The sequence below is a fragment of the Pantoea septica genome, assembly GCF_002095575.1.
In the GTDB taxonomy this organism is placed as follows: domain Bacteria; phylum Pseudomonadota; class Gammaproteobacteria; order Enterobacterales; family Enterobacteriaceae; genus Pantoea; species Pantoea septica.
The window spans coordinates 1-42,787 of sequence record NZ_MLJJ01000036.1 but is presented as its reverse complement, the minus strand read 5'-3'; the positions used below and the strand labels follow the sequence as shown (position 1 = coordinate 42,787).

The following is a 42,787-nucleotide window of genomic DNA, read 5'->3' as shown; positions in this document are numbered from 1 at the left end:
TTCATCGAATAAACCTACCTGCTCGAATACAGCACGCTTAACCATAAAACAGAATCCGTGTACCAATGGGACTCTCACCAGTTCCTGATCCCAGTTTCTTTCGAAGTAAAGGTCAATGTCCGTAGGGGATAATTCTGCAGGCAAAACATTGATCGCAGTCTGCCCTTCAGACCCGGTTATAGAGGGTACTGATTGAGTACTTGCTGCATTAGATAATGGTCCTACTACACCCAAGTTAGGCTGATTGTTTAGTGCGGAGCAGAGTTTATTTAATGAGCCTGACGGAACAATAGTGTCACTATTTAGTAACAGAACGTTCTGATTATTACCTGACCGAATACCATTATTTGATGTTTTAGTATAGCCGAGACGCTCTTCCTGTCGCAATAAAGTGACAGAATTTTGCGCCGCATACTCCTCCAAAAATAGTCTAGTTTCGTTATCAGAAGCGTCATCCACTAAAATAATATGTGCCGTTGATAAAAACTCAGCAAGTGAGTCAAGGCAAGCACGAACATCCTCTAAAGCATTATGAATACAAACAACAATATCCAGGTTTAGTTGTTCGCCATCTACACTGGTTGAATTTATAACATTTATATCATGAATCTTTTTTGGAGAAGGTTGATACCATGAAGAATAGATGTGTGGTTTGGGCCCCCACTCATTAATGCCATGAAGAAATAATGCAAATTCATGCGAATCACGCGTTGACTGCTGTTCATCCAGCAGAGGTTGCCATGTGACCTTTGCTTCTTTCAAAGCATAACCAATACTTAGTTGATCACGTCGACTGAAATTATTTATTTCATTCCACCAGATACGCATGAAATTATGGATTTTTTCGTCACGGGCATCCATTACTAAAACATTGCTCTCTATAAGTAGTTCAAAGCGAAGATTATGAATATACTCATATCGGGCTGTTTGCTCTTTTACTACATCTACATCGTCAAGCTCCCAGGAAATAATCTCCGAAGCTTCTTCAAATAAATCATTCCTGACTGGATGTTGAATGGCTCCTAATGTATGTGAAGAATTTGATACTCTTTGAACAATTTCCGTAATCTTTACGTTAACTTCAATATTTGCATCAACCCATACAACATAATCATAGCCTTCAATGTATTTCAGCAAATTGGTTTTTATGTAGCGTGCAGTACGACGTGGATCAGCGTCAATGTAAGGGGGCTTATAAATCTGGAAAATCCCATATCCATCTGATAGCGTGTCAGAGAAACAATAGTAATCGACTTCATTTTCAAGATACTTTGGTAAAAATAGTGAATCAAAGTTGCCGATAATTGCAGTAACAAAAGCGATTTTTGATTTTTTCTGTAATCTTACACTTCTTTCTTTTTGATAGGTCAAGATATCATCACTGCGATCTTTTTCGAAATGAGGTAAAGTATTATTTTCGAAAGTCGCAAATCTTTCTTTATCAAAGTAGTTTAAAAGTCGATAATCTCGATCAACAAAACTTATTCTTGTCGTATAATTTTGCAGAAGAGGCAACACCCCAAACAATCGTTCAAATCCATGTGCCAAGGTGCCATCAAATTGGCCTTGTTCCTCGTCAAAGTCACTAATTTCATATTTCCCATCTAATATTGACCTATAGGCTTCAGATCTGGCCCAAAAGAAGGAGCCAGCCGGATAATCAGGGCAATAAGTCATATCGTATTCTAACCCAAGATTTTGTAGTTGCTTTTCAACTATTGAGCCATTCCCCCCCCACTGTGGTTGTCTGGTCACTGCATGGAAATACGCGGGAAAAAAAGCCCCCAAGCGCTGATCATCATCAAAAGCATTTAGAATTTGTGTCACTATAGCTCTATTTCCGAGAGTATAGTGAAGGAGGAATCTGCGCCATCCTCTAGTTTTAGACTGCGGGGATTTCTTTGAATGTAAGTGAAGAATAAGATCGTAATTAAGAAGTTCCTGTCCAAAAACAACAATAAATGGATAAATATCTCTTCCAACATTTTTTGTTTCTTTAACAGTTATCTTATTTAACAGCTGTAAAGATGTAGTAAAAATATCTTCGCAGTCAGGAGCGTTATATTTACCTTCAGGAATTGAAATAAAGAGGTCAGATTCAACAGGAATGTTATCAAGATACTTAATAAACTCTTGGGCAAGGTCAATGTAATAAAGATGTAAATGCACACCTATTCTTTTAGAGAATTTATCATTTAGACGAACATCAGCGTCCATCAATAGCGGAGCGTCTTTGGCTCCATATTCAGAAGGCCCATAGCGGAAATATGGTGCCTCAAGCATGCGTGGTCTGGCGCAAGGTTTGCGACCCTCAGCGCAGCCATATAAAAGGAAATGTTCTAATGGATCAATGCCAACAGCTGCAACGTCAGGATACTGTTCAACATACCATTTTTCGTCAAAGTCTTGCGCATAAAGTCGAGCCAAAGATGAGAATCGACCCTCAATGCGACCGTACTGAATGTAATGATTTAATGCGCTAAGACCTGCGCTTTTAACATCAGTATAAGTACTGAGATACCATTCTTCATCTAAATCAGGTGCGCATGCATTTTTTAATGCTTGCTCTGAAGGATAACGTCCTTCATATCGACCATATTCCAAATAATGCGTGTAGGGATCAATGCCGGAATCGCCTATATCAGAATAATTTGAGAGATACCATTTTCTATCGAAATCCACAAATTCCCCATTGGGGACTTGTGGATTATCACTTATTTTATGTTGGCGCTGTGAAATATAAAAACGCGCTTTCCGAATAAAATAATTTATGAGACGCCTAAGAAATCTTAGTGGCTTAGTCACGCGCCATGACGTAGAACTCAAAATTTTTTGTATTTCTTCTTGTCTGAGGCTGAGTTTGCTATCCGTTACAACGTTAATTTCTTGCAGTTCAATGTTTCTTTCTTGTATCTTAACGTTACTTTCTTGTAATTTAAGTAGTTCCGATCTTAAATAATCATTTTCATCCAGACGGATTTCCAGATTTTGACGAATATTTGATATTTCTGATTCTAAATCACTATTTTTTTCATTTAAATCATTTGTTTTATCTAGTACATCTTTTATCTTACCAAATGCATCTTTAAGTTCTAATTTCTGACGGTCAAATTCAAGCTTAATTTTTTTACTTCGTACTCATCAGCACAAGCTTTTCCCAATCTTGAGAAAATTGTTTGAATATGCCTGACTTTATTGGCATTATTATCAGCAGAAAAAAGTTGAATCATCGTGGCAGTTTGATCTGCCCCTACACCTATAATTGTTAAGCCATGTCCGTGTGAAAATTCAAAACAAGGATATTTTTTTCTTAATTCAGATACAAATTTGTAAACACCAAAATCGTCTTTACGCACATTACTATCGTGAAATACCACAACACCACGATTAGATAATTTAGGAAGCCAGACCTCAAAATCATTTTTCACTGCTTCATAAGTATGATACCCATCAATATGGAGCAGATCAATTTCACCCTCAGAAAAATGCTCTGACGCTTCATCAAAAGATGTACGCATAAGCGTAGAAAAACGAGAATATAAATGCTTATTATGCGACTCGACTGAGCTATAAACATTCTCCCCATAAAACCCCGCATGCTCATCCCCTTTCCACATATCCACCGCATAACTTTTCGTGGATAGATTTAATTGGTCTATCGCCTGACAAAATGCAAAGTACGACGAGCCATAATGTGTACCGAGCTCAACTAATACTCGTGGTCTGTGAGCGTTAATCAGCCAGAATGCAAATGGAATATGCTCATGCCAGGCAGAAAGGGTGAGTTCGACCGGACTCATGAATGATATAGTATTCAGTGAATAATTAGGATATCGATTTATATCTTCAGTTAAGATCTGTAAATCACTAAATAAATCAATCGATGAGTCAACGTTTTTTTTGGATGAGTTCATTTCTTCCTTAAATCCCAAAGGTAGCCTTAAAAAAAAGAAATTACAACCCACGCTTAGTTTTCGCATAAATGAATTATGATTCATAAGAGTGGGAGTAGAAAGATAGTAAAAATAATATTCGTAATTCACGAAAAATAATTATCACCATAAAAGTGAAATAATAAAATAAGGCTTCATAAAGAAGCCTTAAAAGTAAGAATGTTAATCAAGCCATTCAGTATGGAACACACCTTCTTTATCGACACGCTTGTAGGTATGCGCACCAAAGTAGTCACGCTGCGCCTGAATCAGGTTAGCAGGCAGTACTTCTGAACGATAACTGTCGTAGTAAGCAATCGCTGCAGAGAAAGTCGGTGTCGGGATGCCGTTTTGAATGGCGTAAGAAACTACATCACGCAGCGCTTGCTGATACTGATCGGCGATATCTTTGAAGTACGGAGCCAGGAGCAGGTTAGCGATGCCCGCATCTGCTTCATATGCATCAGTGATTTTCTGCAGGAACTGGGCGCGGATGATGCAGCCAGCACGGAAGATCTTTGCGATTTCACCGTATTGCAGATCCCAGTTATTCTCTTCTGAAGCTGCACGCAGTTGAGAGAATCCCTGTGCATAAGAGACGATTTTACCTAAATAGAGAGCACGACGAACTTTCTCGATAAAATCTGCTTTGTCCCCGGTAAATGCTTTAGCCTGCGGGCCGCTCAGTACTTTAGAGGCCGCTACGCGCTGGGTTTTCAGCGAGGAGAGGTAACGGGCAAAGACAGACTCGGTGATCAGTGACAAAGGTTCGCCGAGATCCAGTGAACTCTGGCTGGTCCATTTACCGGTGCCTTTGTTAGCAGCTTCGTCCAGAATAACATCAACCAGGTATTTACCCTCTTCATCTTTCTTAGTGAAGATGTCTTTGGTGATGTCGATCAGGTAGCTGCTCAGCTCGCCGTTATTCCAGTCGGTAAAGGTTGCAGCCAGCTCTTCGTTGTTGAGACCCAACGCGCCTTTCAACAGTGCGTAGGCTTCTGCAATCAGCTGCATGTCACCATATTCGATACCGTTGTGAACCATCTTCACATAGTGACCTGCACCATTTGGACCGATATAGGCCACACAGGCTTCGCCATCTTCAGCACGTGCCGCAATCTTATCAAGAATTGGTGCAACTAGCTCATATGCTTCTTTCTGGCCGCCAGGCATGATAGATGGTCCTTTCAATGCACCTTCTTCACCGCCGGAAACGCCGGTACCGATGAAGTTGAAGCCTTGATCGGATAACTCTTTGTTGCGACGAATGGTGTCTTTATAAAAGGTGTTACCGCCATCGATTAGGATATCGCCTTTATCCAGATGTGGTGTCAGTGAAGCGATGGTCTTATCGGTTGCTTCACCCGCCTGAACCATCAGTAGAATGCGACGTGGTTTTTCCAGCGATTCGACAAACTCTTCAACGGTGTAGAAAGGAGCAAGCTTCTTGCCCTGGTTCTCAGCGATGACTTCATCAGTCTTTTCGCGTGAACGGTTGAAGATTGAAACAGTGTAACCGCGGCTCTCAATGTTAAGAGCTAGGTTGCGGCCCATAACTGCCATACCTACAACGCCGATCTGTTGCTTGGACATTTTTTACTCCTGTCTGAAGTTACCATCACAAACTCAGATTTGTGATTGAAGTGCAAATATGTTAACCCATCTGTCTGCATTTGAAGTAGTCAATGGTGCGCTTATCAAACACTCAAAAACTATGCAGGTTTAGGTATTGGCTAATAAATCGCCTCTTTGTATATTCGATTTAAAATAAAGTGGTAGTACTTCTTCAGGCGAGCCGTCCATTTTAACGGTGCCATGCTCAAGCCACAGAATTCTTGTACAGGTTTTCCTTAACAACTCATTACTGTGACTGGCAAGAATTAAAATTTTGGTCGAATTGATAATATTAGTTAATCTTGTTTCAGCTTTCTCTTTAAAGCCTTCATCACCAACAGATAGCCACTCATCCATTAGCAAAATTTCTGGTGTGAAAATTGTACTGACACTAAACCCAAGGCGCATTTGCATACCAGATGAGTATGTTCTGACTGGCATATCAATAAAATCGCCAAGATCAGTAAAATCAATTATTTCTTCAATGCGCGCCTCAATTTCTTTCTTTCTGAGGCCCAGCAGTGCACCACGAATGAAGATGTTTTCTCTTCCTGTAAACTCCTGATTTATACCAAGAGAAATTGAAATTAATGAACCGATATCTCCAGTAATGGTGGCCCGCCCGCTTGTAGGGTGATAGACCTTACTAAACATACGCAGTAACGTGGTTTTACCAGCACCATTATGCCCAATTAAGCCAACTCTCTCTCCATCTTTAATCTCAAAATTAAGATTATTTAAGGCAGAAACAACCACTTTTCCGTCATGCTGACCAACTTTTCCACCTGTGGCAAAATTTATGAAGTTCTTTTTTATAGATCTTGCGCGCGCATCGAAAATAGGGAAATCAATGCCGACATTTTCAAATTTAATAGTTGCCATTGAATTATACCCAATAAGGAACACGATATTTAAATTTACTGGTCATTGAAATAGAAAAAGTTAAACCAACTACTGCCATTACAGCTGCGATAATATAACTGCTTGTCATCGGCACCTCACCTAATAGAGGGCTGCGCACTAAATCAATAAGATGGTAAAGCGGATTGAAATTTAGCAATACAGCAGCAGAACTATGAGATAGTAGCTTAGGCATCCAGATCACAGGTGTCAGATAGAAAATGACTTGCATGATACTCATTACAATTTGTGTCATGTCACGAAAACGAGCACAAATCATTGAAAGGACCATAAGTATCCACGTTAAATTTATTACAAGCAATATAAAGCCAGGGACCGCTAACAGCACAGTCCAGCTTAGGCTTTTATGCACAGCAAGTAATACAAACGGGAAGATAACAATGTTATGAAGGAATATTAAGAAATTTTTCCAAACCACGCGCATGACATGTACATGTAAAGGTACTGGTAACTGCTTAATTATACCTTCAGATGAGATTAAGGCATCACATCCTTCAGAGATAGAGCTAAGAATAAATGTCCATGTTATCAAGCCCAATGTCAAATAAGGTAAAAACTCTCTGACGTTTGTTTTAAATAAATTGCCGAATACTAATCCCATAGTGGTAATCATTACGGCCATACTGATAGTAATCCAGAATGGCCCCATTTTGGAGCGTTTATAACGCATGCGGATGTCCTGACCGCCCATTACTTTCACAACATGGAAACTTTTCAAAGCAGAGGTGAAATCATCCCACCCGACTGATTTTTGCTTATTCGACATTACAAAATTCCAAATTGGTATGCCAGACGGTTTAAACCGACGAGGAACTTATCACCACAAAGGCGAGCTAGTATTAAAGTCATAAACTCTTCTTGCTGTGACTCATCAAGTTGATCTCTAAGCTTGATAATGTCATTCATGCTGCATACGCAACGGAACATTAAATCCAGCTTTATAATTGGCAAGCCAATGTGGTGTAAAGCCAGGCAATTGACATGAATTTGAGAACCCATGGTAAATTCATCAAGATATAGGGCTATAACACGTTGTTTGAACGCTTTATCAAGAATGATTTCATTATTACTATAAGTCCTGAAGAAGTTTACAGCTTCCAGATAATCAATATTTTTAGCCGCTAGCGTCGTCATATCCGTAGTCGAAGATTTAGCCACTAAGTTGTTTTGTTGGTAAAACCCTGGCTCAGGAAGATGCTCATACTGAATCAAATATTTATTATAATATGAAGATAATATTTCATCATTAGCAAGCATCTCTGTTATAGAACGGTTTGCCCAGCCTCTAACACCCTCACGTCGGTAATAGTAATAATTTTTGTAAAAATCATGATTTTCTCTTAACTGACGCTCCATGAAAGATACATTGAATAGCGATTTGAATTCCTGCTCAGAACTGACCAGAGATTTAAGCAGTTTACTTAAACCGAACTCACCTCGCTTGATTACCAGGGGTCTCACATTTGAAGCTTTGTAGTCATACCAGAATTTTTTAAACTTATCATTTCTGGTTATTTTCCCTGCCATAGAAATACAGAATGAACCTAAATGATGAGAGTGCTGACTATTCTCTGTCGCTCCTAATACTTCGACCTGACTTTCAAACAAATTTCTGACAAAATCAGCCAAACCTATTTTTGAGAAAAAAACGCTATCATTGATTATAAGAAGACGTTCACATTTTTCTTGAAAATTATTTTCAAAAAAATACTTCATCCCAGTTTTGTAGCTGCCAAAATCCCTACCATAATTATCACGTTCGATGTAAACATCCGCTAAATCATTTGGATAATTAACTTCATCAAGCTTTAACGTGTTAACCGCAACAATGAAAATATTGTTTCGTTTAGCCTCTTGCAACAGTTCAAGAGTATCATTTCTTAGCGATGTTTTTTCATAGAGAGCAATAAGCATTATCTTACCCCCTACAAAATCCCTTTTAATTATTACATTGGTATATTTTTTTGTCTTAATACCATCGCGAATTGACAGAACACCATAGTAACAATAAATCACTATCTTCAGAAAAAATCTGATAATCATAAAAACTATTCGTTTCATATTTACACCATCATTGGTTAAATCAATTTTCTAAAGACGTTCATGATAAAAAATGCACATGTCTCAACGAAGCTTTGCCTATAAAAACCGCCAAATATAAAACCAGCAATCCTTTTTACCAGACCTTTTTTTAGCGAGTTGAACCTAACATAATTGGTCTGATTTTCATTTGGCATTTTCTCTTTAATACAATCCAGCGCTATGCAGTTCATTTTGCTCCAGGTTTTGAATTCCCCAGCAAAAAGTCGATTAAATCTTTTAACTTTTGACAGCAAACTGCTGTTACTTCCCACAAGATTACCTCCATGCTGTCTGTAAAGGATTTTAGGTTCTTTATCATAAATAACAGCGCCATTCATAGCACTGCAGATAATGTAAAGAATCCAATCGTGGGAGACAATTTTTAAGTCGACAGGAAACGTTTCAAAAAGTTGCTTTAATCCCCGACTAAATACCATGGTATTTCCGCCAGCATAGCTCTGTAAAAGTGCATTATTGAAGCTTAATGCTTTCGTAAAGCACGGTGAATAACCTATAAAATTTCCATATGAGTCGATTAATTTAGTGCGCGAGCCATATAATTTGTATTTGTTTTGCGGCACTGAGTTTAATTGCATGACAGCAGTTTCAAGCTTGCCATCCAGCCAAATATCATCTTGATCACAGAATGCATAAAATTCGGAAATTATATCGCTACGTTGCAACATATTTAGAAAGTTCGCTGCAAACCCTTTCCCTGGTCCTTTATGTAGTACGACTTTATCAGGATAGCTTAGCGCAAATTGCTCAATAATTTTACAGGTACTATCTGTTGAACCATCATCAGAAACTATAAGCTTCCAGTTAGTGTACGTCTGTGAAGCAATTGACTGAAGTTGCTCTGCTAAATATTTCTCACCGTTGTAAGTACCCATCAGAATACTCACTTTACCTTTATTGCTCATCATCGTTAGCTACATAAAAAGGATGCGTAATTAACGCATCCTTAGTTTTAGGAATCAATCAAAGGTTACTGCTTGTGAAAATTTTATTCCGTTTTTATCTTTCGCGGAAAGAGCAGGACTATCACCTTCAGAGATCGGCCAATTGATATTCAGATATGAATCATTCCATAGCAGAGAATGCTCATGATGAGGATTGTAATAATCGGTGCATTTGTAAACAAACTCAGCACTTTCAGAAGTTACATAAAAACCGTGAGCGAAACCTTCTGGTACCCATAGTTGCCGCTTATTTTCAGCTGAAAGGTATACGCCCACCCATTTCCCAAATGTAGGTGATGACTTTCTCATATCAACAGCCACATCAAAAACTTCGCCTGCAACTACCCGTACAAGCTTGCCTTGAGTATTTACAGTCTGGTAGTGCAAACCACGCAAAATTCCTTTTGAAGATTTTGAATGGTTATCCTGAACAAAAGTTCGTGGTGAAACTTGTTCTTCAAATTTCTTTTGCTGCCACGTTTCCATGAAGAAACCACGTTCATCACCAAATACTGATGGCTCTATAATCTTAACGTCAGGGATTTCTGTATCAATAATTTTCATTATAGCTTCCCGTTGTACAAGGCCATCAAATATTTACCATAATCATTTTTAAGTAGCGGTTTCGCCAGCTCTTTGAGCTTTTCAGCATCAATGAATCCCATACGAAATGCAATCTCTTCCGGGCAAGCAACTTTTAGCCCTTGGCGGGTCTCAATAGTTTGAATGAAGTTGTTTGCTTCAATCAGACTTTGATGCGTGCCGGTATCCAACCACGCATGGCCACGGCCCATAATAGAAACCGACAGCTCGCCTTTCTCCAGATATAAATTGTTGATATCGGTAATTTCCAGTTCACCACGTAGAGAAGGTTTTAGATTCTTCGCCAATTCAACCACGCTGTTGTCATAGAAATACAGACCAGTCACGGCATAACTGCTTTTCGGCTCTGTTGGCTTTTCTACCAGTGAAATGGCTTTGCCAGATTCATTGAACTCCACAACGCCATAGCGCTCTGGATCATGAACATGATAGGCAAAGACCGTCGCACCCTTCTCTTTATCAGATGCATCTTTAAGCTGCTTATGCAAATCATGACCGTAGAAGATGTTATCGCCAAGTATCAATGCGCAATTATCGTCACCAATAAACTCTTCACCCAGAATAAATGCTTGTGCCAGACCATCCGGTCTTTCCTGAACAATGTATTTCAGATTAAGACCCCACTGAGAGCCATCACCTAACAGGCTTTCAAATCGAGGGGTATCTTGCGGAGTACTGATGATCAAAATGTCACGGATGCCTGCAAGCATAAGCGTGCTGAGCGGATAATAGATCATCGGTTTGTCATATATAGGCAGAAGTTGTTTACTTACCGCCATTGTAACCGGATAGAGGCGCGTACCTGAGCCGCCTGCAAGAATTATTCCCTTTTTACTTTTCACAACGTTACCCTTAGAATTTTACAGTACCTGAAATGACTCAGTCATATAGTTCATTCAACATACGAATAACACCTTGTTGCCATTCCGGCAGTGTTAAACCAAATGCGGTAGTCAGTTTTTCAGTATTGAGTCTAGAGTTAGAAGGACGCTTAGCGGGTGTTGGAAACGCTGTAGTATCCACAGTATTAATTGCAGTGATCTTTAGTGGCAGTCCCCTCTCCCGGACATACCCAATAACCAATTCTGCATACTCGTGCCAGGTTGTAACGCCTGAGGCAATTAAGTTGTAGATCCCTGCTTTTTCTGGCTGAGCCAAAGTTGCTTTGATTGCATGCACGGTACAATCAGCAATCAACTCGGCACCAGTTGGTGCGCCATACTGATCGTTAATTACAGATAGCGTTTCTCGTTCCTGTGCCAAACGGATCATGGTCTTGGCAAAATTGTTGCCTTTTGCCGCGTATACCCAACTAGTGCGAAAGATGAGATAGTTAGGCACATGCGCAATTATTGCCTCTTCGCCCTGCCGCTTAGTTTTGCCATAGACATTGAGGGGAGAAGTGATATCGTCTTCCCTCCACGGGCGCTCACCGCTGCCATCGAAAACATAGTCGGTGGAGTAATGAACCAGCAAAGCGTTCACATCACGCGCTGCACATGCCAGCGCCTCCACACTGACGGCATTAATCAACTCGGCATTGTGCAAGTCACTTTCTGCCTTATCTACAGCGGTATAGGCCGCAGCATTCACAATCACGTCGGGTTTGATATCCCGCACCGTTTTCGCAATGCCTTCTGGATTTGTCAGATCACCACAGTGGTGGCTTGAATGACGGTCCAGCGCCACAACCTTACCCAGCGGAGCCAAGGCACGCTGCAATTCCCAGCCTACCTGCCCATTTTTACCAAAAAGAAGTATATTCATTAGCTACGCTTCTCGTAGTTTTCTTCGATCCAGTTCTGATATGCACCGCTTTTTACGTGTTCAACCCACTCTGAATTGTTGAGGTACCATTCGACCGTTTTCTTCAGGCCCGTTTCAAAAGTCTCTTCCGGTTTCCAGCCCAAATCCTTTTCAATTTTAGCGGCATCGATCGCGTAGCGACGATCGTGACCCGGCCGATCCTGAACGTAAGTAATCTGGTCGCGGTAAGGCGTTTCTTTTGGACGCAGTTCATCTAGCAATTCGCAGACTTTCATCACAACATCGATATTTTTCTTTTCGTTGTGTCCACCAATATTATACGTGGTGCCAGTTTTAGCATTTTTAACTACGGTATAGAGCGCACGCGCATGATCTTCGACATAGAGCCAGTCGCGAATCTGGTCGCCTTTACCATAAATAGGTAAAGGTTTGCCTTCCAGCGCATTGCTGATAATCAGCGGAATGAGTTTTTCCGGGAAGTGGTAAGGACCATAGTTGTTTGAGCAGTTAGTCACAATCACTGGCAATTTATAGGTGCGCCCCCATGCGCGAACCAGATGATCGCTGGCTGCTTTAGTCGAGGAGTAAGGACTGCTGGGTGCATAAGGGGTTTCTTCGGTAAACAACGGCAAATCGCCGTCCATTTCATCCGGATGCGGTAGATCACCATACACTTCGTCAGTAGAAATATGGTGGAAACGAAATGCCGCTTTTCGTGCTTCAGGCAATGCGCTCCAGTATTGACGGGTCGCTTCTAATAGTGCGTAGGTGCCCACCACGTTAGTCTGAACAAACTCAGCCGGGCCGGTGATTGAGCGATCTACATGGCTTTCAGCGGCCAGATGCATGATGGCATCAGGCTGAAATTCATTTAATGCTTCAGTGATAGCCTGGCCGTCGCAGATGTCGATCTGCTTAAAGGTGTAGCGTGGATTGCTGTTCACCTCTTTCAACGATTCAAGATTGCCTGCATAGGTAAGTTTATCAACGTTTATGACTTCATCATTTGTATTGTTGATTACATGACGCACAACCGCTGAACCGATAAAACCTGCACCACCAGTGATAAGAATCTTCATAACGTGTTTATTCCTGACAAGCTATCTGAGGCATAGGCGCCTGAATAAAAAGCAGACAATCATAAGAGTTTTCAGAGCATGCTACCGCCCCTGGGTTACAGCTCCCACGATGCTGATTATCTTTGACCGAATGAGTTCACTGATCACGTAAATCCGCTACATAATCAGCATTTGGTTGATTGATATCACTTTATTAATGAAATTATTTAAGTGGGTTTATCATTCAACAATCGTAAATTCTATCACTGAGGTATAGCTATTACGAATAAAATGCGTTTATGTCACAGGTGTTAGTTCAACTAATGAGCATTTATAGAGGCAAGCGATGATTGCTGATGCATCAGGGTGATGCAATCAGAATAGTGAGAAAGGTCTGATAAGATAATTCAAATCAAATATAAGAAAGGCGAACCTGAGTTCGCCTTCTTTTCAACTACCTAAACCCATTCGGATTCTTACTCTGCCAGTTCCACGTATCCCGCATCATCTCTTCAATCCCGCGCGTCACGCGCCAGTCCAGCTCTTTATCCGCCAGGCTCGCATCGGCCCAGAAGGCCGCCAGGTCGCCGTCGCGACGCGGTTTGATCTCGTAAGGAATCTGCTTGCCGGACGCCGCTTCAAACGCCTTAATCATCTCCAGCACCGAGTAGCCTTTACCCGCGCCGAGATTGTAGGCCTTATAACCTTCAACCTTCGGTAAATGGTCAAGCGCTTTCAGATGCCCTTCCGCCAGGTCGACGACGTGAATGTAGTCGCGCTGACAGGTCCCATCCGGCGTCGGGTAATCGCCGCCGAACACGCCGAGCTGCGGCAGACGACCGATTGCCACCTGCGCGATATAGGGCAGCAGGTTATTGGGAATGCCGGTCGGGTCTTCGCCAATCTCGCCGGACTCGTGCGCGCCTACCGGGTTGAAGTAGCGCAGCGCGATGGCTTTGAATTTCGGTTCGGCGAAGGCGAAGTCGCGCATCACCAGTTCAATCATCAGCTTGGAGGTGCCGTAAGGGCTGGTGGTGCCGCCAATCGGCGTGGTTTCCACGTAGGGAACCGGGGCGTCAGCGCCGTAAACGGTGGCCGAAGAGCTAAAGATAAAGTTATAGGCGCCAGCGGCGCGCATCTCTTCCAGCAGCACCACGGTGCCGGCAACGTTATTCTCGTAGTACTCCAGCGGCATGCGGGTCGACTCCCCTACCGCTTTCAGCGCGGCGAAGTGAATCACCGCCGCGATATCGTTGCTGGCGAACAGATCGCGCAGGCAGGCGCGGTCGCGAATATCGCCTTCAACGAAGGTCGCTTTCTTACCCGCCAGCTTCTCAACGCGATTAATCGCCTCGCGCGAGGCGTTGCACAGGTTATCCAGTACTACAACGTCGTCGCCGCGCTGCAATAACGCCAGCACCGTATGCGAGCCGATGTATCCCGCCCCGCCCGTTACCAAAATAGCCATGTGTGCTCCTGTCTAAGCTGCCGCGTCGGTGCGCGGCAAAACGTGAGAAAAAGTTATTTTGCCAGAATTTTCTCAATGGCGGCGCGGAATTCCTGCCCCATGCCGTTGCTGCGCAGGCCGTAAGAAACGAACGCCTGCATATAGCCGAGTTTACGACCGCAGTCGAAGCTGCGACCCATCAGCAGCGCGGCGTCCACCGGCTTCTTCTGGCTCAGGCTGGCGATAGCGTCGGTAAGCTGAATACGGCCCCAGGCGCCCGGCTCGGTGCGCTCAAGCTCGCCCCAGATATCGGCGGAGAGCACATAGCGGCCGACGGCAGCCAGATCGGAGTTCAGCGGGGCCGGCTCTTCAGGTTTCTCGACGAAGTCGGTGATGGCGCTAACGTCGCCTGGGTTATCCAGCGGCTGCTCGGTGGTGATGACGGAGTACTCAGAGAGATCGGCGGTCGGCATATGCTGCGCCAGCACCTGGCTATGGCCGGTCTCTTCGAAGCGCGCCACCATAGCGGCAAGGTTGTAGCGCAGATGGTCAGCGGTGGAGTCATCCAGCAGCACGTCCGGCAGCACCACGACGAAGGGGTTGTCGCCGATCATCGGGCGGGCGCACAGAATAGAGTGGCCAAGGCCCAGCGGCTGCGCCTGACGCACGTTCATAATGGTCACGCCCGGCGGGCAAATTGACTGCACTTCGCTCAGCAACTGACGTTTTACGCGCGCTTCGAGCAGCGCTTCCAGCTCGTAAGTGGTATCGAAGTGGTTTTCCACCGCATTTTTGGAAGCATGGGTGACCAGCACGATCTCTTTGATGCCTGCAGCAACGCACTCATCAATGATGTATTGAATCATCGGCTTATCAACGACAGGCAGCATCTCTTTTGGAATTGCTTTCGTCGCCGGGAGCATATGCATACCGAGACCCGCAACCGGGATTACTGCTTTAAGCTTGGTCATATTTTTTCCATTTCATGAAGTGAATACGTGCGGTCGATTATGCAGGATCGGCCAGAACTGCAAGTATAATCTTTATCCGAAAATCCGACACTAAATGCCTGTCATCCCTTAGAAATTCATCTTTTTCCCACTGTTCAGGCGCGCCATAAAGTGAGCAAAGACAAGCGCTAACCGCCGGGTTAAAACCTGCGTTAGTAATGCCGTTCGGCGAAGGTTGATGCCAGGCTAAAAAAGACTCGGGCGGCACGCTGGCCGCCCGAGAGGAAACGCGCCGATCAGAGCCAGCCCTCAAACCACTCCGGCTTAACGAACAGGTTGAAATGGCTTACCAGCGCGATGACCGCGATGAATATCGCCGATACCGACACCCACTGTCGCGCGTAGGGCATAAAGCGGATGCCGATCACCGGCTTGATAAAGAACGGGTGGGCGAAGGCGGAGATCAACACCTGCGAGATCGACAGCGTCAGCGCCACATAGAGCACGTTCGGCCAGATAAAGGTGGTCGCCAGCACCGCCAGCACCACCAGACTCGCCACCACATTCCAGTAGAACTCGACGCTGGTGCGCCCGTTCGCCTGCGAAATCGCGCCGGTCAAGCCGCCCATCGGCCGCAGCATGCCGAACAGCAGCATCAGCGGGATCAGATGGTAGACCTGCTCGTGCGATGCCCCATACAGCACGCGCACAATCACCGGCGAGAGAATGCCGATGGCGAGGTACATCGCGCTGCTGAACAGCATGATGACGAAAGTGCCCTTCAGGAACAGCTTTTTCAGCTGCTCCGGATCCTGCTGCTTCTCGGCGAAGCGCGGCAGCGCCAGGCGGTTGATTACCGGTGACACCAGCTTGAGCGGCTGAAGGATCAGCTCTTTCGCCAGCGAGTAGATGCCGAGCATCTCGGCGCCCATCACCTTGCCGACAATCAGCGCATCCGCCTGGGTGCGCAGTTGGTTAATGGTCTGCGAGCCGAGCTGATAGATGCCGTAGCGCACCGCGCTGACAAAGGTGGCTTTGTCAAACTCCCAGGTCGGCCGCCACGACTTCTCGCCGAAAGCGATCAGACAGAGGATGCGGGTAAAGGCGTTGATAAACAGGCCAAGGATCGCCGCAGCCACCGTCAGCGAGGTAAAGTAGAGCATCGCTACGGTACAGGCGAAAGCGAACAGCTTGGTGGCCATCTCGATTTTCGCCAGCAGCACCATACGTTTGGTTTTGATGTAGTGCGCCTGATACTGCGACAGGTGCCCCAGCACGAGGAAGTTGAGGCTGGTGAGCATAATCAGCCCCACCAGCTCCGGCAGGTGGTAGAACCAGGCGATGGGCCAGGCGACGCCGATCAGGATCAGACCGGTTGCCAGGCTCAGCGAAACGTTGACCCAGTAAATGGTGCTCTGCTCGCGTCGGCTAATCTCCTGGCGATGCACGATATAGCTGCTCATCCCCATATCCTGCAGCACGGTGGCGACCGCCAGAATCGCGTTAATTATCGCCAGCAGCCCCAGCTCGTGCGCTTCCAGCTTGCGCGCCAGCACGCTAAGCTGCAGCACCTGCAGCAATGCGGCAAAACAGGTACTGCCAAACAGCCATATCGCCTGTTTTTTCAAACCGCTCACGCCAGCTGCTCCAGCAGCCTCGCCAGCTCGCCGTAAGCGATATGTTGGTTGAACTCCGTTTCGACCTTGCGGCGCGCCGCCGCAACGACCGGCGCGACGTCGATATCGCCCTGAGAGAGCCTGAAGAGCGTATCGGCCAGCGCCTCGGCGTCGTTTTCCGGCACCAGCCAGCCTGAAACGTTGTTCTCAATCAACTCCGGAATGCCGCTGTGGAAGGTGGATACCACCGGCAGCCCCACCGCCATCGCCTCCATCAGCGCGACCGGAATGCCTTCCATATCGCCATCGGCGGCGGTTTTCGACGGCAGCAGGAAGATATCCGCCTCGCTCAGGGCGGCGCGAATCTCCTCCTGCGGCTTAAAGCCCGGCATGCTGACGCAATCCTCCAGCCCGGCGTTGGCGATATGCTCGCGCATCATCTGATCCTGATCGCCGTTGCCGATAATGGTGAACTCGAACTGGCCGCCGCGCTGCTTCAGGATCTCGCTGGCCTTCACCGCCACATCAAGTCCCTTTTTCTCGGTGAGACGCGCCACGGAAACAATGCGCAGCGGCGAGTGAAACGCCTGGCGCGGCTCGAAGTTGAACTTCTCCGGCTCGATGCCCATGCGCGTGACGTGGATCTTCTCCGGCGGGCAGCCCATCTCGATCAGCTTGCGCTCCCACAGATGGCTAATCGGCAGCAGCAGCTCGCTCTGTTCGAACAGGTTGACGTAATCCTGCTTATGCTCCTCCAGGATATGGCGACGCGAAATATCCGCGCCGTGGAACACCGTCGCCTGTTTGCCTACCAGCACGCCCAGTTCGCGCAGCTTATTGGCCAGCGCGCCTGCATAGCCGAAGTGCACCAGGAATACGTCAGCGGTATAGGGCTGGCGGGTATTCGCCACGATAGAGGGCAGCAGCAGCTTGCTGGACTGCGCGCCGTAGCGACGCACGTTCAGCGAGCGGATCAGCGCCGGTTTCGCCACTTTCGGCAGCACCAGCTTCAGGCGCTGGTTGAGCTTGTCGAGGTTCGAGACCTTCTCTTCCGGCAGCAGATAGTGGGTGCGCGCCGCCAGCTGATATTCGTCGAAGGCCGCGTGACGGTTCACCAGATCGCCTGGGAACACGGAGATAATCTCGACGTCGTAGCCGGCGTCGATAAAATGGGTCACCTGGTTCAGCACGAAGGTCTCAGAGGCGACCGGGAAACGCATGGTGAAAAAAGTCAGTTTCATAGCATTACCCCAATACGTTGAGGATCTCTTCTGTGATCCGGTTACCGACTTCGCGCTCGCGCGCAACCGCCGTATCGATCTGCTGCTTGATGCCGTCGTAATTCGCCAGCACCTCTTTTACTTTGCCGATCAGCGAGCCGTCCATCAGGCTCTTCACGTCGGTCGCCATCTGCGGCAGACCGAGCTGATTCATGACGCCCATCGACTTGTGTTCATAGTTGATAGCCACGGCGGGCGTGCCGAAGTTCATGGAGATGATGGCGGAGTGCAGGCGCGTGCCGATGGTGAGATGGCAGCGGCTCAGCAGAATGCCCAGCTCCAGGTCGTTGAACTCATCCATGATGACGTGGTAATTCTCCGGACGCTCGACGCTGTCGCGCAGCGTCAGCGCCACCATGCGATCGTCTTTGGCATAGCTGTCGATGCCGGTGCAGGTGGAGAAGGCGACCACCTGATAGCCTTCGGCGATCATCGCGTTGATCACGCGGCCAAAGGCGGCTTCATACTCTTGCTGCGTCACGCCCAGGCGCTTGTCGAACGGCGCCAGCTCGCGCACGGTAATGGCGATGGTTTTGCGGCTGCTGATGATGTTTTGCCAGTGCAGCAGGTTATGGCTCGGCTGCTCGACGCTGCGCGCGCGCACCAGAAAGGCGGTGTCGACGCCCGGCGAGACTTTCCGCGTGGTGACGCCATCTTTTTTCATCAGGTCGAGGCTGACCGACTCGCGCAGCACCAGGCTATCGACGCGGTCAAAAACAAAGTTAGCCAGCGCGTTGACGCGTGGATTCTGAAAAGGGCCGACCGAATGGCCGATCAAATAGATCGGCTTTTTCGCCATCAGGGCGCAGAGCGCATGGTCGAACTGCGTCACGCCGTAAAGATCGACGAAGAAAGAGCCGCCGACCTGGATAATGGCGTCGTACTGCTTCAGGCTGTCGGCGAAGGTTTGCAGATGCGCCGGTACGGCAAAGGATTTAAACGGGCCGCCTTTGCCGAGATGCGCCATCATAATGTTCGGCATCAGTCGGTTGGCGACCTTGCGCTTTACCGTGCCGATCAGCCCCTTCGCCGCTTTGCTGTTGTGCAGAAACAGCGAGTCCTGCTGAATCTCCTGCTGGAGCAAATACCCAGAGCTCGTTGGATAACGGCTGATCACATCAATCTCTATGTCACTGCGGGCGGCATGTATTGAATCGATCAGCCCGCGGAGAATCGCGCCATCCCCGCGATTCCCACACGTGTGGTTGCCCACCAATAAAATTTTCATCAACAACTCCGAAAAATTTCTTTTAATTTTTTACCCGGACGGAACCTCTGCGATGCGTCGGGTAAACAAGCCGCCCTGTCCTGACGGGCAAAGTAAACTCTGCGTTCAAAAAAAAACCAATATGCAAGCTAAAGAAAGCTCCAGAGGGTGCTGCTCGCGCGCCTCCCTGCGCGCGATAAACGGTTATTAGCCCTTCAAGGCGAAATAGGGCACGGCGCACTGTTCGCCGTTAATCACCATCGAGATAAAGCCTTTCGGCTTGCTGGTGTCCACCTGCCCGGCGTCAAGCGCGCGCGACGCCAGCAGCAGATCGCCCTGCTCGTTGCCGCCGATGCCCGCTTTGCCGTTATGCAGGCTGAAGCGCTGCGGCGCCGCCACGTTGCCGGACGGCGGTGAGGCTTTTTCCATGCTGGCGCTGACGCGCGCACAGCGGCCGGTGGCGAAGCGGTCTTTGCTGGTGGTCTTCATCAGCACCACCGCCGACGGCGTCCAGCCCGCCAGCTTCACGAAAATACGCACTTCGCTGTCGTTGGCGGCGACGTAGCGCACCTCGACGACCGGACTGCTGCCCTCCGCAGACCAGCTCGCTTCCGCCTTGCTCTTCTTGCGCTGCACCTGGATCACCGCGCGGCCGCCGGTGGAGCGATCGGCGATCGGGTTCATCAGCGGCTGGCTGGTGCTGCCGTTGCTGAACTCCGACTGGCCGAAGATTTCGATCTCCCAGGCGTCGCCGACAGAGGGCGAATAGAGCGTGCCCAGCTCAAACCACGTCTGCTGGTCGCTGTTGTTCTCCAGCCGCCAGCGCGAGGTGATGTAGTTGTATTTCAGGCTGCCGTCGATGGCGACGCCGTATGACTCCACGCGCGTCGATCCCATCTCCCAGACGTTGAGCCAGCGTTCGCCCTGATCGGAGTTATCGATCCAGCTACCGGACTGTAGATTGGTCTGGCGCATATTGAGGCGCGAGTTGTGCGCAATCAGCGGGTTTTTGCAATCTTCCAGGCTCAATGCATCGACGATCCACTGGCCGTTGGAGATGTCGCCCGGATGATCGCAGTGCTCGATCCAGCCATTATGAATAATCGACTGGCTGCAGCGCGGCAGGTTGAGCACCATGCCGCCGCGGCAGTTCTGCGCGTTGAAGTTGGAAAGCTCGATAGCGGTGCTGTGATCCCAGGCGCCCGCCTTGCGGCCCGACCAGCCCGCTTTGATCACGTCGCCGGTGCAGCGCGAGGCGTACCACTGGTCGATTTTACAGTCGAGCGTATCCAGCAGGCTGAGCGCAGTGCCGCCCACCGCGTTAAAGCGCAGGCAGGCGCCGCGGAAGAACTGGCCGCCGTCGCAGGTGTTGCGAAACAGCCCCTGTTTATTGGGACGCTTGTCGCTGTTGCCGTTGAAAATCAGGTTAGAGATCTCGACCCAGCGCGCGTTGACGTCGAAGATGAACTCCGACTGGCCGTCGGAGACGATGGTGGTGGCCGGGAAGTAGCCGAAGTTGACCATCGCGCCGGAGATACGGAAAAAGCGGCGCCCTTCGCTGCCGAAATCGCAGGCGGAGACGAAGAAGGTGCCGGCGGGAAACTGCACGCAGATAGGCTGCTGCGCCTGTTCCGACCACTGGTACATCGCCTTGATGGCGGGCGCGGCGTCGGTTTCGCCGTCGGCGATGGCGCCGAAGTCGAACAGCGACAGGCGGTTGAAATCGTCTACCACGCGGCGCCAGTGAAAGCCCTCGCCGGCGAAGTTCACGCCGCCGTCGTCTTTCACGCTCTGGAAACTGCCGACAAACTCGCCGCCGCCCACTTCCATTCCTTCATGCCAGCTTTTCAGCTTGATTTTCGCCCCTTCGAACAGCGGGCGGGTTTTGCGCAGCTCTTCAACCGAGGCGATCTCGCCAATCAGCTGATAGCCGCCCGGCTGCGCCAGACGCTGGCTGAACGCCGCCTGTCCCGGTCGGCTGACGTCGGGAATGTTAAATAGCGTGTTGCCGTCTTTGTCTTTCACCGTCATCGAGTGCGACGGATCGGCGATCAGCGCGGCGTTGTCGTGAACGAAGCGGGCGAAGCTGCCTTTGTTGAGCGCGATCGGCTGGGTGATTTGCGCCAGCTTGCCGCTGTCGTCACGCAGAAAAACCGGGATCTGGTTGCCAGCCTGGCTGGCGTCGCTGCCCGCCTTGCCGATCCAGAGCTGCCCTTCGAAGCCCTGCCAGAACTGCGGCGGCATGGCGTAGAGGTTCTCCGGCGTCAGAATCGGCACGTCGCCTTTCGGCACCGCCGCCGGGTCGACCGCTTTCAGGGCGACGCCGCTGGTTTTCGCGGCGTGGCTGGAGAACGCACTGACGGAGAGTGCGGCAACAATGGAGGAGGCTGCGCTCTGCAAGACTTCTCTTCTTTTCATGCATCTAATCCCGTAGTCGATGGGGCCGCGCAATGGGCCATAACAGTGTCCCCTGAGGCACGTTGCAATCAGGCCCGTCCCTTGCCGCTGTTAAACCAGCGCCAGCCAGCTCTGCTTGATCTGCTTACCGTCGAATTTCAGCGCGGTAATTTTAGTTTTCTGACTCATGGCGTAGAAAAGCGCGTCGTCGCTGGCGAGCTGGTCCATGCGCGCCAGGAAGGTCGCTTTGTCGTTCATCGGCACCAGGAAGCCATCTTCGCCCTGGTTGATAATTTCCTGCGGACCGGTTGGGCAGTCATAGGCCACCACCGGCAGCGACCAGGATTTAGCTTCGAGCAGCACCAGCGGCAGCCCTTCATAGCGCGAGGTCATCAGCGCCATGTCGCTGTCGCGGTAGTAGTCGTTGATATTGCTGACGCGGCCAGCGAACTTGACGCTGCCGGTGATGCCGAGCGCCGCCGCCTGATCCTCCAGCTGCTGGCGCAGCTCGCCGTCGCCGGCGATCACCAGCGTCCACTCCGGATGGGTTTGCGCGAAGTCGCGCCAGATATCGAGCAGCAGATCGAACCCTTTCTGGTGATCGAGGCGGCCCACCGCCAGCGCCTGTCGGCTACGCGAGGTGCGCTCAAACGCTTTGTACACCACCGGATTGGGAATTTGCTTGCTCGGAATGCGCCAGCGGGAGAAGACCTGATGGTCTTTGTCGGTCAGGACGATGACCCGATCGTAGTAGCGCAGCAGCAGGTACTTGAGGAGTTTGATCGGTTTGCTGAAGGAGTTGATGGCGATATGTTCGCAGGCATAGGCCTTGAAACGCTTCTTCTTGCCGGAGAGCAGGCTCCAGAAAGCGAACATCACGCTCAGACGGCCCATGCTGATCAGAAATACGCTGTCGACCTCTTCGCTGTGAATGCGTCTGACAATGCTTTTGATCGGATTGCTGTGTCCCTCGAAGCTGACGATCTCTTTGACGTGCTCAAAGGGATAAAAGGTTTTACCGCTGCCTTCCAGCGAATAGATGGTGACGTCGTGCGTTTCGCCCAGACACTCGGACATAAAGTTGCAGATGTTCTCAGTGCCGGCATACGAATAGGCATCTTTGATCACCAGGACGATTTTTTTCATTTAACGCTACCCACCTCAAAAGAGTAAAAAGACAATCCTGTTATCGATGCTTAAGGGTAAACAGTACGCCGTTCACCATATACCAGCCGTAATAGTAATAGATTTTTAAAGGATTGTTTTTATAGATAATTCTTAATAATTCCAGGTGCCACTTCGCCGCTTTATTCTTGTTGCGCGAAAGGGAATCGCCTAATTCGTAATAGTTGACGAGAATGCTCTGAATCACGCGCGCCTGTTTGTAGCGGGTGAAGAGTTCGTAGAGGAACAGGAAGTCCTCGTGCCCTTTACGCTGGAAGAAAATCCCCTGCGGCGGACGGCGGAAGCAGACCGAGGAGAAGCAGACGCGATACTGCTTCTTCACGAAGTTTTCCTGCTGAAGGTAAGGTTTGCTATAGGTGATGTCGTGATCGGCGTTTTTGGTTTTGTAGTGATATTCGGTGATCACGAAATCGTCGCCAGAGGCGATGGCGGCCGCCTGCTGCGCCAGCTTGTCGACGTGCCATTCGTCGTCGCTGTCGAGGAAGGCGATAATCTCCTCTTTCGCCGCGCGCAGCCCGACGTTGCGGGTCTCCGCCGCGCCGAGGTTTACCTCGTTGTCGAGAATGGTAATGCGCGGATCGTTACAGTGCTCGCGCACCAGCGCCAGCGAATCATCGGTAGATTTGTCGTTGATCAGGTAAAGGTGCCAGTCCGGCCAGGTCTGGTTCATTACCGACTGCACGGCGCGTAAAACCGTCTGGCGTGCGTTATACATCGGCATCACAATGCCTACGGTGCCAACATGATTCGTCATATTCATACCTGAATAAAAAAAGTGTCGTTCCGGGAAAACGCTCCCGCGTCGGGGAGCAAGATAGAGTCAGGAAACCGCTTTTTCACCGCCCAGCCGCGCCCTTAACTTGTCTTTCACGCGGTTAAGGAAGTAGGACTGGTTGTCTTTGTTGGTGAGAAAGAAGTAGCGCGCGAAGGTCAGGCTCGCCATCAGCGACTTGCCGTCCATTTTGTAGCGCAGCGGCAGCTTAAAGGCTTTGTAGGTGTCGATATCGCGCGCGGTCAAATGCGGCTTCATGGCATCCAGCCAGAAAAGCGAATATTTCACCGATTCGCCTTTATGCTTGGATCCAAATTTCGTCACCAGATGGTAGGTGGCGAGCGGGCGCGCGATCATCACGAACTCATAGCCGAGACGATCGGCGCGAATGCAGAAGTCGTAATCCTGATGACGGATGTAGCGCGTATCGAACTGGATGCGCGCGGCATCCTCACGCTTCAGCACGATGGTGCTGGTCTGGATAAAGCCGTAGCAGCCGAAGAGATACTCCGCCACGGTTTCGTTCTTGCCAGGCGTCTGCATCGGCATCACCTTCAGGAAGCTGCCGTCCTGATAGATGTTCACCTGGCTGTAGATCACGAACTTGCTTTTGCCCTGCGCTTCCAGCTCCTGGATTTTACGGCTGGTCTCCAGCAGCTTGTCGGCGTGCCACTCGTCGTCCGCGTCGAGAAAGCTGATGTAGTCCCCTGTCGCCAGCTCGATGCCTTTATTACGCGCGCCTGCGCCGTTCAGTTTCACCTCGGAGAGCACCAGGTTAATGCCCAGATCCTGATAGCGCTCGCTGTTGACTACTTCCGCCAGCGCCGCCGCATCGGCGGATTTGTCGTCAACGATAATCACTTCGAAATTGCGGTAGCTCTGCGCCTTGACGCAATCCAGCGTCGCGACGATCGACTGCGACGCGTTATACGCGGGGATTACAATGGAGAAACGAATGTCCTTCATGCCAGTACCTCTTAAAAACAGGGCTGAAATCTATAAAAAACGCGCTGCGTGCCGCGCGGCGGCGCCGGACGCAGCCGCGATAATCAGTAAGGGTTACCGGTGCGATCCTGCTTGGTCGGCGCAACCTCGGCCGCCACCTTCTTCTTGTTGCTGCTGCCGATAAAGGGCTTTTCAACATAGAGGTAGGTCATCTTCGCCACGTAGAACGACAGCACGAAGAACAGCGTGGAGATCAGGGTGTAGACCACCATGTTATGCGGCACCATGCTGAGCGGGATCTGCTTAATGAAATAGAGCACCACGCCATGGATCAGATAGAGGCTGTAGCTCACCTCGCCGATCGACATCAGGGTTTTGTTCTCCAGCATGCCCAGCAGGTTGTTGCCGCTGCTCACCACGAAGAAGATCGCCGTCAGGCAGCAGAGGAACACCAGATACCAGAAGGCGTTGCTGGTGAAGGCGAGTGCGAAAATCGCCAGCAGGATGCAGGCCACGCCCGCGACGCGCGACTGTTTAAACACCGCCAGCCGGTCGCGCCAGGTATAGGCGAAGTAGCCCATCGCGAAGCCCAGCACCGGACGCGGGTCGGTATAGGTTTTGCCCCACAGGCGCAGCGCCACGGCGACGCAGAAAATCGCGCCGATGGAGCCGAGGATCAGCAGGGTTTTGTACTTGCCGCTGGTGGCGCGGTTCACCACGAAAATCAGCGGGATAGAGAGATAGAGCAGCCACTCCAGACGCAGCGTCCACTCTACGCCGGCGTTGACGTCGGCGGTGAGAAAGTCGCCCATATGATAGCTGCCGACGAACAGCAGCCAGAGCACGGCGTCGGTTATGCTGTGCGCGTTGATATGCAAACCGCCCTGCGCCAGGCCGACCAGAATGATCACCAGCCCGGAGAACCAGAACATCGGCACGATGCGGCGCACGCGCGACTTCAGCAGCTTCCAGATGAGCAGGCTCGCCGGCATGCCGTCGTTATCCAGCCAGCGATAGAACAGAAACGCCGAGATCATAAAGAACAGCAGTACGCCGAACTTACCGGCGTTGACGAAAAAGTTGCCTTCGGAGAACCAGACGAAATAGTCCTTATCGAAGATCCAGTTGCCGTCGAGCGAGTAGAGATAGTGCACCAGATGGGAAAAGGCGACGATGCTGGCCAGCAGCGCGCGCAGACCGGAGATGCTTTTGATGCCGCTGCCGTTGTAAACGCCTTTATGGAACCCGGTCACGCGCAGAAAGAGCAGCGCCAGACAGAACGACACCACCATGATTAATACGTACATGACAACTCCTGTAGCCACAGAGTGAGGTTGGGTTTAACTGCCGGGCTGCGACAGCTGTTTACCGAAGTTGGCACTGATGACGTCGAAGGTCTGCTGCGCTTTTAGCTTATAAAGCGATTCGGACGGATGAATGCAATCCGCCGACATGCCGCTCTGCCAGTCGCGCTGCGCCTTTATCGCCGTCCACTGCTTCACGACGGGCACCCCTTCCGCCTTCGCGACCTCATTGAGCTGATAGACGTAGGGCCAGACATTCCAGCGCTCGACTTTGCCGCAGATAGGGTTCGGCTCCTGCAGCACCACCAGCTTGTTGTGCGCCTTCGCCTCTTTGACCAGCGCGGTCATAATGCGGCCATACTCTTCCGGGCTTTCCAGATGGGCGTTCTTGTCTTTAAAAAAGTAGTGACGCGCATCGTTGATGGCATAGTTGAGCAGGATCAGCCGCGCGCTGGAGTTCGCCATGCGCTCGCTCCAGCCGCTGGGATCGTCCTTGCCCTTGTTGTAGAGCAGTTCCGCCGCCTGCGCGCCCGGCACGCCGTGGTTTTTCACCTCGATAGCGTCGCCATATTGGCGACGCAGCATTTTTTGCAGCCAGGCCATCTCGTTGCCCGGCGCGATGATGTTTTTCCCGCCGGAGGACATCACGCCCGCCGTGGTGGAGTCGCCGTAGGCGTCGATAATAAAAGAGCCGCGATCGGCGGCCTGCGCGAAGCAGGAGGCCGAAAGGATGGCTGCAGCAATAAGTGATTTAGTCATGTTACCTCCCCGGTTAATGGAACAGCTTGAATCCCTGAGCAACTTCATAGCCGACAACGGCCTGCTTCAGAGAAATCGTGTTGTAGTAGAGGTAATAGACAAGGAAGAACGCGAACATCGCGAACATGGCCGGCTTGAGTATCGGGCGAACCTGATACACCAGCGAGGCTAAAATAATCGGCTCGACCTGCAACAGGTAGTTAGAGAGGCGCGCGCCCGACGAATAGTTATAGAAGAAGATACGGATGCCGCCGCCGATGGCGAAGGTCAGCACCAGCAGGTAGTTAAGGCGATACTGCTGGTAGTTATATTTTTTAATCTCGTTGCTCAGCAGGAAGTAGACGAAGATAAACACCAGCATGATGTTTTTCAGGTTCGACACCGAGAAGATGCTGCCTTCGCCCGCGTTGGAGGTTTCGTTGCTATAGCCTTCCGCCCTCTCCCCCAGCGACCCCATGTGCGCCGAGATCAGCGAGATGAAGCTGGTGCCGCCGACTTTCGAGGCGGGAATGCTCAGCAGAATAATCGCCACCGGCCACCAGCGGGAGTCGCGGATAAACAGGAACGGCACGATGGTCACTACCATTACCGCGGTGTTGTGGCTGAAAAACGACAGCAGGGTAAAGGTGAGCGCCATCCAGTAGCGCTTGAGGTAGATATACCAGATCACGCCGAGGAACAGCGCCGAGCTGAGGCCGAAGCGGATCTGGTTCATATCTTTGTTGATAAAGATATGCGCCGAATAGAGCGCCAGCGCCAGGATCGGATAAGGCGACATCTTCTTGAAGAAGACCGCGTTAACCGCCACCGCCAGCAGGCAGAAGATAAACAGGAAAATGTCGGCGTTGTGCGACACCAGGCTGGTGAGATACGCCAGCACGAAAATCAGCGGTTCATAGCGGAAAAACGCCACTGTCTCACTGAAGCCGTTCACCTGAATGCGGTTGATAAAGTCGGCGAAAAAGCTGCGGTACTGATAATCATCCATGCCGGTGCCGAGGCCGCGGATACCGCCGAACACCACCAGCGTCGCCGCGGCGATGCAAAGCAGATAAGTCAGGATGTGCGTAGTGCGTTCGTCTTTTTTCAGCAGGATTTCTACGATCGAAATCAGCAGCAGAAACCCTGATATATACCAATATGGAGCCATGGTGTGATTCCTTAATTCCACACGTTGCCAGCTGACAGGCGTTTACGCCTCTGCGCAAAGCCGCGCCTGAAGGCGCCTGCCTGTTGCTGAACCATTCTGTTATGGGCGCCCGCCCGGTTATGCGTGTTATGCGTGGCGTCTGGCGCGAAACACAGAATCACCTGTGTACATCGTTGCGTGTCGTCTTTAACAGACGATAAAAGGGGCGGTCTTGCCGCCCCGTTAATCGTCAAAGTTTAGCTTTTGGTCGGCTTGCCATATTCGTAGTCGTAATAGTCGTAGCCATAACCGTAGGCATTGGCGGCTTTACGCACCACGGCGTTCAGGATCACGCCTTTGATCTCAATGCCGTTCTGCGCGAATCGCTTGAAGCTGACGTCGATCTCTTTCGCGGTGTTGGTCTCAAAGCGCGCCACCATCAGCGAGGTGCCGGCCAGCTTGCCGATAATCGAGGCGTCGGTGACGGCCAGAATCGGCGGCGTATCGATCAGCACCAGGTCGTAGTTCTTGCTCGCCCAGTCCAGCAGCTCGCCCATGCGGCGATGCATCAGCAGCTCCGACGGGTTCGGCGGCACCTGGCCGCGCGGCAGGAAGTCGAAGCCATAGGGACCGCGCTGAATCATCGCCGGGTTGAACTCGGTTTTGCCGGAGAGCACGTTGGAGAGACCAGACTTGTTGTCCGCGCCGATCAGGTCGTGGGTATAGCCGCGACGCATATCGCCGTCGATGAACAGCACGCGCTGACCCGCTTTCGCCACCAGCGTCGCCAGGTTGGCGCAGATAAAGGTTTTACCAATGCCTGGGCTCGCGCCGGTGATCATCAGGATATTGTTTTTCGCTTCCATCATGGCGAAGTGCAGGCTGGTACGCAGGCTACGGATCGCTTCGATAGAGAGGTCGGTCGGGTTGCCCAGCGCCAGCAGCGTTTCGTGCGGGTCGGTCTTCACTTTATGACCGCGACGCGCCAGCGCTTCGGTGTCTTTCTTACGCTGCCATTCAGAGAGCGGCACGCTCGCATAGACGTTCATACCCAGCTCTTCCAGCTGTTCCGGGTTCTCGATGCCGTGATGCAGCAGCGCCTTCAGCAGCACAAGACCCACAGAGACAACCAGACCAAGCAGCAGGCTGGCGGCGATGATCAGCGTTTTCTTCGGCGCGACCGGCGCGTTAGCCGTTTCCGCGTTATCGATGATACGCACGTCGCCGACGGTGCTGGCTTTACTGATGCCCAGCTCTTGCTGACGGTTCAGCAGCTGCATGTAGATCTCCTGACCCGCCTGTACGTCGCGCGTCAGACGCAGGATCTCTTGCTGAGTCTGCGGCATCTGGGAGATTTTCTTGTTCAGCTGCGCCTGCTCGCCTTCCAGCGTTTTGCGTTTTTCCAGCAGCGCGCGGTAGGTCGGGTGGTCTTTGGTGAACAGCTGCGACACTTCAGCTTCGCGGAAGGTCAGCTCGTTCAGCTGGCTCTGCACGCTGACAGAAGAGTCAAGCGCCGATTTCGCTTCCAGCGACATATCGACCGATTCGTTCTGACGGCGGAACGCGTTCAGCTTGTTCTCAGCGTCGTCCAGCTTGGCGCGTACCTGAGGCAGCTGGTTGCGCAGGAACTCGAGGCTCTTCTCAGCCTGCTCGGATTTGCGCTCGACGTTTTGCAGCAGATAGTTGTTGACGATCTGGTTCAGCACCTGGCTGATGTGCTCCGGATCTTCGCCCACATACTGCAGACCCAGCACGCCGGTGTCTTTGCCTTTATCGGCGACGGTCAGGTTCGCCAGCACGGAATTGATCGCCTGCAGCTCGTTCAGCTTGGTGACGGTGAAGCTGGTGCCCTCTTCCGCCTGAATGCCGCTGACCAGCATGGTGATTTCGCCGTGCTGCTCCAGACGACCTACCTGGCCTTTAAACAGCTCGTCGCCATCTTTGGTCACGGTATAGGTTGTCGGGCTGTTGACTTCCAGCTCAACGCTGCGCTTGTCGACGGTGCGCGGGATATCCAGACGGGAGATCGCGATCTGCGCCGGCTTGTTGCCCATCAGACGCGACAGGCCTTTACCGATAATCGGGAAGTATTTCTGCTCGACCACGGTATCCAGACCGAGATCGCTCACGGTCTTGCCGATGACCATGCGCGATTCCAGGATCTGAATCTCGGTATCCGACTCCGGCGTCGCCGGCATCAGGGTTTGCAGATCCGAAAGCACGGAGCTGCTGTTTTTCTGCTCAACCTGCACCATGGCGTCGGCGCTGTAAATCGGCGTTGCAAAGAGTGTGTAGAGCGTTCCCACCAGCATAAAGAAGGCGGTTACGGCGACAATGATCCAGCGATGATCGATCAGCTGTCCCAAAAGGTGGCCAAGATCGAATCCCGTCGACTCCTCTCTTGGCGCGGTCATAACCTTATTTTTAATATTCATGGATAATCCCAACTATCGGCTTAATACGTTGACCCATTTCTGGGTAGCGTTTTCCAGTAACCCGTAAACCTCTTCAAAGGCCTCACGACTTTTTCTATACGGATCCGCGATTTCCTGTTGGTTGAGCCAGTGCCCAAGCAGCATGGTTTTTCCGCGCGCGGCTGGATCGATGCGATTGACCTGTTCGATATGACGTTTTTCCATCACCAGAATCAGGTCGAAATCGCGGCACATACTGGCGGTTAACTGCTGCGCGTGATGCCCCTCCAGCGAGAGGCCATGACGCGCGGCCACCTCGCTGGCGGTTTGATCCGCCGGATAGCCCTTGAGGGCGCTGAGCCCCGCCGAGGCGATACGCTTGTCCGGCAGCGCGCGCTTCAGTAAGCGCTCTCCGGTAGGAGAGCGGCAGATGTTGCCGACGCAGACCACTAACACGGAGCTAATCATGGCTAAACCTAGTTCGACCAGTTGCGGAAACGTAGCGCCGCCTCGCTCGCGTCGTTGATGCCGGCGATGGTCGGCAGCAGCTGCGAAATCACGCGGTTCCAACGCGTCAGCGGCGTCGAGGTGACATAGACGATATCGTAAGGTTCAAGTTGGAATTCGGTACCCATGACCATCGCCGCCGCATCTTTGGTGTTCAGCTGATAGATGTTGGCGATTTTGGTGCGGTTTGTGCCGCGAATCGGACGGATAACGAATACGCCGGTGGCGTCAGCGGCAGTCTGATCCATACCCTGGGCGTTGCCCAGCGCTTCCGCCAGCGTCATGCCGCTGCGGTCCATTTTCAGCGTCGACTGCTGACGCACTTCGCCCATCACGAAGACTTTGAGATCGTCGTTGCGCGGCACGTAGAGGATATCGCCCGGATAGAGCAGGTGGTTCTGGCTCAGGTCGCCGTTCTGCATCAGCGCCTGCAGCGAGATGCGCTGCTCGGTGCCGTTGTGCGTCAGCACCACGTTGCGCCAGTCTGCGTCCGCCGCCAGGCCGCCCGCGGCGTTGATGGCGTCGAGCACCGTCAGCGGCACGTTGGTGATGGGCTGCTGACCCGAAGTGGTCACGGCGCCGGTCACGTAGGTTTTCTGCGACTTAAAGGAGGCGATGCTGACATCAACCTGCGGGCTCTCGATATACTGCGCGAGGCGACGCGCGATCTCGCCGCGTACTTCGGTGACCGTACGGCCAACCACGCGGACCTTGCCGATATAGGGATAGAAAATGGTGCCGTCGGAGTGCACCCAGTTGCCGGTGTCGCTGGCGCTGCGGTACTGGCCGGCCGGCGTGGTCAGCTCTGGGTGATCCCAGACGGTCACGTTAATGACGTCGCCGATGCCGATGCGGTATTCATAGTTCTGAATTTCATTCTGCAGCCCCGGATTGGCCTGCGCCACCAGCGGCTTGGGTCGCATCTGCTCGACCAGGCGCGGCGTTAACGGGAAGACATTGACATATTTGTCGATGTCATAGTTGCTGTCCTGCTGCTCAACGACATCTTTTCCGCTAGTGGAAAGGTGTTGGCCTGGAACAACCGTACACCCTGAGAGAAATGTGGCGGATACCAGCATAGGTATCAATTTCGTTTTGATTGTAATCATCTAGATCTTCGCTATCAGTTATTGATTGATAGAGGCGAAAACGCCGCTGTGTAAGCGCTGAAAAAAAATAAACTCGCCAGCCTAAGCACTGAAAATGCCTGTCATTATCACTTGCTCCCTAACTCTTTTTTGTTGCTACCGTTTAACTGGACGGAATAAGCAAACGCACTGCCTTGCCTTCTGCATCAATTAACGGCTTCCTTCAGCCACTATAATGGCGGCTATCGCCAATGACGTTGCCAGCAGCGGCGCCAGGAACCAGGGAGCGTGCATATTTCGCTCCCCGCACTCGCCTGCTATCAATACGCCCCATCGCGCTTCAGTACGACACCGACCGTTTTGAACAAAATGGCGATATCGTTCCACAGCGACCAGTTTTTTACGTACCACGAATCGAAGTAGACGCGCGTTTCGTAATCAACGTCGTTACGACCGCTGACCTGCCACAATCCCGTCATGCCCGGTTTCGCCATCAGATAGTAGTCGACATCCCCGGCATAACGGCAAAGTTCATCTTCAATCACCGGGCGCGGACCGACGAGGCTCATGTCGCCGCGCACCACGTTCCACAGCTGCGGCAGCTCATCCAGGCTGGTTTTGCGGATGAAGTGGCCGACCCTGGTGATGCGTGGATCGTTTTTCAGTTTGAAATCTTTATCCCACTCGGCGCGCGCCACCGGATCGGTGCGCAGCACCTCTTCCAGCACCTCTTTGGAGTTGATCACCATCGAGCGGAACTTCAGGCATTTGAACTTGCGGCCGTTCATGCCGACGCGTTCGTGTCCGTAAATCGGCGGTCCACCGTCGCGGCCGACCAGAAAGCCGAGCACCAGCAGCGCAGGGAGCAGCATAATAATAATCGACAGCGCGCCGACGATATCGAACGCTCGCTTCAGGAAGCGCGAGGTACGCTTCGCCAGGTTGTTATTAACGCGCAGAATCATCACTTCATGGCTGAAGATATAGGCCATGTCGGTGCCGTAAAGCGGCACGCCGCGCAGCGTCGGGATAACGGAGACCGAGCGGCAGTTGTGTCTCGCCAGGTTCTTCAGCCACAGGTCGCGATACTGGCTCTGCTCATACTCGACCGCCACGATGAACTGCGTTTCGCTGTGGGTCAGGTTCCAGAGTTCCGCCTCTTCGCGCAGTACCGGCACGCCGGAGATGCTCGCCTGCGGACAGGTGCCGTCTACGTCGTAAAAGGCGATAACGTCGAAACCCATGACCTCTTCGCTCTGCAGCGCCTGCCAGGCTTCCTGCGCATTTTTGCTGCTGCCGATGATAATGGTCTGCTTTTTCCACAGGCCGTAATGATTGAGCAGATGTTTAACCACCGCGCGCGACAGCGGAATCAACACCAGCGCCAGCACCCAGGTCAGCAACCAGACGAAGCGCGACATCTGCCACTGCGACAGCGCGGTAATCGACAGGTCGATAACAGAAAAAATAAGAATGGTACGAAAAACTTCTTTCAGCTCGAACCAGAATGGTTTGCGGTAGGTAAAGTGACGCAGCCTGACCCAGAACCATCCGACGCAAATTACCGACAGGAGAATATGCGTAGCTATTTTCAGATGCAGATCTTTTTCAGAAATATCTGCCAGCGGCGAATCAGACATCATATTAATTAACGCCAGCGCTATAAATAAAGCGGCGTTAAAACAAATTAAATCCGAAACGGCCAACAACAATTTAGTGAAAAGACTTTTAAACGTAATTTCAGTATCGCGCATATTTAACTCTTTATTTTATTTCCTTTAACCCGTGACGCCCTGAGCTGTGTAATAATTGAGCGAATCAGTCTCTCGTCGACATATGCGTAACTGAGGGGAGTTCCTGGGTGCGTTCACATCAGTTTCCTTACCAAGAAAACAAGAAAATCATGATGAATACCAACAGATTACTCTGACTTAACCTGGGGTGACGCACTGATTATTTTCTAAACATAAAAGGCGTTTCAGGCACGCTACCGCCCTTGGCTGTCGCTGCCAATACCGCTTTTGATATCCTGTTTCCGGCCTGTCTTTCCCGGGCCGGTTGCCTGATGCATACCCACGGGACAGATCACAATTCACAACATTGGGTGCCAAATCAGTGGGCGAATATCAACATAAGCGCAGACTTTTAACAGCACGTTGCTATACTAGTTATTACTGGCTTCTTTACAAGTAGGCCCCGCCGTCCCCTGACTATTTTAGGAAAAAGACTACCAGCAATTAGTATTGAGGCCCGCCATCCGGCAAAAATGAAAGTGCAATACCCTGCGTAAAAATCAGATTATTACCATATTCGCCACGCTAATAAATTCTTCCGCTGCCGTGATACATTCAAAATCGATTCATCAATAATTCATCGGGTCGCCATCATCTCCTTTACCTAATTCTGGCCCGGTGCTGAAAGATATCGGACGCTATCCTTTCATTATTGTCTGTGGACGCGCTAAACCTCGGGCGCGACAGCCTGTTGTGCCCTTCTCTCTGCTCCACTATCCTCAGACTTTACTGACTTCGATATATTCAGGCGGCTAAGGCATGTTGGAGGTGTTTGCGGATCCCTCGCTATGGGCGGGGTTAATTACGCTAATCGTTCTTGAACTGGTGCTGGGGATCGATAACCTGGTCTTCATCGCTATTCTGGTGGAAAAACTGCCCGGCAAAGATCGCGACCGGGCGCGCGTTATCGGTTTATTGCTGGCGTTGCTCTGCCGTTTGCTGCTGCTGGCGTCGCTTTCCTGGCTGGTCACCCTGACGCAGCCGCTGTTTACGCTACGCGGCCATCCCTTTAGCGCACGCGATCTGCTGCTGTTGATCGGCGGTCTCTTCCTGCTCTTTAAGGCAACCACCGAGCTGAATAGCAGGCTGGAAGGTCAGGATCACGACGACAATCAACAAAAGCGCGGCGCTAAATTCTGGCCGGTGGTGGCGCAAATCGTGGTGCTGGACGCCATTTTCTCGCTGGACGCGGTGATCACCGCCGTCGGCATGGTGAATCAGCTGCCGGTGATGATGACCGCCGTGACCATCGCGATTCTGCTGATGCTGCTGGCCAGCAAGCCGCTGACGCGCTTCGTCAACCGCCACCCTACTATCGTTATTCTCTGTCTGAGCTTTCTGCTGATGATCGGCTTTAGCCTGGTGGCGGAAGGACTCGGCTTCGTGATTCCCAAAGGCTACCTTTATGCGGCGATCGGCTTCTCGATCGTGATTGAGGCGTTTAACCAGCTGGCGCAGCGCAACCGCCGCCGCGCGCTGTCGGCCGGCCGGCCGCTGCGTCAGCGCACTGCGGAAACCGTGCTAAGGCTGCTGCGCGGCGAAGCGGACCACGCCGAGCTGGACCCGCAAAGCGCGATGCTGATTGCGGACAGCGATCGTCACGCGCTGTTTAACCGGCAGGAGCGGGTAATGATCGCCCGCGTGCTCAACTTTGCCCAGCGCCACGTCAACAGCATCATGACCTCGCGTCACGATATTGAACATATCAATCTGGATGACGACCCGGCAGAGATTATGGCGCGGCTCGACCGCAATCAGCATACGCGTCTGCTGATCACCGACCAGAGCAACGAGCTGCTGGGCGTAGTGCACGCCATCGACCTGCTGCATCAGTCGCTGCATCATCAGTCGCTGGATTTGCGCGCGCTGGTTCGTCAGCCGCTGGTGTTTCCCGAGCGGCTGACGCTGCTGCAGGCGCTGGAGCAGTTCCGGCAGGCGCGTACCCATTTTGCCTTTGTGGTGGATGAGTTTGGCTCGGTGGAGGGCGTGGTGACGCTGAGCGATTTGATGGAAACCATCGCCGGCAACCTGCCCCTTGAAGGCGAGGATCTCGACGTCCGCTACGACGTGCAGACGCAGGGCGAAGGCCACTGGATCGTTAACGGCAATATTCCGCTGGAGGATTTAGCGCTTTACGTCAGGCTGCCGCTGGATGAGCGACGCAGCTATCACACGCTGGCGGGTCTGCTGATGGACAGCCTGCAGCACATTCCCGAAGAGGGTGAGACGTTGCAGGTCGGCAGCTACCAGCTGCGCACTCTGCAGGTGGAGAATCATCGCGTGCAGAAGGTGGAGATCCTGCAACAGCCGCAGGATCCCGATTACGAAGTGTGACTTACGGCCGCAGCAGCTTGCGCAGGCTATCGTTGTCGCCGTTTTTCGGCTGGCGGTCCAGCCACTGATTCAGACGCGACTTCGCTTCACTCTGCAGCTGCTGGCGCAGCACCTGATCGACCGGCAGCGAGTACTGCACATTATTCCAGCTGCCGTACATGCGCAGCGGAATCGCCTGCTGCGACAGCAGCGCGACCACCTTGTCGTCGCCTTTCCAGCCGGTGAGCGTCAGGCCGAAGGTAACATCCAGCTGCTGCGTCGGCATATTGACCTTGCCGCCGCCCTGCAGCTTGAGCCGATCGCCCTCGCCTTGCAGATTCGCCAGATGCAGCACGCCGTTATTCAGCGCCAGCGTGCCGCCAAGCTGGCGGATCCCCTGGTCGGCGCTCTCGTCGCTGCTGACCCGGTCGCTGGCGCGCGCCACCGCGCGACGCACCATCTGCTGCAGGTTAAGCTGCGCCAGCTTAACCTCGCTGGCGTTCAGCTGCGCTTCGCCGCGCCAGCGACGTTTGGCCGCCTCCAGCGAAAGGCCTTCGCCGCTCAAGCCGCCCTTAAGCGAAACGGCGCCCTGAACGGTCTGCGGCATGTCGAAGGCGGCGAGCAGGGGTTGAATCGCGACATGATTCAGCACCGGCTGCAGCGCGACGCGGGTTTCCGGCTGGCGGATATCAACGGTGCCCGGCACGGAGAAATCGCCGTCGCCCAGCTTGCCGCTCAGCGCGCGCAGCGCGATAAGCCCCTGCTGGTTAGTGACGCCCAGCGCAAAGTCCTGCAGCGACAGACCGCGCCACACCGCGCTGTCCGCTTTTAAATCCACTGTTAAATTCACATCGTTAAGCGGCGAATCGATATTATTTTGCACCCGCGGCGCGGCAATGACAGGCGCATGCGCCACCGTGGCGTGCTGCGTTCCGCTGTCGCTCGCCTGCGGCGCATTCGCCATCAGGTTATCGAAGTTCAGCCGCGTGGCGTGCAGCTGAAGCGCAAGCTGCTGCGGCGGCGTCAGCGAACCGGTCGCCTCGCCCGACAGCGCGCTGTCGTTGGCGCTCAGCTGCATCTGCGTCAGCGCGAACTGCTGCGTCTCTGCGCGCCAGCTGCCCTGGGCGCTCAGCGTGCCTTTAACGCCCTGCGGCGGCATATTGGCGCCGCTCAGCGCATAGTTAAGCTCGTCGATTTTGCCGCTCAGGCGGTGCGGATACTGCGACGCGTCGAGCTGGCCTTTCAGCGACAGCACGGCGTTGCGCTGATTGCGCGTCAGGCTGGTGCTGAGCTCGATATTCGCCAGATGGCGCGCGTCCTGATTGAGGTTGAGGTTGAGGTTGCGGAAATTGTACTCGTCGCCGCCCGGCTGACGCCAGATCAGCAGGCTATCGGCGACGCGCAGCTGGCTGATATCGAATGACCAGCCGCTGGCCGGCGCGTCGGCATTGCTGCGGCCGGGCGCAACCGGGGCGTTTTGCGGCTGCTGCGGCGCGCTTTCCGGCGTGGCTCGCACCACGGCGTTGCTCAGCATCACCTGGCTGACGCTGAGCTGGTGCGACAGCAGCGGCCAGAGATTGACGTCGAGACGCATATTTTCCGCCGTGACCAGCGGTTGCGACGCGCCGGGGGCGGTCAGGCTCATACGTCCGGCCAGAATGCTGAGCTTAGGCCAGACGTGCCAGCGCAGATCGCCGCTCACCTCCAGCCGATAACCACTACGTTGCTCGACCTGTTTCACCATGTAGGATCGAAAATCGTTTGGATTGACCAGCAGCACCAGCGCGGTCATGCCTGCAACGATGACCACCAGTAAAATGGCCAGCGTGGTTATCACTCTTTTCATCACATCCCCATGTTCGCGGTTTAATCTTTGTCGATACGACTGGCGACAGCACCCTGCTGTCCGCGATATTTGGCGTCTTCGCGACGGTTGTAAGGCCGCGCCGCCGGACCGGAAAGCGGCTCGAAGCTCAGCGCGCCGATCAGCATGCCTGGACGCAGCGCCAGCGGCAGCTTGCCGGAATTATAGAACTCTAGCACGATGCGGCCCTGCCAGCCGGGATCGATACGGTGCGCGGTGACGTGCACCATCAGCCCGAGCCGCGCCAGCGAAGAGCGGCCGTCCAGCCAGCCAACCAGATCGTCCGGAATGGTGACCGATTCGAAGGTCACCGCCAGCGCCAGTTCGCCGGGATGCAGGAAAAAGGCTTCGCCTTCCGGCAGCACGATCTCATCGCTCATCACGCGATCCAGCGCCGCGCTGACCTCATCTTTCGGACCGCTTAAATCAATAAAGGCAGCCGTGTGGCCACGGAACGTCCGGAACTGGTTGCCCAGGCGCACGTCTACGGTCGCCCCGTTAATGCGCTCGACCGGCGGACGCGGATCGATCGCTAGCCGGCCGTCATCCAGCCAGGCTTCAATATCGCGGTCACATAATCTCATTAACCTGTCTCCATGATATGAGTGTAGCGAACCGCCTGAAACTCGCATGGCAGGCGGCTCGCCGCGCGTCAGACCCGACGCGTCTATTCGAAAAACTGGTTGATCCTGGACTTAAGAATATCAATGGCGATACGGTTTTTCCCGCCGCGCGGCACGATAATGTCGGCGTACTGCTTAGAAGGTTCGATAAACTGCAGGAACATCGGACGCACGGTTTTCTGGTACTGGCTCATCACCGAATCCATCGAGCGGCCGCGCTCGTTCACGTCACGCTTCATGCGGCGCATCAGGCAGATGTCGAGCGGCGTATCGACGAAAATCGAGAAGTTCATCTCCTGACGCAGGCGCGCGTCGGTCAGCAGCAGGATCCCCTCCAGAATAATCACTTTGTTCGGCTTCAGGTGAATGCTGTCGCGGGTGCGAGTATGCTCGACGTAGCTGTAGACCGGCAGATCGATCGCCTGGCCCGCTTTTAGCGCCTGCAGATGCTGCAGCAGCAGATCGTGATCCATCGCGCTGGGATGGTCGTAGTTGGTTTTTACCCTCTCTTCCATGGTGAGGTGGCTCTGGTCCTTGTAATAAGCATCTTCCGGGATGACCCCGATATGCTCGTCACCAACCTGATCACGGATTTCACGATAGAGCGTGCTGGCGATTAAACTTTTTCCGGATGCGGAGGCACCGGCAATGCCCACAATCACGCACTGATGAGACTTGTCAGTCATACTTTTTTTAAGACCTGATACTGGAGCCTGCGCTGTACGCGGATTAGGCGTTTTGACGCAGGACGGAATGGAGAGGGTTTAGTAGCCGCTAAGTATAAGGATTTCATTCTTTTGACGCCAGAGAAAAGCCGCTCGCTCCATTTCAGAATTTCCCCTTTTCAAACCGAAACCATTACCCGATAAACTACCTGACAGATCTGTTTTTACTTATGCGGCTGGCGCATCAGGCGACGGAAGCGCGTTCCGCCCCGGCGATGGCGCGGGAATATTACTGCCGGCCCACAATAAAGGAAGCATATGCACTGGAGAACACTGACCTATTTCGGCGACAGCATGCTGCTGATCCCGACTGCGGTAATTATCGCCCTGATCCTGCCGTGGAAGAGCGATAACCGCCGCACGGTCTGGTACTGGCTGCTCGCCTTCGGCCTCGCCGGCCTGCTGGTGAGCTTGTCGAAAATTCTGTTTCTTGGCTTCGGCATCGGCAGCGCCCGTTTCAACTTCACCGGCTTCAGCGGGCACAGCGCGATGTCGGCGACGCTCTGGCCGGTGATGCTGTGGCTGGTCTCCGGCCGCTGGCCGAATCCGCTGCGGCTGCTCGCCATCGGCGTCGGCTATTTTATTCCGCTGATGGTGGGCTTCTCGCGGCTGGTGATCCACGCGCACTCCGCCAGCGAAGTGGCAACCGGACTGCTGCTGGGCTTTAGCCTTAGCTCCGCGTTTTTGCTTAGCCAGCGCCGTACCGCGCTGAAGGGCTTTAGCTGGCCGCAGGTCGGCGCGGCCTTTTTAGTCCCGCTGCTGCTGATGGGCCACGGACGCATCGCCACCACGCAACAATTTCTTGAACGTTTCTCCGCCGATCTGGCCGGGCTGGAAAAACCCTTCACCCGCGCCGATCTCTTCCGGCAGTAGCCGCGCTGCGCTCTGTTGCGCCGCAACAGAGCCAGTCAATTCGTTGAATAACGCCCTAATTTTATTTAACAGACCCATGGCGGCGCCGATGTGCTAGCATGCCCGAAAGAGTATGACTGGCGCATTTTTCGTCATCCAGACGCCGTGCGCGCTGCCGGGTTAGTGAATGAGTATTGAACTATTGTCCTCGCCGGACAAACCGCAAAATCGCCTGCTGAGCGCGCTGATTCTGGCCGCGCTCGCCTTTCTGCTGACGCTTTTTTGCCTCGAGCTGATTGTCTTCAGCGGCCGCATTTCGCCTGTCTGGTTCGCGACCGCGCTGATGACCATCGTCGCCTTTCGCTCCCCTTCCCGCCATGCGCCGCTGCTGCTGTTGGGCTGCGCGGCGGGCACCGGGCTGGCGAACGCGCTGATCCTCGGGACCGATCTGGCGAATCTGAAATTTACGCTGCTCAACGTGCTGCAGGCGATGGTGGGCGGGGCGCTGCTGCGCGCGCTGCTAAAGCGTGAGGCGCCGCTGAACTCGCTGCACGACTGGCTACGCTTCGTGCTCTCGGTCGGCGTGCTTACGCCGCTGATGGGCGGCCTGCTGGCGCTGTGGATGCTGAATATCAGCGGCAGCGGCACCTTTTCTTTTCTCTCAACCTGGGTGATTTCCGAAATTATCGGCATGCTGGCGCTTGGTCCGGTGCTGCTGCTGCTGCCCTGGCCGCTGCGTCCCGCCGCGATCAGACCGCGCCGCCTGGCGGAGTTCCTCTTTACCCTGCTGCTGACGACGGGCGCGAGCTGGCTGGCGCTGCGTTTTATGCCCTGGCCATTCACCTTTATCGTGGTGCTGCTTTTCTGGTGTGCCGTGCGGCTGCCGAAACGCGACGCGTTTCTGTTGTTTCTGCTGAACGCCTGCGCGATATCGCTGATCCTGGCGCTCGGCCTCGCGACGGTCGAGACGCGCGGCGAGGTGCCGGGTCAAATCGCCAGCTGGCTCCCCTTTCTGCTGGTGCTGATCCCGAGCCACGTGATGGCGCTGGTGATGGACGCCTTCCGACGCGAAAAGCACCACATCAGCGAAAGCGAAACCCGCTTTCGCCACGCGATGGAATATTCCGCCATCGGCATGGCGCTGGTATCGCCGCAAGGAGGCTGGCTGCAGGTCAATAACTCTCTCTGCCTGACGCTCGGCTTCCCCGACGCCGAGCTGAAAAAGCTCACCTTCCAGCAGATTACCCATCCCGACGATCTGGAAAACGATCTGCAGCATGCCGACAGGCTGCTGCGCGGCGAGATTGACGCCTATACCATCGAAAAACGCTATTTCCGCAAAAGCGGCGAGATCGTCTGGGCGCGCCTGACGGTATCGCTGGTGCGCGACGACGCGCATCAGCCGCTCTACTTTATTTCGCAGATTATCGATATATCGGAGCTGAAACAGAGCGAGCAGGTGAACCGGCATCTGATGGAGCGCATTACGCTGGCGAACGAGGCCGGCGAAATCGGCGTCTATGAATGGAACCTGACGCGCAACGAGATGATGTGGGACCGCTATATGTATCGGCTGTTCGGCCTCCCCGCGCACCAGCCGCCCAGCCGCGAGCTATGGCGCAGTCAGGTGCATCCGGCGGATCGCGAGCGGATCGACCGCGCGCTGCAGCCGTCGGAAAAAGTCGACGTTTTCGATATTGAGTATCGCATCCAGCGCGCCGACGGCGTGCGCACCCTGCGCACCCAGGCGCGCCGTTTCTTCAACCAGGACGGCCGCATCGAACGCATGCTGGGCATCTGTCAGGACGTGACCCACCTGCGCAACCTTACCGACGCGCTGTTTCAGGAAAAAGAGCGCATGGCGATTACGCTCGACTCTATCGGCGAAGCGGTTATCAGCACTGACAGCGACATGCGCGTGACCTTTATGAACCCGGTGGCGGAAAAAATGAGCGGCTGGCGGCAGGAAGAGGCGGCGGGCGTCCCGCTAAGCGAGCTGCTGCATATCACGCAGGGCGTCCACGGCGAGCCGGTGGAAAACCAGCGGCTCCGCCGTCTGCCGACGGAAAAAGTCGCGCCCGATCTGGATGACGAACTGGTTCTGCATGCTGCCGACGGCGGCGTTGTGGAGATCCACTACAGCATTACCCCGCTGCGCACGCTGCAAGGCGAAGAGATCGGCGCGGTAATGGTGATTCAGGACGTCAGCGAATCGCGCCGGATAATGCAGCGCCTGAGCTACAGCGCGCTGCATGACACGCTGACCCGGCTGCCGAATCGCGCCAGCTTCGAGCGTCAGCTGCAGCGTTTGCTAAGCGACGCGGTGACGCGCGGACATCAGCATGTGCTGGCGTTTATCGATCTCGATAAGTTTAAGGCGGTCAACGACAGCGCCGGTCACGCAGCGGGCGATGCGCTGCTGCGCGAACTCGCCGAGCTGATGCAGCGCCATCTGCGCGGCGCCGATTTCCTGGCGCGGCTCGGCGGCGACGAGTTCGCCCTGCTGATACCGGAATGCGCGCTATCGCAGGGGGGCGAGGTTGTGCAGCGCCTCGTCACGGCGGTCAATAGCTACGCTTTCAGCTGGCAAGGCGGCACTTATCAGGTGGGCGCTAGCGCCGGACTGACGCAGATTGCCGCCGACAACGGCATCGGCGCGGAGGTGCTGTCGCAGGCGG

General features: G+C 52.8%; 33 protein-coding genes. 3 read left to right on the top strand and 30 right to left on the bottom strand.

Features of this window, described 5'->3' with window-relative positions; genetic code table 11:
* The 27 genes from HA46_RS20920 to wbaP all read right to left on the bottom strand — a co-directional run.
* On the bottom strand, positions 1–2,682 hold a 2,682-nt coding region (locus tag HA46_RS20920), incomplete at its 3' end, for a rhamnan synthesis F family protein (RefSeq protein ID WP_143807653.1).
* A 410-nt stretch (positions 2,683–3,092) separates the two neighbouring features.
* Positions 3,093–3,914, bottom strand: a complete 822-nt coding sequence (locus HA46_RS16850) for a class I SAM-dependent methyltransferase (RefSeq protein WP_244277533.1) — start codon at positions 3,912–3,914, stop codon at positions 3,093–3,095.
* Between the two features lie 201 nt (positions 3,915–4,115).
* Positions 4,116–5,525 carry an NADP-dependent phosphogluconate dehydrogenase gene (gene gndA / locus HA46_RS16845; protein WP_084885547.1) on the bottom strand — a complete coding sequence of 470 codons (1,410 nt, stop codon included), beginning with the start codon at positions 5,523–5,525 and terminating at the stop codon, positions 4,116–4,118.
* Between the two features lie 129 nt (positions 5,526–5,654).
* Positions 5,655–6,428 carry an ABC transporter ATP-binding protein gene (locus tag HA46_RS16840; protein WP_084885545.1) on the bottom strand — a complete coding sequence of 258 codons (774 nt, stop codon included), beginning with the start codon at positions 6,426–6,428 and terminating at the stop codon, positions 5,655–5,657.
* 4 nt (positions 6,429–6,432) lie between these two features.
* The gene (locus tag HA46_RS16835; RefSeq protein WP_084885543.1) at positions 6,433–7,233 is read right to left on the bottom strand and encodes an ABC transporter permease; all 801 of its coding nucleotides are present in this window, start codon (positions 7,231–7,233) and stop codon (positions 6,433–6,435) included.
* Positions 7,233–8,528, bottom strand: a complete 1,296-nt coding sequence (locus HA46_RS16830; protein ID WP_084885539.1) for a rhamnan synthesis F family protein — start codon at positions 8,526–8,528, stop codon at positions 7,233–7,235. The genes HA46_RS16835 and HA46_RS16830 overlap by 1 nt, the downstream gene beginning before the upstream one ends.
* A gap of 17 nt (positions 8,529–8,545) precedes the next feature.
* Positions 8,546–9,442: a glycosyltransferase family 2 protein gene (locus tag HA46_RS16825; protein ID WP_158086846.1), complete on the bottom strand. Its 897-nt coding sequence runs from the start codon at positions 9,440–9,442 to the stop codon at positions 8,546–8,548.
* A gap of 84 nt (positions 9,443–9,526) precedes the next feature.
* Positions 9,527–10,075: a dTDP-4-dehydrorhamnose 3,5-epimerase gene (rfbC, locus tag HA46_RS16820; RefSeq protein WP_084885534.1), complete on the bottom strand. Its 549-nt coding sequence runs from the start codon at positions 10,073–10,075 to the stop codon at positions 9,527–9,529.
* On the bottom strand, positions 10,075–10,956 hold the full coding sequence (rfbA, locus tag HA46_RS16815) for a glucose-1-phosphate thymidylyltransferase RfbA (RefSeq protein WP_084885531.1): 882 nt from the start codon (positions 10,954–10,956) through the stop codon (positions 10,075–10,077). The genes rfbC and rfbA overlap by 1 nt, the downstream gene beginning before the upstream one ends.
* A gap of 37 nt (positions 10,957–10,993) precedes the next feature.
* The gene (rfbD, locus tag HA46_RS16810; RefSeq protein ID WP_084885528.1) at positions 10,994–11,881 is read right to left on the bottom strand and encodes a dTDP-4-dehydrorhamnose reductase; all 888 of its coding nucleotides are present in this window, start codon (positions 11,879–11,881) and stop codon (positions 10,994–10,996) included.
* The gene (gene rfbB, locus HA46_RS16805; RefSeq protein ID WP_084885526.1) at positions 11,881–12,960 is read right to left on the bottom strand and encodes a dTDP-glucose 4,6-dehydratase; all 1,080 of its coding nucleotides are present in this window, start codon (positions 12,958–12,960) and stop codon (positions 11,881–11,883) included. Before rfbB ends, rfbD begins: the two co-directional genes overlap by 1 nt.
* 433 nt (positions 12,961–13,393) lie before the next feature.
* Positions 13,394–14,407 carry a UDP-glucose 4-epimerase GalE gene (gene galE / locus HA46_RS16800; RefSeq protein ID WP_084885523.1) on the bottom strand — a complete coding sequence of 338 codons (1,014 nt, stop codon included), beginning with the start codon at positions 14,405–14,407 and terminating at the stop codon, positions 13,394–13,396.
* 53 nt (positions 14,408–14,460) lie between these two features.
* Positions 14,461–15,357, bottom strand: a complete 897-nt coding sequence (gene galF, locus HA46_RS16795; protein WP_033791531.1) for a UTP--glucose-1-phosphate uridylyltransferase GalF — start codon at positions 15,355–15,357, stop codon at positions 14,461–14,463.
* Between the two features lie 275 nt (positions 15,358–15,632).
* Complete coding sequence (locus tag HA46_RS16790) at positions 15,633–16,973, bottom strand: MOP flippase family protein (protein WP_033791532.1); 1,341 nt, start codon at positions 16,971–16,973, stop codon at positions 15,633–15,635.
* Positions 16,970–18,193, bottom strand: coding sequence for a glycosyltransferase (locus tag HA46_RS16785; RefSeq protein WP_033791533.1), 1,224 nt, complete (start codon positions 18,191–18,193; stop codon positions 16,970–16,972). The genes HA46_RS16790 and HA46_RS16785 overlap by 4 nt, the downstream gene beginning before the upstream one ends.
* A gap of 4 nt (positions 18,194–18,197) precedes the next feature.
* A complete protein-coding gene (gene wcaK, locus HA46_RS16780) occupies positions 18,198–19,460 on the bottom strand; it encodes a colanic acid biosynthesis pyruvyl transferase WcaK (protein WP_084885520.1) in 1,263 nt (420 codons plus the stop codon).
* 186 nt (positions 19,461–19,646) lie between these two features.
* Positions 19,647–21,857 (bottom strand): phage tailspike protein, encoded by a 2,211-nt coding sequence (locus HA46_RS16775; RefSeq protein WP_084885517.1) that lies wholly within the window; start codon positions 21,855–21,857, stop codon positions 19,647–19,649.
* Positions 21,858–21,947: 90 nt separating this feature from the next.
* Positions 21,948–22,982 (bottom strand): glycosyltransferase, encoded by a 1,035-nt coding sequence (locus tag HA46_RS16770; RefSeq protein ID WP_084885514.1) that lies wholly within the window; start codon positions 22,980–22,982, stop codon positions 21,948–21,950.
* Between the two features lie 40 nt (positions 22,983–23,022).
* Positions 23,023–23,775, bottom strand: a complete 753-nt coding sequence (locus HA46_RS16765) for a glycosyltransferase family 2 protein (RefSeq protein ID WP_033750743.1) — start codon at positions 23,773–23,775, stop codon at positions 23,023–23,025.
* 66 nt (positions 23,776–23,841) lie between these two features.
* A complete protein-coding gene (locus tag HA46_RS16760; protein ID WP_033791537.1) occupies positions 23,842–24,759 on the bottom strand; it encodes a glycosyltransferase family 2 protein in 918 nt (305 codons plus the stop codon).
* An 83-nt stretch (positions 24,760–24,842) separates the two neighbouring features.
* The gene (locus tag HA46_RS16755; RefSeq protein WP_084885511.1) at positions 24,843–26,045 is read right to left on the bottom strand and encodes an acyltransferase family protein; all 1,203 of its coding nucleotides are present in this window, start codon (positions 26,043–26,045) and stop codon (positions 24,843–24,845) included.
* A gap of 33 nt (positions 26,046–26,078) precedes the next feature.
* On the bottom strand, positions 26,079–26,801 hold the full coding sequence (locus tag HA46_RS16750; protein ID WP_033791539.1) for an SGNH/GDSL hydrolase family protein: 723 nt from the start codon (positions 26,799–26,801) through the stop codon (positions 26,079–26,081).
* A 13-nt stretch (positions 26,802–26,814) separates the two neighbouring features.
* Positions 26,815–27,951 (bottom strand): EpsG family protein, encoded by a 1,137-nt coding sequence (locus HA46_RS16745; RefSeq protein ID WP_084885509.1) that lies wholly within the window; start codon positions 27,949–27,951, stop codon positions 26,815–26,817.
* A 236-nt stretch (positions 27,952–28,187) separates the two neighbouring features.
* Positions 28,188–30,365 (bottom strand): tyrosine-protein kinase Wzc, encoded by a 2,178-nt coding sequence (gene wzc / locus HA46_RS16740; protein ID WP_084885506.1) that lies wholly within the window; start codon positions 30,363–30,365, stop codon positions 28,188–28,190.
* Positions 30,366–30,377: 12 nt separating this feature from the next.
* On the bottom strand, positions 30,378–30,812 hold the full coding sequence (locus tag HA46_RS16735) for an arsenate reductase/protein-tyrosine-phosphatase family protein (protein ID WP_084885503.1): 435 nt from the start codon (positions 30,810–30,812) through the stop codon (positions 30,378–30,380).
* 8 nt (positions 30,813–30,820) lie between these two features.
* Positions 30,821–31,960 (bottom strand): polysaccharide export protein, encoded by a 1,140-nt coding sequence (locus tag HA46_RS16730; protein WP_033750198.1) that lies wholly within the window; start codon positions 31,958–31,960, stop codon positions 30,821–30,823.
* A 299-nt stretch (positions 31,961–32,259) separates the two neighbouring features.
* Positions 32,260–33,693, bottom strand: coding sequence for an undecaprenyl-phosphate galactose phosphotransferase WbaP (gene wbaP, locus HA46_RS16725; protein ID WP_084885500.1), 1,434 nt, complete (start codon positions 33,691–33,693; stop codon positions 32,260–32,262).
* A 798-nt stretch (positions 33,694–34,491) separates the two neighbouring features.
* Here wbaP and HA46_RS16720 point away from each other — a divergent pair.
* Positions 34,492–36,066 (top strand): TerC family protein, encoded by a 1,575-nt coding sequence (locus HA46_RS16720; protein ID WP_033791544.1) that lies wholly within the window; start codon positions 34,492–34,494, stop codon positions 36,064–36,066.
* Between the two features lies 1 nt (position 36,067).
* On the opposite strand, the gene asmA is transcribed toward HA46_RS16720, so the two are convergent.
* From asmA to udk, 3 genes are all read right to left on the bottom strand, one after another.
* Positions 36,068–37,891 (bottom strand): outer membrane assembly protein AsmA, encoded by a 1,824-nt coding sequence (gene asmA, locus HA46_RS16715; RefSeq protein ID WP_084885498.1) that lies wholly within the window; start codon positions 37,889–37,891, stop codon positions 36,068–36,070.
* Between the two features lie 20 nt (positions 37,892–37,911).
* A complete protein-coding gene (gene dcd / locus HA46_RS16710; protein WP_033750209.1) occupies positions 37,912–38,493 on the bottom strand; it encodes a dCTP deaminase in 582 nt (193 codons plus the stop codon).
* A gap of 83 nt (positions 38,494–38,576) precedes the next feature.
* Positions 38,577–39,218 (bottom strand): uridine kinase, encoded by a 642-nt coding sequence (gene udk, locus HA46_RS16705; protein ID WP_084885496.1) that lies wholly within the window; start codon positions 39,216–39,218, stop codon positions 38,577–38,579.
* A gap of 297 nt (positions 39,219–39,515) precedes the next feature.
* Between udk and HA46_RS16700 the strand changes: the two genes are divergently transcribed.
* Together HA46_RS16700 and HA46_RS16695 are read left to right on the top strand one after the other, a co-directional pair.
* Positions 39,516–40,130, top strand: coding sequence for a phosphatase PAP2 family protein (locus HA46_RS16700; protein ID WP_084885493.1), 615 nt, complete (start codon positions 39,516–39,518; stop codon positions 40,128–40,130).
* 166 nt (positions 40,131–40,296) lie between these two features.
* Positions 40,297–42,787, top strand: a 2,491-nt coding sequence (locus tag HA46_RS16695; protein WP_084885552.1) for a diguanylate cyclase, incomplete at its 3' end; no start/stop codon positions are given.

Excerpts from the sequence above, each read along its gene's own strand:
- HA46_RS16850 (WP_244277533.1), bottom strand. The coding sequence starts at position 3,914 with ATGAACTCATCCAAAAAAAACGTTGACTCATCGATTGATTTATTTAGT.
- gndA (WP_084885547.1), bottom strand. The coding sequence starts at position 5,525 with ATGTCCAAGCAACAGATCGGCGTTGTAGGTATGGCAGTTATGGGCCGC.
- HA46_RS16840 (WP_084885545.1), bottom strand. The coding sequence starts at position 6,428 with ATGGCAACTATTAAATTTGAAAATGTCGGCATTGATTTCCCTATTTTC.
- HA46_RS16835 (WP_084885543.1), bottom strand. The coding sequence starts at position 7,233 with ATGTCGAATAAGCAAAAATCAGTCGGGTGGGATGATTTCACCTCTGCT.
- HA46_RS16830 (WP_084885539.1), bottom strand. The coding sequence starts at position 8,528 with ATGAAACGAATAGTTTTTATGATTATCAGATTTTTTCTGAAGATAGTG.
- HA46_RS16825 (WP_158086846.1), bottom strand. The coding sequence starts at position 9,442 with ATGGGTACTTACAACGGTGAGAAATATTTAGCAGAGCAACTTCAGTCA.
- rfbC (WP_084885534.1), bottom strand. The coding sequence starts at position 10,075 with ATGAAAATTATTGATACAGAAATCCCTGACGTTAAGATTATAGAGCCA.
- rfbD (WP_084885528.1), bottom strand. The coding sequence starts at position 11,881 with ATGAATATACTTCTTTTTGGTAAAAATGGGCAGGTAGGCTGGGAATTG.
- rfbB (WP_084885526.1), bottom strand. The coding sequence starts at position 12,960 with ATGAAGATTCTTATCACTGGTGGTGCAGGTTTTATCGGTTCAGCGGTT.
- galE (WP_084885523.1), bottom strand. The coding sequence starts at position 14,407 with ATGGCTATTTTGGTAACGGGCGGGGCGGGATACATCGGCTCGCATACG.
- galF (WP_033791531.1), bottom strand. The coding sequence starts at position 15,357 with ATGACCAAGCTTAAAGCAGTAATCCCGGTTGCGGGTCTCGGTATGCAT.
- HA46_RS16785 (WP_033791533.1), bottom strand. The coding sequence starts at position 18,193 with ATGAAACTGACTTTTTTCACCATGCGTTTCCCGGTCGCCTCTGAGACC.
- wcaK (WP_084885520.1), bottom strand. The coding sequence starts at position 19,460 with ATGAAAATTTTATTGGTGGGCAACCACACGTGTGGGAATCGCGGGGAT.
- HA46_RS16775 (WP_084885517.1), bottom strand. The coding sequence starts at position 21,857 with ATGAAAAGAAGAGAAGTCTTGCAGAGCGCAGCCTCCTCCATTGTTGCC.
- HA46_RS16770 (WP_084885514.1), bottom strand. The coding sequence starts at position 22,982 with ATGAAAAAAATCGTCCTGGTGATCAAAGATGCCTATTCGTATGCCGGC.
- HA46_RS16765 (WP_033750743.1), bottom strand. The coding sequence starts at position 23,775 with ATGACGAATCATGTTGGCACCGTAGGCATTGTGATGCCGATGTATAAC.
- HA46_RS16760 (WP_033791537.1), bottom strand. The coding sequence starts at position 24,759 with ATGAAGGACATTCGTTTCTCCATTGTAATCCCCGCGTATAACGCGTCG.
- HA46_RS16755 (WP_084885511.1), bottom strand. The coding sequence starts at position 26,045 with ATGTACGTATTAATCATGGTGGTGTCGTTCTGTCTGGCGCTGCTCTTT.
- HA46_RS16750 (WP_033791539.1), bottom strand. The coding sequence starts at position 26,801 with ATGACTAAATCACTTATTGCTGCAGCCATCCTTTCGGCCTCCTGCTTC.
- HA46_RS16745 (WP_084885509.1), bottom strand. The coding sequence starts at position 27,951 with ATGGCTCCATATTGGTATATATCAGGGTTTCTGCTGCTGATTTCGATC.
- wzc (WP_084885506.1), bottom strand. The coding sequence starts at position 30,365 with ATGAATATTAAAAATAAGGTTATGACCGCGCCAAGAGAGGAGTCGACG.
- HA46_RS16735 (WP_084885503.1), bottom strand. The coding sequence starts at position 30,812 with ATGATTAGCTCCGTGTTAGTGGTCTGCGTCGGCAACATCTGCCGCTCT.
- HA46_RS16730 (WP_033750198.1), bottom strand. The coding sequence starts at position 31,960 with ATGATTACAATCAAAACGAAATTGATACCTATGCTGGTATCCGCCACA.
- wbaP (WP_084885500.1), bottom strand. The coding sequence starts at position 33,693 with ATGCGCGATACTGAAATTACGTTTAAAAGTCTTTTCACTAAATTGTTG.
- HA46_RS16720 (WP_033791544.1), top strand. The coding sequence starts at position 34,492 with ATGTTGGAGGTGTTTGCGGATCCCTCGCTATGGGCGGGGTTAATTACG.
- asmA (WP_084885498.1), bottom strand. The coding sequence starts at position 37,891 with ATGAAAAGAGTGATAACCACGCTGGCCATTTTACTGGTGGTCATCGTT.
- dcd (WP_033750209.1), bottom strand. The coding sequence starts at position 38,493 with ATGAGATTATGTGACCGCGATATTGAAGCCTGGCTGGATGACGGCCGG.
- udk (WP_084885496.1), bottom strand. The coding sequence starts at position 39,218 with ATGACTGACAAGTCTCATCAGTGCGTGATTGTGGGCATTGCCGGTGCC.
- HA46_RS16700 (WP_084885493.1), top strand. The coding sequence starts at position 39,516 with ATGCACTGGAGAACACTGACCTATTTCGGCGACAGCATGCTGCTGATC.